General features: G+C 69.3%; 46 protein-coding genes and 1 riboswitch (1 of these 47 running past the window's edge). Of the genes, 21 read left to right on the forward strand and 25 right to left on the reverse strand.

The features are described 5' to 3' along the window. The 3 genes in view from AAGI91_03015 to bshA are tightly spaced (at most 57 nt apart) and all read right to left on the reverse strand, a layout consistent with a single transcriptional unit that may run on beyond the window. Window positions 1-111 carry the start of a DUF433 domain-containing protein gene (locus AAGI91_03015; protein MEM1041577.1) on the reverse strand. The gene continues 129 nt to the left of window position 1, outside the view, so the window shows 111 of its 240 coding nt (coding positions 1-111); it begins with the start codon at window positions 109-111; its stop codon lies beyond the left edge, outside the window. A gap of 57 nt (window positions 112-168) precedes the next feature. Continuing rightward, the gene (locus AAGI91_03020; GenBank protein MEM1041578.1) at window positions 169-1278 is read right to left on the reverse strand and encodes a hypothetical protein; all 1110 of its coding nucleotides are present in this window, start codon (window positions 1276-1278) and stop codon (window positions 169-171) included. A gap of 30 nt (window positions 1279-1308) precedes the next feature. Continuing rightward, window positions 1309-2487: an N-acetyl-alpha-D-glucosaminyl L-malate synthase BshA gene (gene bshA / locus AAGI91_03025; GenBank protein ID MEM1041579.1), complete on the reverse strand. Its 1179-nt coding sequence runs from the start codon at window positions 2485-2487 to the stop codon at window positions 1309-1311. Between the two features lie 135 nt (window positions 2488-2622). Between bshA and AAGI91_03030 the strand changes: the two genes are divergently transcribed. Both AAGI91_03030 and AAGI91_03035 read left to right on the forward strand, forming a co-directional pair. Further along, window positions 2623-3216 (forward strand): outer membrane beta-barrel protein, encoded by a 594-nt coding sequence (locus tag AAGI91_03030; GenBank protein MEM1041580.1) that lies wholly within the window; start codon window positions 2623-2625, stop codon window positions 3214-3216. Window positions 3217-3299: 83 nt separating this feature from the next. Then, a complete protein-coding gene (locus AAGI91_03035) occupies window positions 3300-4463 on the forward strand; it encodes a hypothetical protein (GenBank protein ID MEM1041581.1) in 1164 nt (387 codons plus the stop codon). A 55-nt stretch (window positions 4464-4518) separates the two neighbouring features. Here AAGI91_03035 and AAGI91_03040 read toward each other — a convergent pair whose 3' ends face one another. The 3 genes from AAGI91_03040 to AAGI91_03050 form a co-directional block, all read right to left on the reverse strand. Beyond that, window positions 4519-5709, reverse strand: coding sequence for a peptide chain release factor 1 (locus AAGI91_03040; protein MEM1041582.1), 1191 nt, complete (start codon window positions 5707-5709; stop codon window positions 4519-4521). Between the two features lie 337 nt (window positions 5710-6046). Then, window positions 6047-7072, reverse strand: a complete 1026-nt coding sequence (locus AAGI91_03045) for an endonuclease/exonuclease/phosphatase family protein (GenBank protein MEM1041583.1) — start codon at window positions 7070-7072, stop codon at window positions 6047-6049. Window positions 7073-7182: 110 nt separating this feature from the next. Beyond that, window positions 7183-7806, reverse strand: a complete 624-nt coding sequence (locus tag AAGI91_03050) for a hypothetical protein (GenBank protein ID MEM1041584.1) — start codon at window positions 7804-7806, stop codon at window positions 7183-7185. A gap of 336 nt (window positions 7807-8142) precedes the next feature. On the opposite strand from AAGI91_03050, the gene AAGI91_03055 reads away from it, so the two are divergent. Then, window positions 8143-9324 (forward strand): 4-phosphoerythronate dehydrogenase, encoded by a 1182-nt coding sequence (locus AAGI91_03055; GenBank protein ID MEM1041585.1) that lies wholly within the window; start codon window positions 8143-8145, stop codon window positions 9322-9324. A gap of 54 nt (window positions 9325-9378) precedes the next feature. Here AAGI91_03055 and era read toward each other — a convergent pair whose 3' ends face one another. Together era and AAGI91_03065 are read right to left on the reverse strand one after the other, a co-directional pair. Next, the gene (gene era / locus AAGI91_03060; protein MEM1041586.1) at window positions 9379-10308 is read right to left on the reverse strand and encodes a GTPase Era; all 930 of its coding nucleotides are present in this window, start codon (window positions 10306-10308) and stop codon (window positions 9379-9381) included. Beyond that, complete coding sequence (locus tag AAGI91_03065; GenBank protein MEM1041587.1) at window positions 10301-11092, reverse strand: pyridoxine 5'-phosphate synthase; 792 nt, start codon at window positions 11090-11092, stop codon at window positions 10301-10303. Before AAGI91_03065 ends, era begins: the two co-directional genes overlap by 8 nt. 374 nt (window positions 11093-11466) lie before the next feature. Here AAGI91_03065 and AAGI91_03070 point away from each other — a divergent pair, with 374 nt between their 5' ends. The 4 genes from AAGI91_03070 (at window position 11467) to AAGI91_03085 (ending at window position 14664) form a co-directional block, all read left to right on the forward strand. Then, window positions 11467-11799: a hypothetical protein gene (locus AAGI91_03070; GenBank protein MEM1041588.1), complete on the forward strand. Its 333-nt coding sequence runs from the start codon at window positions 11467-11469 to the stop codon at window positions 11797-11799. A 28-nt stretch (window positions 11800-11827) separates the two neighbouring features. Then, window positions 11828-12757 carry a hypothetical protein gene (locus AAGI91_03075; GenBank protein MEM1041589.1) on the forward strand — a complete coding sequence of 310 codons (930 nt, stop codon included), beginning with the start codon at window positions 11828-11830 and terminating at the stop codon, window positions 12755-12757. 79 nt (window positions 12758-12836) lie between these two features. Beyond that, window positions 12837-13382, forward strand: coding sequence for a 16S rRNA (guanine(966)-N(2))-methyltransferase RsmD (gene rsmD, locus AAGI91_03080; GenBank protein MEM1041590.1), 546 nt, complete (start codon window positions 12837-12839; stop codon window positions 13380-13382). A gap of 70 nt (window positions 13383-13452) precedes the next feature. Then, window positions 13453-14664: a Na/Pi symporter gene (locus AAGI91_03085; GenBank protein MEM1041591.1), complete on the forward strand. Its 1212-nt coding sequence runs from the start codon at window positions 13453-13455 to the stop codon at window positions 14662-14664. Between the two features lie 98 nt (window positions 14665-14762). Here the strand turns inward: AAGI91_03085 and ruvB are convergent, their stop codons facing one another. Next, window positions 14763-15791, reverse strand: a complete 1029-nt coding sequence (gene ruvB / locus AAGI91_03090) for a Holliday junction branch migration DNA helicase RuvB (GenBank protein ID MEM1041592.1) — start codon at window positions 15789-15791, stop codon at window positions 14763-14765. A gap of 412 nt (window positions 15792-16203) precedes the next feature. Here ruvB and AAGI91_03095 point away from each other — a divergent pair, with 412 nt between their 5' ends. Further along, complete coding sequence (locus AAGI91_03095; GenBank protein MEM1041593.1) at window positions 16204-16788, forward strand: DUF3109 family protein; 585 nt, start codon at window positions 16204-16206, stop codon at window positions 16786-16788. A gap of 23 nt (window positions 16789-16811) precedes the next feature. Next, on the forward strand, window positions 16812-18302 hold the full coding sequence (gene rpoN, locus AAGI91_03100) for an RNA polymerase factor sigma-54 (GenBank protein MEM1041594.1): 1491 nt from the start codon (window positions 16812-16814) through the stop codon (window positions 18300-18302). Window positions 18303-18336: 34 nt separating this feature from the next. On the opposite strand, the gene AAGI91_03105 is transcribed toward rpoN, so the two are convergent. Continuing rightward, entirely contained in the window at window positions 18337-18819 is a 483-nt protein-coding gene (locus AAGI91_03105) for a DinB family protein (protein MEM1041595.1), read from the reverse strand. A gap of 244 nt (window positions 18820-19063) precedes the next feature. On the opposite strand from AAGI91_03105, the gene AAGI91_03110 reads away from it, so the two are divergent. Next, window positions 19064-19294, forward strand: coding sequence for a hypothetical protein (locus AAGI91_03110; GenBank protein ID MEM1041596.1), 231 nt, complete (start codon window positions 19064-19066; stop codon window positions 19292-19294). Between the two features lie 100 nt (window positions 19295-19394). On the opposite strand, the gene gcvP is transcribed toward AAGI91_03110, so the two are convergent. Beyond that, a complete protein-coding gene (gcvP, locus tag AAGI91_03115) occupies window positions 19395-22265 on the reverse strand; it encodes an aminomethyl-transferring glycine dehydrogenase (protein MEM1041597.1) in 2871 nt (956 codons plus the stop codon). 116 nt (window positions 22266-22381) lie between these two features. Then, window positions 22382-23254, reverse strand: a complete 873-nt coding sequence (gene rnc, locus AAGI91_03120) for a ribonuclease III (GenBank protein ID MEM1041598.1) — start codon at window positions 23252-23254, stop codon at window positions 22382-22384. Window positions 23255-23336: 82 nt separating this feature from the next. Between rnc and AAGI91_03125 the strand changes: the two genes are divergently transcribed. The 3 genes from AAGI91_03125 to AAGI91_03135 all read left to right on the forward strand — a co-directional run bounded on the left by AAGI91_03125 (window position 23337) and on the right by AAGI91_03135 (window position 26625). Next, window positions 23337-24704, forward strand: coding sequence for an NAD-dependent succinate-semialdehyde dehydrogenase (locus AAGI91_03125; protein ID MEM1041599.1), 1368 nt, complete (start codon window positions 23337-23339; stop codon window positions 24702-24704). A gap of 71 nt (window positions 24705-24775) precedes the next feature. After that, window positions 24776-25087 (forward strand): hypothetical protein, encoded by a 312-nt coding sequence (locus AAGI91_03130; protein MEM1041600.1) that lies wholly within the window; start codon window positions 24776-24778, stop codon window positions 25085-25087. 140 nt (window positions 25088-25227) lie between these two features. Beyond that, complete coding sequence (locus AAGI91_03135; GenBank protein ID MEM1041601.1) at window positions 25228-26625, forward strand: MBL fold metallo-hydrolase; 1398 nt, start codon at window positions 25228-25230, stop codon at window positions 26623-26625. 111 nt (window positions 26626-26736) lie between these two features. Here AAGI91_03135 and AAGI91_03140 read toward each other — a convergent pair whose 3' ends face one another. After that, window positions 26737-27303 carry a TetR/AcrR family transcriptional regulator gene (locus AAGI91_03140; GenBank protein ID MEM1041602.1) on the reverse strand — a complete coding sequence of 189 codons (567 nt, stop codon included), beginning with the start codon at window positions 27301-27303 and terminating at the stop codon, window positions 26737-26739. Between the two features lie 88 nt (window positions 27304-27391). Between AAGI91_03140 and AAGI91_03145 the strand changes: the two genes are divergently transcribed. After that, the gene (locus AAGI91_03145) at window positions 27392-27877 is read left to right on the forward strand and encodes a DUF4345 domain-containing protein (protein ID MEM1041603.1); all 486 of its coding nucleotides are present in this window, start codon (window positions 27392-27394) and stop codon (window positions 27875-27877) included. A 112-nt stretch (window positions 27878-27989) separates the two neighbouring features. Here the strand turns inward: AAGI91_03145 and AAGI91_03150 are convergent, their stop codons facing one another. The 12 genes from AAGI91_03150 to AAGI91_03205 all read right to left on the reverse strand — a co-directional run bounded on the left by AAGI91_03150 (window position 27990) and on the right by AAGI91_03205 (window position 46662). Further along, window positions 27990-30524: a TonB-dependent receptor gene (locus tag AAGI91_03150; GenBank protein MEM1041604.1), complete on the reverse strand. Its 2535-nt coding sequence runs from the start codon at window positions 30522-30524 to the stop codon at window positions 27990-27992. Further along, window positions 30521-31897 carry an HTTM domain-containing protein gene (locus AAGI91_03155; protein MEM1041605.1) on the reverse strand — a complete coding sequence of 459 codons (1377 nt, stop codon included), beginning with the start codon at window positions 31895-31897 and terminating at the stop codon, window positions 30521-30523. Before AAGI91_03155 ends, AAGI91_03150 begins: the two co-directional genes overlap by 4 nt. Continuing rightward, on the reverse strand, window positions 31894-33021 hold the full coding sequence (locus AAGI91_03160; GenBank protein MEM1041606.1) for an imelysin family protein: 1128 nt from the start codon (window positions 33019-33021) through the stop codon (window positions 31894-31896). The genes AAGI91_03155 and AAGI91_03160 overlap by 4 nt, the downstream gene beginning before the upstream one ends. A 29-nt stretch (window positions 33022-33050) precedes the next feature. Beyond that, entirely contained in the window at window positions 33051-34523 is a 1473-nt protein-coding gene (locus tag AAGI91_03165; protein ID MEM1041607.1) for a di-heme oxidoredictase family protein, read from the reverse strand. Between the two features lie 14 nt (window positions 34524-34537). After that, window positions 34538-35713 (reverse strand): imelysin family protein, encoded by a 1176-nt coding sequence (locus AAGI91_03170; protein MEM1041608.1) that lies wholly within the window; start codon window positions 35711-35713, stop codon window positions 34538-34540. A 137-nt stretch (window positions 35714-35850) separates the two neighbouring features. Next, window positions 35851-37257 carry an FAD-dependent oxidoreductase gene (locus AAGI91_03175; protein ID MEM1041609.1) on the reverse strand — a complete coding sequence of 469 codons (1407 nt, stop codon included), beginning with the start codon at window positions 37255-37257 and terminating at the stop codon, window positions 35851-35853. Beyond that, window positions 37226-38641 carry a hypothetical protein gene (locus AAGI91_03180; GenBank protein MEM1041610.1) on the reverse strand — a complete coding sequence of 472 codons (1416 nt, stop codon included), beginning with the start codon at window positions 38639-38641 and terminating at the stop codon, window positions 37226-37228. The genes AAGI91_03175 and AAGI91_03180 overlap by 32 nt, the downstream gene beginning before the upstream one ends. An 82-nt stretch (window positions 38642-38723) precedes the next feature. After that, window positions 38724-40097, reverse strand: a complete 1374-nt coding sequence (locus AAGI91_03185) for a DUF4856 domain-containing protein (GenBank protein MEM1041611.1) — start codon at window positions 40095-40097, stop codon at window positions 38724-38726. A gap of 27 nt (window positions 40098-40124) precedes the next feature. Then, window positions 40125-42638: a TonB-dependent receptor gene (locus tag AAGI91_03190; protein ID MEM1041612.1), complete on the reverse strand. Its 2514-nt coding sequence runs from the start codon at window positions 42636-42638 to the stop codon at window positions 40125-40127. Between the two features lie 37 nt (window positions 42639-42675). After that, window positions 42676-42900, reverse strand: coding sequence for a hypothetical protein (locus tag AAGI91_03195; protein MEM1041613.1), 225 nt, complete (start codon window positions 42898-42900; stop codon window positions 42676-42678). Window positions 42901-43020: 120 nt separating this feature from the next. Beyond that, window positions 43021-44046, reverse strand: a complete 1026-nt coding sequence (locus tag AAGI91_03200; GenBank protein ID MEM1041614.1) for an NAD-dependent epimerase/dehydratase family protein — start codon at window positions 44044-44046, stop codon at window positions 43021-43023. 213 nt (window positions 44047-44259) lie between these two features. Continuing rightward, window positions 44260-46662, reverse strand: coding sequence for a 5'-nucleotidase C-terminal domain-containing protein (locus AAGI91_03205; protein MEM1041615.1), 2403 nt, complete (start codon window positions 46660-46662; stop codon window positions 44260-44262). A gap of 204 nt (window positions 46663-46866) precedes the next feature. Beyond that, window positions 46867-47188, forward strand: a riboswitch (cobalamin riboswitch). A 114-nt stretch (window positions 47189-47302) separates the two neighbouring features. Between AAGI91_03205 and AAGI91_03210 the strand changes: the two genes are divergently transcribed. From AAGI91_03210 to AAGI91_03240, 7 genes are all read left to right on the forward strand, one after another. Further along, window positions 47303-49261 carry a TonB-dependent receptor gene (locus tag AAGI91_03210; protein ID MEM1041616.1) on the forward strand — a complete coding sequence of 653 codons (1959 nt, stop codon included), beginning with the start codon at window positions 47303-47305 and terminating at the stop codon, window positions 49259-49261. A 29-nt stretch (window positions 49262-49290) separates the two neighbouring features. Continuing rightward, window positions 49291-50607: a T9SS type A sorting domain-containing protein gene (locus tag AAGI91_03215; GenBank protein MEM1041617.1), complete on the forward strand. Its 1317-nt coding sequence runs from the start codon at window positions 49291-49293 to the stop codon at window positions 50605-50607. Continuing rightward, complete coding sequence (locus tag AAGI91_03220) at window positions 50607-50840, forward strand: (2Fe-2S)-binding protein (GenBank protein MEM1041618.1); 234 nt, start codon at window positions 50607-50609, stop codon at window positions 50838-50840. The genes AAGI91_03215 and AAGI91_03220 overlap by 1 nt, the downstream gene beginning before the upstream one ends. 62 nt (window positions 50841-50902) lie before the next feature. Further along, entirely contained in the window at window positions 50903-52237 is a 1335-nt protein-coding gene (locus AAGI91_03225; GenBank protein MEM1041619.1) for a DUF3887 domain-containing protein, read from the forward strand. A gap of 147 nt (window positions 52238-52384) precedes the next feature. Next, window positions 52385-54232 (forward strand): translational GTPase TypA, encoded by a 1848-nt coding sequence (gene typA, locus AAGI91_03230; GenBank protein MEM1041620.1) that lies wholly within the window; start codon window positions 52385-52387, stop codon window positions 54230-54232. 85 nt (window positions 54233-54317) lie between these two features. Further along, on the forward strand, window positions 54318-54479 hold the full coding sequence (locus AAGI91_03235) for a hypothetical protein (GenBank protein MEM1041621.1): 162 nt from the start codon (window positions 54318-54320) through the stop codon (window positions 54477-54479). A gap of 3 nt (window positions 54480-54482) precedes the next feature. Further along, entirely contained in the window at window positions 54483-54863 is a 381-nt protein-coding gene (locus tag AAGI91_03240) for a hypothetical protein (GenBank protein ID MEM1041622.1), read from the forward strand. The last annotated feature ends 128 nt before the right edge of the window (window positions 54864-54991 follow it).

A 54991-nucleotide genomic window follows, 5' to 3' on the forward strand; every position in this document is an offset into this window, starting at 1 on the left:
GCCTGCTGCGAACAGTTCGAGCAGGAAGGCCACGCCAAGCCGCGTGCCTTTCACCCGGGGCTTGCCGCCGATCACGTCAGGGTCCGAGACGATGTAGTCGCGCCAGTTCATGCCTGATGATACGCTCAACGATCCCGCCGGTGCCAAAGGCCGGGTCAAGCGCGTGGGCTACCGCATCGGGTCCTCGGTAGGGGCCGGGTTGGTGAGGAGGCCGGCCGAGGCGGGCTCGGTGCGCTGGAGGAGGCGGTCGAGCGAGGCGGCGACGAGTTCGCCCATTGTGTCGCAGGCGGCGAAGGTGCGGTCGGCGTAGTGCTCGGCGAGCTGCTGGCCGAGGCGCTGGACGTGGTCGGCCGGGGCGATGAGGTCCTCGCGCATCACGCCCATCAGGGCGCTGTAGCGTCCTCGGCTGACGCGCAGCCGCCCCGCGATCAGCGCCCGCTCCTCGCGCTGGTACTGGTCCACCGTGGTCGGCGTCATGAACGCCATGCCGAGCGCGATGATGGCGTTGTTCTGCGGGAAGAACTGCGGAAAGTAGACCTGCTTGCGCCAGTGGTGGCTCTGCTGGTCGAAGTCGAGCGGGCGCATCCGGTACTGCATCTTCTCGAAGTCCGGCGTGATGTCGACCACGAAGTTGCCCGAGTGCATGTCCCCGAGCAGCCGGACGAAGCACAGCTCGTTGAATTTCACGAACTCCTTCGCCAGCCGGACCTGGTCAAACCGGTTCTCGGGCAGGTACTCCCGCATGAACTGGTCCCCCGGTACGCCGATGATGTGCTCCTCGATCAGCGACTGCCCGGAGATGAAGTAGTTGATCCGGTTGGGCGAGAGGATGTGCTCGAGTTCCAGCCCGTAGACCCGGTTGGCGTCGGCGCGCTTGACGTAGAAGTAGTCGAAGTTCTCGTTGAGCCGGTTGACGATGCGGACGCGGAAGGGGAGCGTGTTACCGTAGTGGCAGAGGTCGATCCGGTCGATGTAGAGGTGCTCGACGGTCGAGAGGTCGCCGTCGGACTTGAGGAGGGCGTAGGTCAGGCGGAGGTGGTCGTGGATCTCCTGCATCTCCGCCGAGCCGTAAAAGACGGTGCTCCAGAGCGTGTCGTTACCCTGCTCGTCGTAGAGCGTGACGGCGTTGTCGTAGCGGAGGAGGTTCGAGTAGCGGACGCCCGCGTCGTGGAGGCGGTTGTAGCGCGCGAGGTACTCGGCGAGGAAGTCGCTGACGGGGTACGTCGGCTTCTTCTTCGAGATGAGGTTGCGCACCCGGGCGTCGGAGTCGCTGTTCACGGGTCCGTGGGCTGGCGTGTGCGAAGGCGGCTACGCGCAGTCGCCGACTGGGTCGGCGTGCTCCGCGCGGTCGATCATCTGCTGGTAGAACCCCTCGTACTGCGGCACGATGCGGTTGATGTCGAAGTGCTCGACGGCGCGGCGGCGGGCGGCCTCGGCCATGCGGGCGTGGAGCGCCTCGTCGGTGAGGATGCGGCGCGTGGCGTCGGTGAGGCAGTCGACGTCGGCGAGCGGGCAGAGGAAGCCGGTCTCGCCGTCGAGGTTGAGTTCGGGGATCCCGCCGATGTCGGTCGAGACGACGGGGACGCCGCACGCCATCGCCTCGAGCGCGGCGAGGCCGAACGTCTCCGAGCCGGACGGCATCAGGAACACGTCGGCCACCGAGAGAATCTCCTCGATGGGCTCCTGTTTCCCGAGGAAGCGGACCTCGCCGTAGACCCCGAGTTCGCGGGCGAGCACCTCCGTCGCCGGCCGGTCCGGCCCGTCGCCGACGAGGAGGAGCTTGACGCCGGGACCGTTTCCGTTCAGGCCGCCCTCGTGGAGCCGGTGGAAGACGTGGACCACGTCGCTGGCGCGCTTGACCTCGCGGAAGTTGGAGACGTGGATCAGCAGCTTCTCGCCGTTCGGGGCGATGGCGCGTTTGAAGTGGCCCTTCTGCTGCCGCGTGAACCGGTCCGTGTCGACGAAGTTGGGGATCACCTCCACGTCGCGCTCCACGTCGAAGTGGCTGTGCGTCTCGTGGCGAAGGTAGTCGGAGACCGCCGTGACCCCGTCCGAGGCGTTGATGGCGTGCGTGACGACGGGCGTGAACGAGGCGTCCTGCCCGACGAGCGTGATGTCCGTCCCGTGGAGCGTCGTGACGACGGGGACGCGGATGCCTTCGCAGGCGAGGATCTGCCGGGCGAGGACGGCGCTCGTGGCGTGGGGGATGGCGTAGTGGACGTGGAGGAGGTCCAACTGCTCGTGCTTCACCACGTCGATCATCTTGCTGGTGAGCGCAAGCGAGTAGGGGGGGTACTCGAAGAGCGGATAGGTGTTGACCCGGACCTCGTGGAAGTAGATGCGCTCGGTGAAGTGGGCGAGCCGCTGCGGCGGGGCGTAGGCGATGAAGTGGATCTCGTGCCCGCGCCGCGCGAGCGCTTTGCCGAGTTCGGTGGCCACGACGCCGGAGCCGCCGTAGGTCGGGTAACAGGTGATGCCGATGCGCATGAACGCCGGGGTCGGTGAAGCGGTAGAGGTCGGGAAACTCCGAGGGGGGCGGATAAGTTGCGGACCGGCGCGGCGCGCCCCCGGCTCGAACGGCGCGGTCTCGTATCTTTCTTTTTTCCGCCTATCCCCACGCCCATGCGCCCTCTCCGCTTCGCCCTCTTCGCCGCGTTTTTCGCGGCGGCCCCGCTCGCCCACGCCCAACTCATCCCCAGCTTCGGCGTCACTGGCGGGCTCAACTTCGGCTCGCTCTCCGACGCCGGCACGGCCGACCTCGACCAGTCCACCGGCTACCACGTCGGCATCTTCGGCGACTTCGGGTTCGGTCCGCTTGCGGCTCGGGCGTCGGTGCTGTTCGTGCGTGCGGGCGACATCGAACTCGTGCCCACCTTCCAGGACTCGGATGCCGGCGTGTCGTACATCGCAGTGCCCATCGATCTTCAGTACCGCTTCCCGTCACCGCTGCTGAAGCCGTACGCGCTCGTCGGCCCGGAATTCCGCTTCGCCACGGGCGACCTCGCCGACCTGGACGGCAGCCGCAGCACGTCGGTGGCCGTCAACGTCGGCGTCGGCGCGCAACTCGCGGCGCTCATCGGGCCGAAGGTCTTCGCGGAGCTCCGCTACGCCTTCGACGTGAGTGGCTTCCTGGAGGAGCGGGAGGCGTTTGGTATTACCGTGGATGACACTTTCAGGGTCAACGTGTTCTTCCTCCGCGTCGGCATCGGGCTGTAGGGTCACGAACGTTTCGCTTGAAACGAGCGGTCCGGTGGGTGTACCATCGGGCCGCTCGTGTATGATCCAACCCTGTGAACGTCATGCTCTCTCGTCTCTCTATTTTACTCTTTACCCTCAGCCTCGCTACGTTCGGGAGTCTGTCTGCCTCGGCGCAGGGCGACACGCGGACGGACCCCGAGCCGGAACGCTTCTTCATCCTGATCCAGGGGTACCGGGCAGGCGCTCTTAGCGGCTCCGGCTTGTCCTCCTCGTTCGGCGTGCAGGTCGCGGACATCGGCAGCGCCAACCCGGCTGCGCTCGGCGCGTTCGGAGAAGCCGTTGCCGGACTCTCCTACCGGGTAGAGACGGCTATCGGCGAAGGGTACCTAGCCGGTATCGGATACGGACCGAGGAACAGTGTGCGCCCGCAGAGCGCGTCCGTGGCGGTGCCAGTGGGTGCGTTCACGCTTGGGCTGAGCTACGCCCAGCGCTACGCCGCCGAGATGCAGTTCGAACCAATTCCGACCCCGCCTGAGATCGATCCCACGCTTGAGTTCGAGGCTAGCTTCGCGTCCCGGCTCGAAACGATCTCGCCGCAGGCTGCCTACCGCACGACGTTGAAGGGCGGGGGCGTGCTTGCGATCGGGCTTCGTCTCGGGATCGGCTACGCCTCGTTCGAGCGAACGGTGGACAACCTCAGTGCGGCGTTCTCGGGATGGGGAACGCAGCTTGCGGGGGGACTGACGTTTCGCACGGAAAAGGTTGGGTGGGCCGTGTACGGCGAGAGTGCGTTGCGAGTCGAGGGCGAATACGACCAAGTGATTGCCTCCCCGCCCGGAGATGACAGCCCGGACCGAGTCCAGAGCCTTCCCACGGCCGACGCGCTTCCTCCTCGCATTGGCGTTAGCGCCGAGGTGGCAGCACGTCAGACCCTCGATCTAGGCATAGACGCCGCGTGGTCGTTCTGGACAGAGGCGTGGGATGAGTCTGGCCAGGACAGCGGCGAGGTTGCCGCCTGGGGTAGACTCCACCTTGCCAACGACCGGACGGTTTCCTTTGGCGTGCTCTGGCAGGACCGCAACCGGTGGGGCGAAGTGTTCAACGAGGTCTTCGACTACAGCGGACGGGCGATCTACCTGACGCTCGGTGGTGCGCTCACCCTCGACCGCTTTCGCCTCAACGCCGTCGTTGCCGACAGCCGGCTCCTCTCCGGCGCCGAGCAGCGGCAGACCGTCGTCAAGCTTGGCGCGAGCGTCCAGCTCTAAGCGAACGTAGGGGCGGCCGGTCGGTCGCCCCTACAGGTTTGCGCGGTGGTGCTCTCTAGAACCGCAGCAGGGCAGCGGCGGGGCCGAGGTCCTGCATCCGGGCGCGGGCAGCCTCGCTGCGGACGAGTTCGAGCGAGGCCCCCTGTTCCAGCGCCCGCTCCAGCATTAGCTCGAACAGGTCGCTCTGCGGGAAGACCTCGTTACCCGTCGCCTCCAGCGTGCCTTCCGTCTGCGAGGTCAGCATCCCTGTTTCGCGGTCGATGCCGCCGGGGATCTGCTGCTCGTCGTCGAGGAGAAGGGTCATCACGCGCTGCTGGTTGAGCATGTCGAGCGTGTCTTCGATCCCGGCAACCGCCTTCGTGGTGAGGAGCGCTTGGACCTGCTCCAGCGTCTCTAGCTCCTCCTTCTCCTCGACCTCGCGCTGGATCGGCTCGGCTTTCTCGGCGATCTCGGCGGTCGAGGCGTTGATCTCGCACTGGAAGCTGGCCGCGATCCGGTCGCGGGTGTGCTGCTCGAGCGCGTCGAGGAATGGGGCCTCCATGTCGGCGGGGCTGCTGTAGACCAGGTGCCGCACGTCGAGCTTGTTGGCGAGCAGTTGGAGTGCGTGCGCCGCACGTTTGGCCTGCTCCTTCCGGTACTCGGCCTGCTTGTCCTGCCGCTGGTCTTTGGTCTGGAAGTCCGTGGTCAGGATCTCGCGCCCCTCTAGCTCGAAGACCTCTTCGACGAGGCCGATCTGGCTGAAGAAGAACCGCATCTGCTTCTGGCTGAGGACGGCGATCCCGAAGCGGTCGTGCTCGTCGCGGACGCGGACGAGGGGGCGGACGTAGGGCCGGCGGTCCACGTAGGCCGTGCTCGGGATGTCGATGGCGAGACCGAACTGGCGGAACAGCCCGAGGGCCTCGCAGGCGTAGAAGGCGAGCCCGCGGCCGGTCCGAGGAATGCCCCGGCGGAGCGCCTCTTCTATGTGGCTCAGTTCGTTCTGCACGGTGGCGCGGTCGTACTGCCCGTCCGCATGTTCGAGTGCCCGGCGGGCGATGTCTTTGAACGCGATCTGCCACCCGTCGCCGATGCGCATCTCGGGCGTCAGGCTCATGAACAGGGAGAGCACCGGCGCGCTGGCACTCTCGATGGCGGCGAGGTCCGTGAGGTGGTTGGCGTCGAGGTAGTGGAAGCCGGGGGCCGTCGTGCGCTCTTCGAGTTCGGCGATCAGGGCGTCGCGGAGGTCTGGGGTGAGTGCGTTGCTCATGCTTCTGCGTCGGTGTCGTTGATAGGATCAGTCGACGGGGTTGTCTTCGGCGACGGCGCTGGGGTCCGCCGGGCCGGTGCGCTGGCAGAGGTAAGCGCGCGTATCGGGCGGGGCGAGAGGTGTGTGCCCAGTGGAAGGCAGCGCGAACCGGCGGAGGTGCGGTGCCAGAGGCCGGCGTCACGCCGTGGATGGCCCGGGTGAAGAGAGGGTGCAGAGAGGGGTCTGCTGCGCGGGGTGACTCTCTTCTAATGACGCCGAGCCGAGATGGGTCCCGATACCGGAAGACAGAGGACGGAAAGCGACGGAGCGCGTGAGCGGTCGCCCGCCGTCTTCTGGATCATCGTCCTCCGGGGACGCCGAGGGTCGCCACGACGGGGAAGTGGTCCGAGACGGTGCGCGGGTCGTGGAGGTGCACGAAGTCCACGGCCCGGAGCGTCCGGTAAAGCTGCGGCGAGAGCAGGAGGTGGTCGAGCGAGGACAGCTCGCCCGCGTCGATCTCTTCGTTGCGGTTGCGGTCGTAGTAGGCCGTGTAGCGCTCGGCCTGGGGCACGTCGGCGGCGACGTTGCGGAGGTCGTCCTCCGGCCCTGGCCCGGCGCGCTGGACGGTGGCGAGCACGTCGGTGATCGGGACGCTTCCGGCGCGGTCGGGGACCCCGGCGTCGAAGTCGTTGAAGTCGCCGAGCACGACGACGGCGCGGCCGGCGGCGACCTCCTGCTCGGCGAGGCGGCGGATCACCTCGGCCTGCGCCTCGCGCCGGGGCTTGCGCTCGATGTCGTCGGGCCGCGAGAGGAAGTGGACCCCGATCAGTGTCGTCGGGATGCCGCCGAGGTCGAGGCGTGCCCACATGTTTTTGCTGACGCCGTAGTCCTGCCGCGTCGTGCCAACCGGTGCCCGCTCGTTCGTCCGCCCGACCTCGTCCACCGGGATGCGCGAGAGTAGCCCCACGTCCTGTCCGGTGAAGCTGTCGCGCCCGTCGACGAGGTAGGCGGTGTAACCCATGTCGGCGAGCGTCTCGGTCGCCAGCATCTCCAGCGTGCCCAGGTTCTCGACCTCCTGGAACATGACTACGTCGGCGTTGATTGCGCGGACGACGCGGGCCACGGAGTCGCGGTGAGCGCGGGCGAGGACGGGGTCGTCCTTCCACGCGAACGAGGCTTGGCCCTCGCCCTCGAGGCCGTCGAAGAGAAACTCCGCGTTGAACGTGGCTAGGCGGATCCCGTCGGTCTGCGGGGCTGTTCCCTGCTGCCCGGTCACGGCTGGACCGCTCGGCTGCGCGGCACGGCGGAGGCAGCCGCTGGCGAGCACCACGGTCAGGGAGACGACGAACAGGACGAGAATGAATCCGAGGAGGCGGCGGGACATCGGGCTCTGGATTGGGTGAGGTCGCAAGATAGCTCGCCCGCCGGAGCCCAAAACAGCGAAGGGCGCACCGCAGACCGGTACGCCCTTCGAAACGGGAGGCGCGGTTGGAGCTACGAGATGCTCGAATAGAACCGGAACCGCTTGGGGTCGATCTCGCGGTCGAGCGCGACGGGCCGCCGGCCGTCAGCCCAGACCGGTTTCAGGCGGCCCTGCATCGAGCGCTCGCTGTAGAAGTGGCGCGTCGTCTTGGCAAAGGGCCGCTCGTAGGCCGGGGCGTGGAGCACGTCGTGGGCGATGAAGAGCGCCGTCTGCCAGCCCTTTGCCTTCGATTCGAAGTCGAGCCCGGAGTAGTATAGACGCTTCGGGCTGTTGCCGTTGAAGGCGCTGAACTGCCACGGATCGAGGATGGCGTCGCGGTACGATCCCTGGCCTCGGTAACCAGTCTCGACCCGGTTGCGGACGACCCAGGCGACGAGTTCCTGCTCGTCGGGGCGCTTGGTCTCGGAGTAGATGCAGCGGGCGAGCCACAGCACGTCGTCCTTGATGTCTTCGCTTGCGAACGCCGTGCTCTTGACGGAGACGTCCTGGGTGAGCGGGGCCGTATCAACTGCCGGCATCGTCTCGGCCAGGGTGTCCCGGTCTACGGTGTTGAAAACGAGAGAGAGGACGAGGAGCAGTACCGAGAGAACGACACCGGCTGCACCGAGCACTCGCTTGCTAGCGAAAAGCTTCATAGGGCAGAGTGAGTGAGTTTCTGTGGGTTGAAAGGCCCGGCGCGGTCACCGAGCGTCCTGCGCTTCGAGAACTGCTAGAGCCAATTTCCTGCCACGCTGGACGGACAGAACGAAGGCTCGGTAGAGACACGCAAGCCCTGCTTCCTGTGGGCCATGCGTTGCCAAACACCAAAGTAGGTCACCGGTTCTGTGGTTCTGTGTGGAAACAGTTTAGACTGCTAGAAATTGCGCTGCGTCTTCGTTTTTTGGGTCCTATGGGGGTGTTTTGCCCCGTTGCGCTGCCACGCAGGTTCCATTATAAGAGTACATTCGTACCGCCCTGGCTAGCTCGACCTGATGGCTCCTTCTCCCCTTCGCATCGTCGCGGACGCAAACGTTCCGCACGCGCTGAACGCGTTTCAGTCCTTCGGGTCCGTGGCGCTGCAAGCCGGTCAGAGCATCCGCTCTGACGAGGTAGCGGACGCCGAGGTGTTGGTGGTGCGAAGCGTGACGAACGTGGACCAGGACTTACTGCAAAACAGCCCGGTTCGCTTCGTCGGGAGCGCCACGATTGGGACAGACCACGTCGACCAGGCGTACCTGAGCCGGCAGGGGATCGCCTTCGCGCACGCGCCGGGCTCAAACGCACAGTCCGTCGTCGAGTACGTGCTGGCGGCGCTGCTGGCGGTGCATGCCACCCGGGGCCGGAGCATAGCTGGAGAAACGGTCAGTGTGATCGGGTGCGGTCATATTGGCAGGCCGCTGGCGGGGCGGCTGCCGAGTCTTGGCGCGCGCGTGCTTCGCTGTGACCCGCCGCTCGCCGAAGCCGACGAGGCAGCCGGACGGGCACACGGCTACGTCTCGCTCGACACCGTGCTGGCCGAGGCCGACGTGGTGACGCTGCACACGCCGCTGACGAGAACGGGCCCCCACGCCACCCACCATCTCATCGGAGCCGACGAGTTGGCTGCGATGAAACCCGACGCCCTCCTCGTCAACGCATCGCGCGGGGCGGTCGTGGACAACGCCGCGCTGCGCGATGCGCTCGGGGCCGGGCAGATCGGCGGGGCGGTCCTCGACGTGTGGGAGCACGAGCCGACGCCCGACCCAGACTTGCTCCGCCTCGCCGACATCGCCACACCGCACATCGCCGGGTACTCCTTCGACGGCAAGGTGCGCGGCACGGCGATGCTCCACGACGCGCTCGCCGCCTGGCTCGGCGTGCCGCCGGCGTGGGACGCCGAATCGGTGCTGGCCGAGGACCTGCCGCCGCTGAACCCGCCGGACACGAGCCTGAGCGAGGTCGCCTGGCTCGGCGCGCTCGTCCGCCAGGCCTACGACCTCCGCGCCGACAACGTCCGAATGCGCCGCCTCCTCGAACGCCCCGCCGCCGAGCGCGGGGCCGCGTTCCACCGTCTCCGCAGGACTTACCCGCGCCGCCGCGCCTGGGAGCGCCACCGCATCGCCGAAGCTGACGTGCCCACTGCGTTTCGCACGGCTGTCGCCGACGGACTTGGCTTTGAGATCAGCGACGAATGACGAACGACGAACGGGTGGCCGGCTCGTCGTTCGGCACTCGTACTTCGTCGTTCGCTACACGTCGTAGCCGTAGGACCGGAGGAAGCCCTCGCGGTTGCGCCAGTCGGCGCGGGCCTTGACGTGGAGCTGGAGGTAGACCTCGGAGCCGACGAATGCCTCGATGTCGCGCCGCGCGAACTGGCCGAGCTTCTTCAAGCCGCTGCCGCGCTTGCCGATCAGGATGCCCTTCTGCGAGTCGCGCTCGACGACGATCTCGGCGTCGATGAAGTCCTTCTGGCCGGGGCGCTCCTCGTAGGTCACCACGTTGACCTGGGTCGAGTAGGGGATCTCCTCGCGGTAGAGTTCGAAGATCTTCTCGCGGATGATCTCGGCGACGAAGAAGCGCTCGGGGTGCTCGGAGAGTTGGTCCTTCGGGTAGTAGGGCGGGCCGAGCGGGAGGCGATCCAGGATCTGCGCGAGGACTGTGTCGAGGTTGAACCGGGTCTTGGCCGAGACGGGGATGACGGCGTCGAAGGCGCGGAGGCGGTTGTAGGTCTCGACGAGGGGAAGGGCCTCCTCCTGCGCGATCAGGTCGATCTTGTTGAGCAGCAGGACGGCCGGGCGCTCGCCGAGGCGTTTGATGGCCGCATCCGGCGTGCCCGCGTGCGCGGCGTCGACCATGAAGAGGAGTACGTCGGCGTCGTTCACCGCGAAGTCGACCGCGTACATCATCGCCTCGTGGAGCCGGTACTTCGGCTTGACGATGCCGGGCGTGTCGAGGAAGACGATCTGATGGTCGTCGCCGGATAGGATGCCGAGGACGCGGTGCCGCGTCGTGCTTGGCTTGGCGGTCACGATCGAGAGCTTGCGCCCGACGAGTGCGTTCATCAGGGTCGACTTGCCGACGTTCGGCGGGCCGACGAGCGCGACGTACCCGCTCCGGTGGGTGGCCGGGTCGAAGGCGTCAGGAGCCGACGGGTCGGGCGCGGGGAGGTCGTCAGGCATGGACGGCGGCGGAGAGGATCTGCTGGTAGGCGCGCACGGCGGCCGGGAAGCCCATCCACAGCGCGTCGGCCGTCAGGGCGTGCCCGATCGACACTTCGAGCACGCCGGGGACGGCCTGCGTGAACGGTCCGAGGTTGGCGAGGTTCAGGTCGTGCCCGGCGTTGACGCCGAGGCCCGCCGCCTGGGCCGCCTCGGCAGCGGCGGCGAAGCGAGCCAGCTCGGCCGAGGCGTCGCCACGCTCGAACGCGACAGCGTACGGCTCGGTGTACAACTCGACCCGGTCCGCGCCGACCTCGGCCGCTGCCGCCATCGCGCCAGCGTCGGCGTCCATGAACAGGCTGACCCGGCAGTCGAGCGAGCGGAGGCGTTCGACGACAGGTGCTAGCCGCTCAGCGTCGCGCCCGAGGTCCCAGCCGTGGTCCGAGGTGCGCTGCCCCGGCGTGTCCGGCACGAGCGTGCACTGGTCCAGCCGCCCTAGCTCCGCCGCACGCTCGGCGAGGGTGAGGAAGCCGGGGTACGTCCCGGCGGCCTCGGCGAATGGGTTGCCCTCGATGTTAAACTCGGCCCCGTTGCCCTCGGCCGCGAGGAGGCCGGCGAGGGCAGCCACGTCGGCGGGGCGGATGTGACGCTCGTCGGGGCGCGGGTGGACCGTCAGGCCGTCGGCCCCGGCGCCGAGGCACAGACGGGCGGAGCGCGTCACGCTCGGCACGTTGAGGTCGCGGGCGTTGCGGAGGAGCGCCACCTTGTTGAGGTTGACGCTGAGGGCGGTTCGGACAGTAGCCATGCGGGCGAGAGGTGAGAGTAGGCAAGATACCAGCATAGCCGGAGGGCAACGCCTCCGCGGGACCGGGGTCTACCCAGCGGAAGGCCCCTTTTCATGCTAGGTTGCTTTTTGGGAAAGCTGCCGAGTATTTTGACCGGCCGCCGTGGGGACTCGTTGCAGGCCCTCCGTCTAACCCTTCCCAACCCCGCCTCTTCACCCAACCAGGGTCCTCTCGCGCAATGGCTATTCTGGCGAATGACACCACCCGTAACGTCGTTCAAATCGTCCTCACGATCGTCATCGTCGCGCTCGGGTACCTGCTCTACCGCAGTATCCGCGGGCCCCAGGAGATAGAGGATCGCAGAATAGCGCTCGAAGCACTGACCCAGGAGCGGATGGGTCACATCCGCGACGGAATGCGGGGCTACGAGTTCCGCTACGACCGCTTCCCCAGCACGCTCGACTCGCTCCTGACAGCGATCCGCACGGACTCGTTCATGGTCGCCAAGCGCGACAGCATCTTCGGGCTGGAGGAGGGGGAGATGCTGGACCTGGACTCGCTGCTGTTCTCGTCGCGCGGCGGCGAGCGGTTCGACCTGAACGTGGTCCGCGACGACAGCACAGGCGTGACGGTCTACCTCCTCGAAGACCCCAACTCGGACAACTTCGTCGGGACCGACGACCCCGAGCGGGCGGCGGGGATGCTCAACGCCGCGAGCTGGGAGTAGCGCGGGCCGACCGCTAACCGGAGGGGAGATGGACGGGTCACGCACGCGAGCAGGCATCGAGCTTCTGGGCCGCGTGATGCGCTACGCCGAGGTCGATCTCGGCGGTGCCTCGGGTGAGGGGCGGCGGCTGCGGCGGCTCGGGGCTTGCGACTTCGACTTCGGCGTCGCCGAGACCCTGCTCGCGCTCACCGGCCCGTCGCACCTCGACACCGTCACGACGGCGGTGCGCGAGATCTTCGACGGGTCCGAGGCCGAGACGCTGCAGGTGGTGGTGCACCCGTGGAACAGCACCTCGTTCTTCTCCCCACTCCCCGAAGGGATGCCACCTGCGGAGCGCTTCGAGCAGCTCCGGCAGGAGGCCGCGATGCTCTCGGACGCCAGCATCGCCCGCCCGGTCCGGGTCAAGACGACGCCCGTGCGGATCGAGACCCAGGCCGAGGGCCGCCGCGTCCACTGGCACCACGTCCTCCGGTTCTCCGAGTCGATCCACGCCCGGCTGGCCCACATCGCGGCCAGCGTCTCCGATGCCGAACCGGCGGTGAAGCACGAGGTGGCGGACACGACCGGAGCCGCCGCCGCCGTCCTCGCCCAGATTCACCGGGAGGAGGACGAGTCGTTCGTGCTCGCCGTTGGGGTCTACGGCAGCCGGACGGAGTTCGCCCTCTGCCGCGGTGCGACGTGGCACTTCGGCCACTACGCCGAGGCCGACCTGCAGACGGACGGGACCTACTTCGCAGCCGCGATGCTGGACCGGCTCGACGTCCGCCCGGCCGACGTCGGGCACCTGTACCTCTACGGCGAGCCCGGCGCGACGAGTGCCGCCGCCAGCCTCGAAGCCCTGCTCGGCCTGGAGGCGGCTCCGCTCAACCCGCTGCTCGCGCTCGGGCAGGCCCCCGGCGGGGCCGACCCGCTCGCCCTAGCTGCCTTCGTTCCCGTCCTCGGCGCCCTGCTGAGGTAATCCGTTCGCCTACGGCGAGGCCGCTCGCCCGATGGGACACCCGGCTGGGCGGGCGAACCAGAAACCAGGAACCCTCGCTATGCGCATCGTCGGCGGCAGGCTGCGGGGGCACCGGCTCCGCGCTCCGAAAGGCGCGACGCGCCCCACGACCGACCGCACGCGCGAGGCCATCTTCAACCTCGTCCAGAGCCGCCTCGACCTCGCCGCCGCGCGCGTGCTCGACCTCTTTGCCGGCAGCGGCGCGCTCGGGCTCGAGGCCCTCAGCCGGGGCGCGGCCGAGGCCGTCTTCGTGGAGCAGCGCGGGGCGGCGCTCCGCACGGTGCGGGACAACGCGGCCGCCCTCGGCGTGGCGGAGGCCTGCGCGTTCCACCGCGCGGACGCCCGGCGCTTTCTGGAGCGAGAGGCGGCCCGCTACGACCTCGTCCTCGCCGACCCGCCCTACGCGCTCGCCGACCTCGACCGGCTGCCTGACCTCGCGCTGCCACGCCTCGCACCGGGCGGCCTCCTCGTGCTGGAGCACAGCGCGGACCGCAGCTTCGGGCAGCACGCTGCGCTGGCGACGAGCCGGGGCTACGGGCAGACCGTCGTGAGCCTGTTCCGAATGGATGAATCCGCCGGGTCGTAACATTGCGGTAATGCCGGCCGGCTAGCTTCGCCCGCCTCGTCCGTTGCGTCTCCACGCCGCCCACCTCTCCATGCCTCAGCGCCTCCTCCAAGTCCTCTCGCTCGTCCTGGTCCTGCTGCTTTTCTTCATCAGCCTGGAGCTGATGGGCGACTCGTTCAAGCTGATGGGCAAGGGCGTCGCGGAGAACCTCGTGAGCACGACGCGGAACCCGTTCGTCGGGCTGTTCATCGGCATCCTCGCCACCTCGATGGTGCAGAGTTCGTCCACGGTGACGGCGATGGTCGTCGGGATTGTGGCGGGCGGCGGGCTGACCGTCGCGGGTGCCGTCCCGATCATGATGGGGGCCAACATCGGGACGAGCGTCACCAACACGATCGTTTCGCTCGGGCACATCACGCGCAAGGACGAGTTCCGCCGGGCGATGGCCGGGGCGACGGTCCACGACTTCTTCAACCTCCTCGCCGTGGCCGTCCTCTTCCCGGTGGAGCTGTTGACCGGGGCGATCTCGCGCTCGGCGCACGCGCTCGAAGAGGCGGTGATCGGCCTCGGCGGGGCAGACCTCCTCAGTCCGGTCAAGGTGATCACCGACCCCGTCGCCGAGTGGGTGATCGGGCTGGCAAGCGAGAACGGGATCGTGGTGCTGCTCGTGGGTGTGGTCGGGCTGTTCATCGCGCTGCGCTACCTGGTCAAGCTGCTGCGGGCGCTCCTGCTCGGGCGCAGCGAGAAGCTGCTCCACAAGTACGTCTTCGGGCACCCCCTCGCCGCGCTCTTCTTCGGCGTCGTCATCACGGTCATGGTGCAGTCCTCGTCGATCACGACGAGCGTGATGGTCCCGATGGTCGGGGCCGGGATCGTGACCGTCGCGCAGATCTTCCCGTTCGTCCTCGGGGCCAACATCGGGACCACGGTGACCTCGATCCTCGCGGCCCTCGTGCTGGCCGGCGGCACCGGGGCCGCCGGCGAGGCGGCGCTGACGGTCGCCTTCGCGCACTTCTTCTTCAACGTCTTCGGCATCGCCCTGCTCTGGCCGCTCCCCTTCCTCCGCCGCGTCCCGATCTGGCTGGCCGAGAAGCTGGGCGAGCTGTCGGTCAAGAACCGGGGCTACGCCTTCGGCTACATCGCGCTCGTGTTTTTCGTCCTGCCAGTCCTCGTGATCGTCGGGACGCGCGGGCTGGACACGACGTTCTACGAGGAGGTGCTGCCCGAGGAGTCGCTGGAGGTCCCGGAAGAACTACGCCTCCCCGGCGAGGCGTCTACGGAGGACAGCCTAGAGGCGCTCTAGCGCAGCGGCAAGCTCATCTTGACGGGCTTGTCATCCTGAACTCGCTTCGACGGGACGCGCTCCAGATCCCGGATCGGGGTCCGGGATGACAGGAAGGATTAGCCGAGGTCGAAGATGTCGGCCTGCTTGGGCGGCGGGGTGAGGCCGAAGTGGTCCCACGCCCGCGCCGTGGCGATGCGCCCACGCGGCGTCCGGGCGAGGAAGCCCTCCTGGATCAGGTACGGCTCGTAGACCTCCTCGACGGTCCCCGGGTCCTCGCTGACAGCGACGGCGATCGTGCTGACGCCGACCGGCCCGCCCTCGAACTTCTCCATCAGCGCGAGCAGGATGCGGCTGTCCATCTCGTCGAGGCCGGCCTCGTCGACGTCGAGCGCGTTGAGGGCGTGGTCGGCGAGGGCGACCGTGATCCGGCCCTCGCCCTCGACCTCGGCGAAGTCGCGCGCGCGGCGGAGCAGGCGGTTGGCGATGCGCGGCGTGCCCCGGCTCCGGCGGGCGATCTCGTGCGCGCCCTCCTCCTCGATCTCGACGCCCACAATCGCGGCCGAGCGAAGGACGATCCGGCGGAGGAGGTCGGCCGTGTAGTAGTCGTAGCGGAAGTCGATCCCGAAGCGGGCCCTCAGCGGGGCGGTGAGGAGGCCCTTCCGGGTCGTCGCGCCGACGAGGGTGAACGGCGGCAGCGAGATGCGGACCGAGCGCGCCGACGGGCCGGAGTCGATCAGGATGTCGATCGCGTAGTCCTCCATCGCGGCGTAGAGGTACTCCTCAATCACCGGGCTCATCCGGTGGATCTCGTCGATGAAGAGCACGTCGCCCTCGTCGAGGTTGGTGAGGATGCCGGCAATCGAGGCGGGCTTGTCGAGCGCCGGCCCGCTCGTCGTCTTGAAGGCCGCCCCCATCTCCTCGGCGACGATGGCGGCGAGCGTCGTCTTCCCGAGCCCCGGCGGGCCGGAGAGCATGACGTGGTCGAGCGACTCGCCGCGCTGGAGGGCGGCCGTGATGAAGATGCGGAGGTTGTCCTTGATCTTCTGCTGCCCGACGAACTCGCCGAGCGACTGCGGGCGGAGCTTCTTCTCGAAGTCCTCCTCGGTGCGCTCGGGCTGGGCGGAGACGAGGTTGCGGTTGTCCATCGATCTGCGTGGCTGGCGGTCACGGCGGTTGGTCTGAGGCAGCAAAGTACGGCCCGTCGCTGACAGCCTCGTGTCAGGTGTGGAGGGTGTGGAGGGTGTGGAGGGTGTGGAGGGTGTGGAGGGTGTGGAGGGTGTGGAGGGTGTGGAGGGTGTGGAGGGTGTATCAGGAAAAACCGCAAAAGCTACCGAGGTCACCGCGCTCCGCGCCAGAACAACCCTCCCAACGCTCCACGCCGAGACCCTCCCACTCTTCCCTCTCCTCCCACTCCGCGCCGCAGGCGCAGCCCTCCCGGCCCTCCACGCCGAACCGGCTCCGCTCTCCCAACCTTCCCGCCGTTGGGAGTTAAAAAACGACGGCTCACTCCCGATAACATTGACATCGGTCCAGCCCGGGCCGTACCCTAGTGGTACCATGTTTGCTATCGACCATGTCCTCGTCTCCGACGCCCTCCTCGACGCGCCCTTCGCCTGCCACCTCGGCCGGTGCCTCGGCGGGTGCTGCGTCCACGGCGACCGCGGCGCGCCCCTCGAACCAGACGAGCGCGCCGAACTCGAACGCGCCCTCCCGGTCGTCGCCCGCGACCTCCGGCCCGAGGCGCTCCGCGTCATCGACGAGCAGGGCGTGTGGGTCGAGGAAGAGCCGGGCCACTACGGCACGTCCTGCGTGGACGGGCGCGAGTGCGTCTTCGTGGTCTACGAGGGGAAGGTCGCCAAGTGCGCGCTCCAGCAGGCCTACCACGCCGGCCGCCTCGACTTCGAGAAGCCGGTCTCGTGCCATCTCTTTCCGGTCCGCATCGAACCCATCGGCGGGACCGACGTCCTCAACTACGAACAGATTGGGCTCTGCAAACCCGCCGTCCGGCACGGCCGCCGGCGCGGCACGCAGCTCTACGACTTCCTCCGCAAGCCCCTCACCCGCAAGTACGGCGCGGCGTGGTACGAGCAGTTTCGGACCGCCTGCGCCGAGCGCGCCGCCATCTTGTTCGACACGGCCTAGCTAGCCCCTCACCCCGCTCCGCCATGCTCAACCTTCAGCAGAAGCAGTCGCTCCAGCAGAAGCTCTCGCCGCAGCAGATCCAGTACATCAAGCTGCTGCAGCTCCCCACGCTGGAGCTCGAACAGCGGATCAAGGAGGAGATGGAGATCAACCCCCTCCTCGAAGAGGGCGAGGAGGAGGAGGAGCAGGTCGTCCAGACCGAGGCCGACGAGCACCCCCAGGCCGAGGCGAAGGAGGCCGAGAAGGAGCGCGAGGCCGAGGGCGACAGAGACGACGAGTTCGACTGGGACGAGTTTCTGAACAGCTCGGACGACCTCTACGGCTACAAGGCCCGCGTGGACCACTCCGCCGAGGAAGAGCAGCGCGAGATCCCGATGCCCTACAAGTCCTCGATGGCCGAGCACCTCCGCGACCAGATCGGGATGCTCGACTTCGACAGCACCCAGGAGCTCATCGCCGAGCAGATCATCGGGTCGATCGACGAGGACGGCTACCTCCGGCGGCCCATCGAGTCGATCGTGGACGACATCATGTTCAGCCAGGGCCTGATGCTGACCGACGACGACGTGGAGAAGGTTCTGAAGCGGCTCCAGCGCCTCGACCCCGTCGGGATCGCCAGCCGCGATCTCCGCGAGTGCCTCCTCGTCCAGCTCGAAGCGATGTCGGACGAGGTGGACGGCCGCGAGACCGCCATCGACATCGTGCGCGAGACGTACAAAGCGTTCACGATGAAGCACTTCGACACGCTCCTGCGCAAGCACAACCTCCACGAAGAGGAACTCAAGGAGGCGTTCGACCTCATCCAGCGCCTCGACCCCAAGCCGGGCGAGGGCGCCTTCGCCGCCAGCACCAACTACGTCACCCCGGACTTCACCGTCGAGGTCGTGGACGACGAGTTCATCATCTCGCTCAACGGCCGCAACGCGCCGGAGCTGCGCATCAACCGGCACTACCGCCAGATGTGGCACGAGCTCTCGGCCAAGAAGAACGGGAAGGCCACCGGCGGCAAGAGCGACACCAAGCAGTTCCTCAAGAACCGGATGGAGAGCGCCCGGTGGTTCATCAACTCGATCAACCAGCGCCGCGCGACGATGATCAAGGTGATGAACGCGATCGTCGAGCTCCAGGAGGACTTCTTCCGCGAGGGCGAGGGCAACCTCAAGCCGATGATCCTCAAGGACGTCGCCGAGCGCATCGGGATGGACATCTCGACGATCTCGCGCGTGGTCAACGGCAAGTACGTCCAGACCGAGTGGGGCGTCTACGAGCTCAAGTACTTCTTCTCCGAGGGCCTCTCGACCGAGAGCGGCGAGGAGATCTCCAACAAGGAGGTCAAGGCCATCATCGAGCGGATCGTGGCCGAGGAGGACAAGGAGAAGCCGCTGTCCGACCAGAAGATCGCGTCGATGCTGGAGGAGCGCGGGTTCAAGATCGCCCGCCGCACCGTGACGAAGTACCGCGAGCAACTCGGCGTCCCCGTTGCCCGCCTCCGCAAGGAAATCGTCCTGGCGTAGCGACGAAGGGCGAACGACGGGTGTCGAATGGTCGTCACGCGGCGCGCGTCGTGCGAGCGAACGCGATGAAGTCCGTCCACGGTGGGTCTACGTCGAGGGCACGAAGGGCGGTCGCCGCTTGGCCCCGGTGGTAGTGGCTGTGGAGGAACACGTGGGTCAGCACGTCGGCAACCGGCGTGCGGTACTCAGCCCCCTTCGAGTTGTGGTAGACCGCGTCCTGCTCTAGCCCGTCGTCGTCGAGGAGGTCCACGAACGCACCAAGCGCGTCGGCGGCCTGAGCGACGAGCGCGCGGCACCCGTCGGCGTCCACTTCGGGCCAGAAGTCGGCGGTGTGGCTTGCGGGCTGCGTGCCGGCGATGCGGCGGAGCCAGACCCGTTCGGACTCGGCGGCGTGGGCGAGGAAGCGGATCGGGCGCTCGTGCGCGTCGCGGAGCACCTCGGCGAGGCAGCAGTTCGCCCAGGCATCGTACCGGGCGAGGCGTCGCAGGCTGTCAAGGTCAGACGCGGTAGAAAGCACGGGGTTAGAGAACGGATGGATGTCTCTCCGACCCCATCGTGAGGTGGCAGGCTCGGGCTGGCGAGGGCGATGCGGCGGCGGAGCGGTGAAATCGGACGGACAGTCGGGGCAAAGGGAACGCGTCCCCCACCAACCATCAGCGCTGTCAGTCGAAACGAGGCAGGTCGCGAGGTTGGCATACGAATTGGAGAGAAGACCTGTAACCCTTAGAGAGTTCCCCTCCACCGTCCCACGGTCCACCCCCATGACTGCCTCCGTTGCACGCCCCGCCCTGCCTCTCCTTTTCGCCCACTACGTCGCCGGCAAGATGGCGCAGTCGCAGTGGGACCAGTTCGCCGACGCCTTCGACGAGGTGGAGGCGACGGCCGAAGAGCGGGCGGCCTTCGCGTGCTTCTACCTGGAGAACGCGAAGGACGGCGACGTGAAGCTGCCGAAGCCCGAGGAACTCAAGGACCTGCTCGCCGTGATGCGCTGAGCCGCCCCCCGACTGTCTCGCTGCACCGACCTCGTGCAGCCGGAGGCCCCACCTGGCATCGCTGGGCGGGGCCTCGTTTGTCCCGGATCGCAAGACCGACCTACTGATACTCCTCGACCGGCGGGCAGGAGCAGACGAGGTTGCGGTCGCCGTGGGCGTTGTCCACGCGGCTGACGGTCGGCCAGAACTTGGCCTCCTTCGTCCACGCCGCCGGATAGGCCGCCTGCTGCCGGGTGTAGGGCCGGTCCCACGCGTCGGCCGTCACGATCTCCGCCGTGTGAGGCGCGTGCCGGAGAGCACTCGTCTCCACGTCCGCCACGCCGAGCTCGATCTCCTGGATCTCGGAGCGGATCGAGATCATCGCGTCGCAGAAGCGGTCGAGTTCGTCCTTGACCTCGCTCTCGGTCGGCTCCACCATCAGCGTCCCAGCGACGGGCCAACTCATCGTCGGGGCGTGGAAGCCGTAGTCGATGAGGCGCTTGGCGACGTCTTCGGCCGTGACGCCCGCGTTCGAGAACGGGCGGAGGTCGAGGATGAACTCGTGGGCGACGTGGCCGCCGGCCCCGCGGAACAGGACATCGTAGTGCCCCTCGAGCCGGCGCGCCATGTAGTTGGCGTTGAGGATCGCAAGCTCCGTCGCCCGCGTCAGGCCCGGTCCGCCCATCATGGCGATGTAGGCCCACGAGATGAGGAGGATCGACGCGCTGCCGTAGGGGGCAGCCGAGATGGGCGCGATGCCGCACTCTCCGCCGACGCCGTCCGTGACCGGGTGCGCCGGGAGGAACGGCGCGAGCGCCGCCGTGCAGCAGATCGGCCCCATGCCCGGGCCGCCGCCGCCGTGCGGGATCGAGAACGTCTTGTGCAGGTTGAGGTGGCACACGTCGATCCCGAAGTCGCCCGGCCGGCAGACGCCGACCTGGGCGTTCATGTTGGCCCCGTCCATGTAGACCAGGCCGCCGTTCGCGTGGATGATGTCGGCGATCTCGCGGACCGTCGGCTCGAAGACGCCGTGCGTGCTCGGGTAGGTGATCATGAGCGCGGCGAGGCGGTCGGCGTGCTGCTCCGCCTTCGCCGTCAGGTCGTCCATGTCCACGTTGCCGTCGCCGTCGCTCTGGACCACGACGACCTCCATCCCGGCCATGACCGCGCTCGCGGGGTTCGTGCCGTGCGCGCTCGACGGGATGAGGCAGACCGTGCGGTCCGCGTTGCCCCGGTCGAGGTGGTAGGCGCGGATCGTCATCAGGCCGGCGAACTCGCCCTGCGCGCCGGAGTTGGGCTGGAGGCTGACGGCGGCGAAGCCGGTGATCTCGGCGAGCCAGCCGGCGAGCTCGTCCATCATCTCGTGGTAGCCCGCGGCCTGCTCGGCCGGCGCGAACGGGTGGAGCCCAGAGAAGCCGGGGAGCGTGACGGGCATCATCTCGGCCGTCGCGTTGAGCTTCATCGTGCAGCTCCCGAGCGGGATCATCGCGTGCGCCAGCGAGAGGTCGCGGTTCTCGAGCCGCTTGAGGTAACGCAGCATCTCGGTCTCGCTGCGGTAGCGGTGGAACGTCGGGTGCGTCATGAAGGCCGACGTGCGCCCGTGCGCGCCTTCGTAATCGAGCACGGTCTCCTCGGCGAGTTCGTCGGCGTCGAGCGTCTCGTCGGCACCGAAGACCGCGAGGAGGTCGCGCACGTCGTCCATCCCGACGGTCTCGTCGAGGGCGATGCCGAGCGTGCCATCCTCGAAGCGGCGCAGGTTAATCCCGAACTCGGCGGCGCGCGCGGTCACGGCGCCCGTGTCGCCCACGCGGACGCGGAGCGTGTCGAAGTAGTCGGCGTGCAGGACCTCGTGCCCGAGGCGGCCGAGGCCGGCGGCGAGGAGGCGGGCGTACCCGTGGATGCGCCGGGCGATCCGGGTCAGCCCGTCGGGGCCGTGGTAGACGGCGTACATCGAGGCGATGACGGCGAGGAGGACCTGGGCGGTGCAGATGTTCGAGGTCGCCTTCTCGCGGCGGATGTGCTGCTCGCGCGTCTGGAGCGCCATGCGCAGCGCGGGCTTGCCCTCGGCGTCGACCGAGAGGCCGATGATGCGGCCCGGAATCTTGCGCTTGAAGGTGTCGGTCGTGGCAAAGAACGCGGCGTGCGGGCCGCCGTAGCCCATCGGGACGCCGAAGCGCTGCGAGTTGCCGACGGCCACGTCGGCCCCGAACTCGCCCGGCGGGGTCAGGAGCGTGAGCGCCATCAGGTCGGTGGCGACGGCGACGAAGGCTCCGGCCTCGTGCGCAGCCTCGCAGACCGCGGCGTAGTCCTCGACCGCGCCGTCGGTCGCCGGGTACTGCAGCAGCGCGCCGACCGTGTCGCCGTCGAACGCAAACTCGGCCGGGCCGGCCACGACCACCTCGACGCCGATCGGCTCGGCGCGGCCCTCGACGACGGCGATGGTCTGCGGGTGGCAGTTCGCGGCGACGAAGAAGCGCGAGCGCTTGCCGCGCGCCTGGCCGAAGAACATGCTCATCGCCTCGGCGGCGGCCGTGCCCTCGTCGAGGAGCGAGGCGTTGGCGATCGGCAGCCCGGTCAGGTCGCCGACGGCGGTCTGAAAGTTCAGAAGCGCTTCCAGCCGGCCCTGCGCGATCTCGGCCTGGTACGGGGTGTACTGCGTGTACCAGCCCGGATTCTCGAGGACGTTGCGCAGGATGACGGGCGGCGTGACGGTGCCGGCGTAGCCCATCCCGATGTACGACCGGTAGACCTCGTTCTTCGCGGCCAGGGTGCGGGCGCGCTCCAGCAGGTCGGCCTCGGTGAGCGCCTCGGGGAGGTCGAGCGCTCGCTCGGCGCGGATGGCGTCCGGGACGACGGCGTCGGAGAGGGCGTCGAGCGAGTCCACGCCGAGGGCGTCGAGCATGGCCTGGACGCCCTCGGCGGCAGGGCCGTTGTGGCGGCCCTCGAAGCGGTCCGGGTGGTCGAGGATGGAGCGGTCGGAAGCGATCTGCATCGTCGATAAGAGCGGAAGAACGGAGGGAAGGAAGAGCGGAAGAGGTCAGGGTTCAGCGCCGAGCCATCTTTCGCTCGTCCCCGCTTTCGCTCGTTCTCTCTTAACAGCCGCCGGGCCTATTGTTTCGCGCCGAGGGCCGCCTCCGCCTGTTCTTCGCGGAGCCGGTCCAGAGCTTCGTGGGCGGCCTGCTGCTCGGCCTGCTTTTTCGAGCGGGCGCGGCCTACGCCGAGCGCCTGGCCGGCCACCACCACCTCGACCGTGAAGCGGCGGTCGTGGCTCGGCCCCTCCTCGGCGATGACGTGGTAGGCGGGCTGCGTGTGCCCATCGGCCTGGACGTGCTCCAGCAGCATGCTCTTGAAGTTGCTCCGCTGCGTCGAGACGGCGTCCATGTCCACATGCTCGTCGAGCAGGTCGAAGACGAACGTCCGGGCGGCGTCGAAGCCGAGGTCGAGGTAGACCGCGCCGAGGACGGCCTCGAAGGCGTCGGCGAGGATCGTCGGGTTGCTCCGGCCCTCGCCCTGGGCCATGTTGGGCGAGAGCAGCAGCAGGTCGCCGAGGCCGAGCGTCTCGGCATACGAGGCGAGCATGGGCCCGTTGACGAGCTTGGCCCGGATACGGGTCAGGAAGCCCTCGTTTCGGTCGGGGAACGCGTCGTAGAGCCGCTCGCCGACGATCACGCCGAGGACAGCGTCGCCGAGGAACTCGAGCCGCTCGTTGCTCTTGAGGTGGCTGTCGGTCTGGCCGCGCAGGACGGAGCGGTGGCGGAGCGCGCGCTCGTAGAGCGACAGGTCGTTCACTGGCCGCCCGACGTAGGCCTCGATGCGGGCGCGGGAGACGGCGCAGCCCTCGTCGCCCGAAGCCGACAGGTCGGACGCCGAGCCTGATCGCCGGCGAAGCGCGCGGAGCCGCTTGGCGAGGGTAGAGGCGAGATGCCGGAGGCGGAGCAAGAGGCCGCCCTGCGTCGTGTCAGTCGTATCAGAAGGTGCCACGGCAAAGGGGTTGGTGCTACGTAGCTAATCTCCCCTTTTTCGACTTGAAACGCAAGCCGCCTCCCGTATTTATCCTACCCTCATGGCTGACATCACCACCGTCAACCCCGCCACCGGCGACGCGCTCGCGTCCTACGCCTACCACACCGGCGCCGAGACGGAGGCAATCCTCGCCTCGGCGGCCGACGCGTTCGCGCACCACCGCACCACCTCGTTCGCCGAGCGCGCCGAGGCGATGCAGCGCCTCGCGGACGGCCTCGACGCCGAGAAGCACGACCTCGGCGCGCTGATGACCCGCGAGATGGGCAAACCTATCGGGCAGGCCGTCGCCGAGGTGGAGAAGTGCGTGTGGGTCTGCCGGTACTACGCCGAGCGCGCCGAGGCGCAGCTCGCCGAGGAGCCGGTCGAGACGGAGGCAGCGAAGAGCCGGGTCGTCTACCAGCCGCTCGGGGCGGTGGTGGCGGTGATGCCGTGGAACTTCCCGCTGTGGCAGGCCTTCCGCTTCGCCGCGCCGACCGTGATGGCGGGCAACGTCGGCGTCCTCAAGCACGCCGAGAGGGTCCAGGGCTGCGCCGAGGCGATGGAGCGCCTGTTCCGCGAGGCCGGATTTGGGCCGGGCGTCTTCCAGAACCTCCGCGTCCCGCACGAGCGCTTCGAGGCCGTCGTCGCCGACCGCCGGGTGCGCGGCGTGACCCTGACGGGCAGCGTCAAGGCGGGCCGGGCCGTCGCCGCGCTCGCCGGGCAGCACCTCAAGCCGACCGTCCTCGAACTCGGCGGCTCTGATCCGTTCATTGTCCTCGCCGACGCGGACCTCGACCGCGCCGTCGAAGTCGGCGTCCAGGGCCGGACCCAGAACAACGGGCAGAGCTGCATCGCCGCGAAGCGGTTCGTCCTAGAGCAGCCCATCGCCGAGGCGTTCACCGAGCGGTTCGTCGAGGCGATGGAGGCCCTCGCGGTCGGCGACCCGATGGACGAGGCGACGGACGTCGGCCCGCTCGCCCGCGCCGATCTACGCGACACGGTCCACGACCAGGTCGAGCGCGCCGTCGCGGGCGGAGCCGACCTCCTCGCCGGCGGGCAGCCGCTCGACGGTGCCGGGTTTTACTACCCGCCGACGGTCCTCGGGGGCGTCGAGCGCGGGACGGTCGCCTTCGAGGAGGAAATCTTCGGCCCCGTCGCCTCGCTCGTCGTGGCAGCGGACGCAGACGAGGCGGTCGACCTCGCCAATGACACCACCTTCGGCCTCGGCGGGGCGGTCTTCACCGAGGACGCGGCGAAGGGCGAAGCGATTGCGCGGCGGCTCGACTGCGGCTGCGCCTTCGTCAACGACCTCGTTAAGAGCCACCCGCACCTGCCCTTCGGCGGTATCAAAGACAGCGGCTACGGGCGCGAGCTATCGAAGCTGGGCATCCGCGCCTTCGTCAACGCCAAGACGCTGTGGGTGACGTGACGAGCTACAAATGTCGAGTGATGAATGGTAGTTTGCGCCCTCCAGCTTTCGCTTCCCAACGTCTCGACCCGATGAGCCCCTTCCTCATTCCCATCGTCGCCATCATCGCGTGGGCCGTCGTTCAGGTAACGCGCAACCGGGCGAAGGGCGGTCCAGCCCTGGCCGAACTCGACGCGCTCCGGCAGCGGCTCGATGCGTCGGAGGCGGAGCGCGAGCGGCTCACCGCACGCATCCAGAACCTCGAAGCGATCGTGACGACGGAGACGTTCGACCTCCTGAAGCAGGACCCGGAGGCAGCGAAGGCACGGCTCGATCTGCCGGACGACCCGGAGCCGCTGCCCGAGGAAGAAGCCGCCCGCCTCGCCAAGCGGATGCGGTCGTGAGCACCCTGGCGTGCCGTGCAAGGTGAAGGCCGGTGCCAGCCAGGACGGTCGGGCGACCACATGGGATCGCCCCTACGAGTGCCCGTTCCTGGCATCCCGCCATACTCAATCCTCCGATCTCTCCATCTTCCGATCTCCCGATGATCCTCACCTTCTGGGGCGCCGCCCAAACCGTCACCGGCTCGATGCACCTCGTCGAACTGGAAAGCGGCCACACCCTGCTGCTCGACTGCGGGCTCTTCCAGGGCCGCCGCGCCGAAGCCAAAGCCATCAACGGCACCTTCCCCGCCGAGCCGGCGGAGATCGACGCCGTGCTCCTCTCGCACGCGCACATCGACCACGCGGGGATGCTGCCCGGGCTCTACCGCGCCGGCTTCCGGGGCTGCGTCTACGCCACCCACGCCACGCGCGACCTGTGCGCGCTGATGCTCCTCGACAGCGCCCACATTCAGGAGAAAGACGCCCGCTTCTTCAACAAGAGCATTCGCAAGAAAGACGAGGCGCGAGTCGAGCCGCTCTACACCAAAGACGACGCCGAGGGCGTGCTGAACCTCTTCGTCGGCGTCGGCTACCGGCGGCCGTTCCACCCGGTTGCGGGCTGCGAGGTCGAGTACCGCGACGCGGGCCACATCCTCGGCTCGGCGACGATGACGCTGACGGTCACCGAGGGCGGACGGCAGAAGCGGCTCGGCTTCACCGGCGACCTCGGCAACCCCGGCCGACCCATCCTCCGCGACCCGCAGCCGATGCTGCCGTGCGACTGGCTGATCTCGGAATCGACCTACGGCGGTAAGACGCACGAGCCGGCCGGCAAGGCGAAAGACGAACTCGCCGACGTGGTCAGCCGGACGGCCGGGCGCGGCGGCAAGGTCATCATCCCCGCCTTCGCCGTCGGGCGGACGCAGGAGCTGGTCTACGCCCTCGACCAACTCTGGAACGAGGACTGGATTCCGCACATCCCCGTCTTCGTCGACAGCCCGCTCGCGGTCAATGTCACCGGCGTCTTCCAGACCCACCCCGAGTGCTACGACCGCGAGCTGCACGAGTACCTCCTCACCGACGACGACCCGTTCGGGTTCGAGCGCCTGGAGTACGTCCGCAAAGCCGAGCGCTCGAAGGAACTGAACGGCATGCGCGTCCCGATGGTGATTATTTCCGCGAGCGGGATGGCCGAGCACGGGCGCATCCTCCACCACCTCCGCAACAACGTCGAGGACCCGAAGAGCACGGTGATGATCGTCGGCTACCAGGCCGAGCACACCCTCGGCAAGCGGCTCGTCGAGCGCCGGGAGGAGGTCAAGATCTTCGGCCGGCCGCACCGGCTGAGGGCCGAGGTCGCCGTGATGAACTACTTCTCCGCCCACGCCGACGAGCCCGGCCTCGTGCGCTTCATCGGCGCGCTCGACCAAGACCGGCTCCAGACCGTCTTCCTCGTCCACGGCGACCCCGAACGCCAGCAGAAGCTCGAAGCCGCGCTAGGAAATGCTGGAATCATCGCCGTCGAGAACCCAGCGCGCGGCGAGTCGGTGACGCTTTAATGCTCGGCGCGGAGGCCGAAGAGGAGGGTGCGCGGCAGGCCGGGTCGCGTCCCGCCAGACGGTGCGCGCCTACGGCTGGAAGTCTCGCAGTTGGAAGCCTCGCGGCACGCCTCACTTCGGGAAGCCTATGACATCAGATCCCGCCAAGACGGCGCGAGCCGCGAAGCCGACTTGGATACGTAGCGCCTCCCCTTCTTCCATGCGTAGGGCGACCAGGCCATGCATGGTCGCCCACACCACCTTGGCGACCCTGCTGATCTGCTCGTCACTGATCTGCTCGTTGGAGGCATCCTTTGACATAGCGCTGCGCACCGCGCGCTCCAGTAACTGCAGTGACCGGAGACGTGCTTCGCACAGAGCCGGATTCTCTTGGTTCAGCAACTCGTCTCGGAACATGATGGCGGCCATACCGGGATGTCGGCGTCCGTGGTAGACGTAGGCCTCGCACAACCCGATCACCTGCTCGATGGGTGGCGTGTCTTGGCTGAGTACGTTCTCGAAGTCCGAGGCCAGTAGCTCGAAGCCTGCCGTAGCGATGGTTGTGAGTAGACCGGCCACGTTCCCAAAATGGTGGGACGGGGCTGCCGCCGCGACGTCGGCACGGCGCGCCACCTCGCGTAAGCTAAAGCCTGACACACCACGCTCGTCCAGCAGTTCGATGGCATTGGCTACGAGCACACGCGGCAGATCGCCGTGATGGTAGGACGCTCGCGCCCTGGCCCGTGGCTGCTTTGAGTCGGGTTCATGCACGTAGACGCTCCGGCTCTTGACTAATTTGATCGGTGTTCATATATTGGGATTTGTCTATCTGATCGATGATCAGATAGGCGTTCTGCCGAACCAAGGTACTCACCAACTAACTCTCGTCATGAGGCGCGCTCTTCAGATCACCATGCTCGTCGTAGCCGCTGTGCCGCTGGCGCTCGGCACGATGTCTTTCGTTTTCGGCGCAGGGCAGTTCCTGCCTCCCGAACAGGTCACGGCCTCCCTCGATAACCAAATCCGGTTCTACGCGGTCTGGTTCACTGTGGTCTTTTTCCTCACGATCTGGTGCGTGCGCAACCTGGATATTGCAGGCCCTGTGATGCGCATCATGTTCATCACGATGGCGTTGGGCGGTGTGGCTCGTCTGTTCTCGATAAGTCAGATGGGCCTGCCGGATCCTCCTATGATCGGAGCCGCTGTCGTGGAGATCGGAGTGCTAGCGTTCATTCCGTGGCATGCCGCCGTGCTGAGGCGACGTCCCGAATAGGCGAGGTCCCCGGGACCAGCGGAGCAGCTTCGTGGAGCACTCCTGCGGGTAAGGAACAGGGGTCGTGCAGGCTCCGCCCGTCCCACGTGGTTGCGCAGCGAACTGAGCGCGCCTAAAGCTCGGCGCGGAGGCCGAAGAGGAGGGTGCGGGGGAGGCCGGGGCGGAGGCCGGCCGGGCGGCGGGCGGCGACGTAGACTTCGTCGGTCAGGTTGCGCACGGTGACGGTCCCGCTCAGGCGTGCCCCGCCGACGGTCACCGGCAGCGCGGCCTCAGCCGAGGCGTCGAAGAGCAGGCGGGCGTCGATGCGCTCGGACTCGGGAATCGTGCCCTGCCCGGCGCGGTCGCGCGTGGCGGCGGTACCGTTGGCGCGCAGGTCGAAGTGGAGGCGGTCGGTGGCGAGGCCCACGCCGACGCTCACGACGTGCGGCGCGACGTACGGAATCCGGTCGCCTTTGCGGACGGTCCCCCACGGGAGGAAGCCGCTGCGGAAGCTGCTTTGGAAGCGGGCGTCGGTGAAGGTGTAGGCGAGACGGACCGGCAGGCGTAGCGCCGCCGGCCCCCGGACGAGCGCGAGCGCGTCGGCCTCGACCGAGACCTCGGCCCCGAGGACGCGCGCCGCGCCGCCGTTGAAGAGGTCGCCCGAGCCGGTCCCGCCGGACGAGGCGAGGTCGGCCCCGAGGAGGTTCTCGTACCACGTCGCAAACACCACCGCCTGCGCCGAGGCGGCCTCGCCCCGCGCCGCCCGCGCTCCGACTTCGGCGTTCAGGCTGCGCTCGGCCTCGACACCCGGCTGGCTCGACGGCGGCGCGAACCCGCGGTGCAGGCCGCCGAAGAGGGTCAGGTACGGCGCCGCGTCGAGGCGCACGCCGAGGCCGGGGATGAAGGCCGTGACGGTGTTCTCGCGCTCCTCCGGCGTGCCCGCCCGGTCGGGATCGGCCACGCCGTAGTCCTCGCGTTCCTGCCGGACGTGCTCGACCCGAAGGCCGGGCGTGAGCGTGAGCCGCCCGCGCCGCACCTCGGCCTCGGCGAACCCGGCAACGGCCCGCGCCCGGTCGATCCGGTTGCCGGCGTTGCCTGGTACGCCGGCCTCGGCGAGTGTCATCACGCCCCCGCCGAGCGCGAACCGGTCGGCCTGCTGGAGGCGGTCGGCGCGGTCCTGGTGAAGCCGGAGGCCAAACGTCAGGTCGAGCCCGGTGAGGCCGGGGCGGAGGCCGAGCGCGAGGTCGAGCCCTTCGGCCCCGTAGGTGCGGTCGTTCGAGGTGACGACGCCTTCGCCGCCGCCGAGTGCGCCGCGCGCGACCGCGAGTTCGTCGGCGAAGACGACGGGGTCGGCGACGAAGCGGTTGATCGGGACGTCGAGGTCGGCGTCTTCGAGGCCGTCGCCGTCGGTGTCGACGTCGTCGCCCCGGCCGTCGGAGACGGCGTCGAGGCGGGTCCAGTCGCGGCGGAAGCGCGTGGCGTAGAGCGTCGCCGTCACGTCGAGCTGCTCGCCGAAGACGCCGACGTAGCGGAGGTGCCCGAGGCTGTGGTCGCTCACGAACCGGTCCCGGGCAGTCGAGGCGTAGCGGGCGAAGGGGTCGGTCCCGAAGTCGGCGGGCGTGAGGCCGAGGTAGGTCTCGTCCGAGGTCTGGGCGCTGAGGGCGAGCTTGACCTCGGCGGCGTGGAAGGCATCGCCCCGCGTCGTGCTGAGGCGGACCTTGCCGAGCACGCTCCCCAGGTCGTAGCCCGTCTCGTCGGCGAGCACGCCCGCGTCCGCCCCGAAGCGCTGCACTTCTTTGAACCCGTCTGCGCCGTCGAAGAAGCCCTCGACCACGACCCCGAGCCGGAAGCGCCCGAGGGCGAGGTCGCCCGCGCCGCCGCGGGCGTGGAGGGTCCGCGCGAAGTCGGTCCCGCCGCGCACGGCCAGGAAGCCACCGCGCCCGGCCGGGATGCGCGCCGAGACGAGGTTGACCGCGCCGCCGGTCGTGTACGGCCCGTAGGCGATCTGCGCCGACCCCTTCCGTACCTCGACGGCGTCCATCCGGCCCGCCGCGGGAAAGTAGTAGGCTGCCGGCTGGGCGTACGGCGCGGGCGCGACGAGGACGCCGTCCTCCATCAGCGTCACGCCGCGCGAGCGGTCGGTGACGGTGCCCCGGATGCCGATGTTGGGACGGAGGCCGTAGCCGTCTTCCTCCTGCACGCTCACGCCGGGGACCGATGCGAGGAGGCGGTGCACGTCGGTGTCGCCGAAGCGCCGGACGGCCTGCGGGCCGAGGACGGTCGCCGAGCCGGGCACGTCGCGCACGCCGCGCGGCCCGCCCGCCAGGCTCCCCGCCACCTCGACGGTCACCACGCCGAGCCGCTCGACCGAGGGCGTGAGCGCGAGGTCGAGCCGGAGCGTGTCGCCCGCTACGAGGACGACGCTGCGGTCGGCCTGCGCGTAGCCCACGGCCGTGACGACGAGTGTCGCCGCACCGGCGTCGAGGCCGGTGAGGACGAAGCGACCATCGGCGTTGGCAGCGGTGCCCCGGTCGGTGCCGGCGAGGGTGACGGCCGCGCCGGGGACAGGCATCCCGCTGTCGGCGTCGGTGACGCGACCTGCGACGGTGGCGGGCTGGGCGTGGGCGGCGGTCGCAGCCAGGAAGAGGAGGGTGAGGCGTCGGGTCATGGAGCAGGGTCGCGCAGAATCCAGGGCTTCGGGCGGAGCACGCTGCGCGGCGCGCGCGTGAGGTCGGCCTCGGGATCGACGAGGGGCCGGCCGGGGCGGCCGTTGAGGCTGACGTACGTCTCGGCCCGGACCTCGACGTCGGCGTAGCCCGCGGCGCGGAAGCGGCGCTCGACGTGCTGCGCGTACTGCCAGAGGAAGTCGGGCTGCGAGGCCATCTCTTTTTCCTGGAGCGCTGTGAGGTCGTCGCTCGGCGCGAGGGTCCACCGGCGGTCGGTGGCGGGGTCGCGGACGTGGAAGGCGGCCGTGCCGGTCTTCGAGGCGACCATCACATGCCACGCGAACCGGAAGCCCTCCTCGGTCCAGAAGCGGTCGCCGGGGTAGAGCCCGTGCCGAAGCGGGAGGAGCACCTGAAGCGCGAGCCACATCCCGACGAGCGCTGCCACCCATCGTCTCGTCCGCACGGCAGGTCGCGCCGGACGCTCGCCTGTGCGCGGAAGCCAGCGCTGCAGTCGGCGGCCGAGCGCCCGCCACTCGTCGCCCTCGAAAAACACGAGCGCGGCCACCATCATCACGAATGGGAAAACACCGATGTTGAAGAGGACGTACGTTGCGGCGTGGAACACGACGGCGGCGGCATAGGCCCACGGCCGCGTCCGGCGGGCGAGGAGGAAAAACGCGATCGAGAGGTCGAAGAGCGCACCTGCCCACGCGAACGCCCACGGCATCCACGCGAGGTCGAGGAGCGGGCCGATCACGGGCAGCCCGCCGCGCGCCGCGAGCCAGATGCGGAGCGGCATCGCGTCGAGCAGCCAGTCCGGGTGGAGCTTGGCGACGCCCGCGAAGAAGTACACGCAGCCGATCTGGAGCCGAAGCGCCCACACCGTCCACGCGGGCACCGAGGCGCGCGCCGCCCGACCGGGGACGAGCGCTGCGCCCATCGGCAGCACCAGCATCAGCAGACCGACGACCGTGACGAAGTAGTAGTGGTTGAGGTACGTCGCTGCCTCGATCAGTTCGACGTAGGTGAACGCGGCGACGAAGACGGCGAGCCACACCTTCGCGCTACGTCCCCACGCGAATCCGAGCGCTGCGACGCCCGCGAGCACGAGCACGCCGTTCAGCGCCCAGAGCGGGAAGGGCCGGACCCAGCCGAAGCCGGGGTAGGTGAAGTGAAACGCCGGCTCGGCGTAGAGCGGCCCGGCCCACCCGAGGAGGAGAAACCGCGCGAGGCTCGCCGCCATCACGAGCCCAAACCCGACGCGGAAGACGCCCAGCACGACCGGGTCGGTCGGAGCCGTTAGTCGGTCTGCCAGCCGAGCACGCAGCCGCGCTGCCCGCGACCGCGCCGCGGTCGGGAGCGTGGGGGCCGTCATCCCGAGTCCCCGTCGTTATCGCTGAAGGTGATGCTGACGCCGAGCCAGCCGGCAAAGTCCACCTTGATGACGCGGAGGAGGCTGATCGTCTCGTCGTAGACGGCGCGGGCGGCATCGGGGTTGTCGGTCACCGCGTCGTGGAGCGGCATGCCGAGGGCGGCCATCGCCGCGTCGGTCGCGTCGATCTGCGCGAGCAGGACCTCGCCGAACGGGCGGCCGTCGACCTCGGCATCGAGTGTGACGAGGTAGTCGTCGAAGCCGGTGCCGCCGCCGCCGGTGACGAGGGCGCGGAGGCCGGCGAGGTCGTCGCGGAACAGCTCGGCCGAGACCTGGGCGTTGGGGGCCTGCACGCGGTCCGGCTGCGGCGCGCCGTCCGGCTCGTCCGGGTCGCGGGCGATGCCGAGCGGGCGGCCGACCTTGACGTAGCGGAGGTCCTCGGCGATCATCGCCATCTCGTTGACGACGCGCGAGACGGAACTCTGGAGGTTGCGCCCCTCGGTGTCAGCGTCCTCGAACATGCCGAGTTCGTTGCCGCCGCCGCGGCTCCACGCCTCGGCCAGGCGGCCGGCCTGCGTGAGCAGGTCCTGCGCTACGGCCAGGGTGTAGGCCCGGCGCTGCGGATCGCTCATCTGGCCGAGCACGGCGGCGTCGCCCCCGGCGAAGAGGAGGTATTCGAGCGCCGGGAGGCCGCGCGCGTTCGAGCCGCGCCGGGCGGCGTACGCCTCGTCAATCGGGTCCTCCGTGTCGACGGCGTCCTCGATGAAGGCCGTGTTGGCGGGCCAGGTCGAGATGCGGTTGTGGAAGAGCCCGTTGCGGACAGCCCCCGGCAGGTTGAGCGCCGAGAGCCGCTGCCAGCTCCGGGCGGCCGTCGTCCACACCGCCTGCGCCGGGCCGAGCGTCGCCGGCGACGGGTCACGCTCGAAGGCCGTGACCGCCTCGGCGAGCGCGGCGGCGTCAGCGGCAAAGGCGTCGTGCCCCGGCTCGATGATGCGCGTGGCGATGTCGGCAAGAAGCTGCTGCCGGACAGCGGTGCGGTTGTCGGGGTCGTCGCTGTCGGCGTCGCATGCGGCGAAGCCGAGGACGAGGGCGAGCGGCAGAATCAGGAGGACGAGGCGGGGGCGCATGGCGGAGGCGCGGGACGATGAGCGGTGGCTCAGAGTGAGTTGAGGAAGCGGAGGAGGTCGTCGCGCTCGGCGCGGGAGAGGTGGCGGAAGCGCTCCTTCGCCGCCTCGGCCTCGCCGCCGTGCCAGAGGATAGCCTCGGTGACGTTGCGGGCGCGCCCGTCGTGCAGCAGTTCGGTGTGGCGGTTGACGGTCTGGATCAGGCCGAGCCCCCACAGCGGCGGCGTCCGCCACTCGCGGCCCGTCGCCTCGAAGACCTTCATCCCGTCGGCCAGGCCCTCGCCCATGTCATGCAAGAGGAGGTCCGTGTAGGGGCGGATCGTCTGGCCCGAGAGGACATCGTGGACTTCGCTCGGTCCGGTGCGGAGCACCGGGAGGTGGCAGCCCGCGCAGCCGATCTGCTTGAACAGCGCCTTGCCGCGCAGCACGTCGGGCTCCTCCCAGTCGCGGCGGGCCGGGACGGCGAGCGTGCTGGAGTAGAGCGTGACGTGGGCCAGGTTGCGGTCCTCGACCTCGGGCGATCCGCCGGTCGGGGCCTCGTTGCATCCCGCCGGGGCGACAGTGCAGTTCTCTGCGTCGAAGAGCGAGGTCGTGATGCCGAGGTCGCCGTGGAACGCGCTCGCCACCTGCTGCTCGACCGTCGGCTGCGCCGCCTTCCACCCGAAGCGGCCGGGGGTGTGGCGCTGCTCGCGGACGTTCCAGACCATGTTGAGCCGGCCCGAGATGCCGTCGCCGTCCGCGTCGTCGGGGTCGGCGAGGGCGAGGAGGTCGGCTTCGGGGATGGCGTCGAGGAGGCCCATGCCGGGCATCTGGTTCGCCACGCGCGGCGAGAGGGTGAGGCCCGTGATCGGGCCGTAGGCCTCGTCCTCGAACGAGATGATCGGGCGGCGGAGCGAGTACGGCGTGCCGTCGGCGAACTGGCCCGCGATCTCCTCGTAGTCGACGAGCACCGTTGCCTCGGGCGCAAAGTCGAGCGTGGCCTGGTCCTGGATCTGGGAGCCGTAGCGCTCGTCGCCGAGCGGGCTGCCGAAGGCGTCGCGCTGGCCGGGGATGGCGACGCGGACGAGGAAGCCGGTCACGCGCTCGCCGTCGAAGGTCGGTGTGCGGCCGCGGCCGTCCTTGAAGTGACAGCCGGCGCAGGAGCGGGCGTTGAAGAACGGCCCGAGGCCGTCGCGCGCCGTCGTCGAGGCCGGGGCCGTGACCCAGTTCTGGTTGAAGAACGAATTGCCGACGCCGAAGAAGCCCGCGTCCATGTTCGACAGGCCGGGGGCAGGGAGGCCGAAGGCGTTCTGCCCTGCGTTGAAGACCGTCACGTCGCCGCCGGAGAACTGCTCGCCCGGCTCAGCCGTCAGGCCCAGGTCGGTCCCGTCGCAGCCCGAAAAGCAGCCTGCGAGGCTGAGCAGCCACGCCAGAAGCGGCACCACGGCGAGGCTGCCCAGACGCACCACACCCTCACCGCCGGGACGGCGATGAGGGCGTGGCGAGGTGTCAGAGCGAGCGGTCATGCAGCACCGTCGGGTCAGTCAGGCAGTTCGTTGTTGATCTGGATGCCGATCGCCGCCGCAGCCTCGACGAACGAGTCGCCCACCGTCTGGAGCTTGTTGAAGGCGTCGAGGATGCTGTCCTGGCTGTTGATGATCGCCTGGTCGAACGGCGTCGGGATCGCGTTCACGGCGTCGAGCGCTGCTGTCATCTCACCGTCTACGCGGGCGGCGAGGTCGGCGTCAGCTTCCTCGACGAGGTCCTTGAGCGAGGTGCCGGAGACGACGGTGCCGTCGGTGCGGGTGTAGCTGCCGCGCCATACGTTGGCGATGCCCTGCGTGTTGGTGATGATGTCGCGGTCGGTGTTGTCGGCGAAGCAGGAGTGCTCGTCCTCCTGGTCCTGGTTGTTGACCGCCACGAACATACGCTCGACGGCGAGCTCGGACTTGGCGAGCGTGCCGATGCCGGTGAAGACGTTCTGCAGCGCAGCCTCGGTGTCGAGGCCGAGGAACGTGTCGCGGTAGTTCGAGCCGTCAGCGGACCAAGCATCGACCATCTCCTGGAGGTTGACCAGCAGTTGGTCGGAGACGGCACCGAGGTAGGCGGCGCGGCGCGCTGCGTTGTCGGCCGTCGTGTAGTCCGTAAACGAGCGGACGCCCGGGCCGCTCTCGCTGAGGTCCTGGCCCCAGAGGAGGAACTCGATGGCGTGGTAGCCGACCGAGACGTTCTCCTCACCGCCGGCCTCGTTGAGGCCAACGAGGATCTCCCGGCTGATCGTCGGGAAGTTCTCGGGGTCGTTGATGATCCCGCTCATGAGAATCTCGTTCTCGTTCGAGGGGTCCACGACGTAGTCCACGTAGGACTCGTCGAGCGGCCACGCGTTCAGGAGGCCCTCCGGGCCATCCTCGGCATCGATGGGGCCGTTGGCGAAGCGGTAGGCCTCGGTCTGGCCGTAGGGCTCACGCGAGGCAAGCCACGCGTCCTTCGCCGCCTGGAGCGTCGCGTCGGTGGGGTTGGCGATGAAAGCGTCGACGGCCTGGTCAAGCGCGACAGCGGTGTTGTAGGAGTCCGCGTACGAGGCGGAGACCACATCGGCGTAGGCCGTAGTGGCCGCGCCGCGGTCGAGGCCCCCGCTGTCGCCGTCCGAGTCGGAGTCGCAGGCGAAGAGGGCGAGGGCAAGTGCGAGGGTGAGGCAGATAGAAAGCAACCGCATGGGAGTAGGGGCTGGCGAGAGAATCGAGAGCGTTCGAGGAACGGTCATGCTTGCGTCAACTTAGTCCAAATAGTGCGAGGACAAGTGTGGGATTTCAGGGAAAACTCTATGCAGGCTAACCTTTTTATTCGTCGCATTTAGCATAGATCCGCGCCCGCATGCTTCTGTGCTTCGAACTCTTCGGCCCACGCTTTGGCTTCGGCAAAGAGGTCGTGGGTGTGGAGGTAGCGGAAGGTCCCCGTCCGGCCGGCGAGCGTCAGGTTCTCGAACCGGGCAGCGTACGCCAGCAGCCGCTCGGCGTGCGCGCTGCTCCCGGCCGCCAGCACCGGATAGGCGTGCGCGAGCCGCACGCTGTCCACGCCCAGCACGGGGCCCGTCTCCACCGGCGTGGCCTGGAGCGCCGCGACGACCTCGCGTGCAAACTCGACGTCGGGCATGGTCCACCACGCGTCTTCGCTCTGGCAGGGGACTTCGAGCACGGCCGCGGTGCGGTCCGGCGGGGCGAGCGCGGCGCTGCGGTTCTTGGGCTCGTAGAGCCGGGTGAAGGGGACGTGCGGCTCGGGGAAGTAGAGCGAGGCGAAGGGCGAGACGCTGGACTGCGCGAGGCGGACGACCGCGAGACGAAGGTGGCGGTAGCGCAGCGCCTCGGCGGCGGCGAGCACGTCCGGCGGCGGGGCCGGGTCGAGGAGCGCGAGGAACCGCGGGAGCGGGACCGTGCTGACGACGGCCCCGGCCCGCTGCGGCGAGCGGTCGCCCACCGTCACGGTCTGGATGCGCCGTCCGTTGTGCGCGACCCGCTGCACGGGGGCTGCCGTGTGCAGCCGCTCAGCGCCGATCGCGTCCGCGAGGGCATCGACCAGCATCCCGAAGCCCTGGGTAGGGTAGTAGAACGCGCCGTCGAGGTGGGCCGTCGCCTTGCGCGCGCCGAAGACGAGTTCGCGGGCGAGCGTGCCCAGCGTCAGCCCCCGGAGCCGGCCGCCAGCGACGCGCACGTCGAGCCGGTCGGCGGGGAGTCCCCACAGCTTCTCGGAGTAGTTCAGCAGAAACGCCCGGGCGAGCGTCGGGCCGTAGCGCTGGAGGGCGAGGGCTTCGAGCGTCTCGGGCGGCGTGCGGTCTCGGCGGCGGAAAACGTTCTCGGCGAGGACGCGCAGCAGGGGGAGCCGCCCCATCTGCCGCGCCGCGTCGAGCGGGCGCAGTGGGAACTCGATCCCCCGGCCCCGCCACACGATCTGGCTCGGCACCTCGACGCGCTGCATCGCCGGGCCAAGCAACTCGCGGAAAGCGGCCGTCGCCGCGGGGTGCTTGTCGTGGAGCCGGTGCGCGCCGGTGTCCACGAGCTGGTCGCCGAAGCGGAGCGTCCGGGCGTTGCCGCCGACGTGTGGAGCCGCTTCGAAGACCTCGGCCTCGATCCCGTGCCGGCGGGCGTAGTAAGCCGTCGCGAGGCCGGCCAGCCCGCCGCCCAGAATCTGGACCGACGGCCGCTTCGGGACGAGGGTCTCGGACGTGGTAGAGCTAGCGGGCGGGACGTGCGGGTGGATAACCATAGACTGGAACCTCGGGCCACATGCGGTTGACGTACGGGTTGTGATAAAATGTGTCGGCGCGGACAGGCCGCGTGGCCGCCGCCGAGACTGGCGCGCCGACCGAGACGATGGGCAGTCCCTCAGTATAGGCTGTCGTGAGCCGGGCGAGGTCGCCCGCGTCATCGGTGTCTAGAAACACCGCCTCGATGCGCTGCGCCTCCAGCATGAAGGTCACGAGGGGGGTCGAGACGACGTGCAGGTCGGGCTGTGCGGCGGCGAGGGTGCGGACGTGCTCGGTGGCCTGGGCGATTGCGGTCGGCTGCCGGTGCTGCGCGGCGAGGACGAGCGCGACGGCGGCGTAGACCGCGAGGGCGTCGAGCGCGACGAACCGGCCCCAGCGGTGCCGCCACAGCCGCGCCCCGCCGAGAGCGAGCACGAAGAGGGCAACGGCGATGAGCGGGAGGGCGTGGCGGCTTTTGTAGAGTACGTTCTGGTAGGCCACGATCCAAACGGCATAGACGGCGGCGCAGCCGAGCAGCCACCACAGTGCGCGGCGCACGGCCTCATCTTCGCGGAGGGCCTGCACGCCCGCGACAAACGCCGCGGCGAGGCCGAGCGCGACGAGCACCGTCAGCCCGTGTCGCCCCGGCCACCAGCCGCCCAGCCCGTCGGCCCACACCGCCTCAATCGTTCGCCCGAGCCGCGTGCCCCAGCCCGCAGGCTCCGCGAGGGCCGTCCCCCCGAAAGCCATAAAGTGCCCGACCGTTTGCTGCTGGGCCGCCGCGACGAGCGCCGCCCATCCGGTATCCACAACGAGCGGCACGAGCCACACGACCGTCCCTGCGAGTCCGGCTGCGACGAGTGGCACCCGGAGCCGGGACTGCACCGCGAGGAGTCCGACGAGCGGCACGGCGACGAACGGGAGGTACGAGAGCCGTAGCCCGGCGAGGAGCCCGGCGAGGAGTCCCGCTGCCACTGCGTCCGCCGGCCGCCTGCTCTGCATCGCCCGGAGCGCGAGGGCCACCGCGCCGAGCGCAGCGGCCAGCCCCAGCAGGTCGGGCATGTAGCGCGTACCCATCAGCCACCCGAGCGGGCAGAAGAACACGACCGCCGCCCACGCGAGCCCCCGCACCGAACGGAGCCGGACGCCGAGGAGCACCAGTCCCGCCGCGATCAGGCCGAGCGTCGCCAGCCCGCCGACGAGCGCGAAGGCCACCGAGAAGCTGCCGGTGACGAGGTAGAGGCTCTTCGCCGCTGCCCAGAAGACGGGGTAGCCGGGGAAGTGCGGCTGGAGCGCCGCCACGTCGAAGCCGTCGGCGACGCTGCGGGCGAAGCGGAGGCTGTCGGCGTCCTCGATGTAGGAGACAGCAGTGGCGAGGCGGCTCAGCAGGCAGGCCGCTGCCACAAAAAGCCAGAGCGGAGCCTCCCTCCAGGGGAAGCCCCGCTCCGGCCGAGAAGGCGCACGCAGGGTCGCGGGCGCAGTCATCCTACCACTGGTCCATGTTCGCCTGCGAGAACCCGTAGGCGGCCTGGAAGATAGTCTTGGCCGCGTTGAGGTCGGCAACGTAGGCGTTGTACTCATCCGAGCCGGGGAGGGCGTAGACCGGCGCGTTGCCCATCAGCTCGTGGAGCTGGCGGAGCTGGTCGGTGCTGACCATGTTGAGCGCGCCGCCACTGAAGCCTTCGTCGCCCCGGTACGAGAACTGGAGGGCGTAGGTGAAGCCCTTCATCTCGCCCCAGAACTTGTTGAGGGTGAAGTCATTCTTGCCGTCGACCTCGGCCTGCGTCAGGCCCGCCATCTCCTCCAGCGTGACGTTGACGTAGTGGACGGCCGTGGCCGCGAGGATCTTCTCCATCGCTTCGGAAGCGTCCTGCCGGGCTTCTGCGAGGACCGTCTGGTCGCCGTTGACGATCGCCGTGCGGCCGCGGCGGAGGGCCTCGAACGCCTCGGCGCTGAAGTCCACGCCGACGCCGCCCTTGTCCCGCTTGCCGGCGTTGCGCGCGATCCCGAAGTTGTACTCCGTCGAGAAGTCGAGCACGCCGTCGCCGTTGGTGTCCTGGGCGAAGTCGCTGAGGCTGCCGGCGAGCTGGTCGTCGGTGTAGTTGGAGTAGTCGCGGGCCGAGCCGAAGTAGCCGTAGGCCTCGTCGAAGCGGTGCTCCTGGTCGGTGTCGGGCTGGCCCTCATCGCGCCGCTCGGTGTTGTCGCGGTCGAGGATGTCGGCGAGGTACTTGTTCGAGGTCTGGTCGAAGAGGATGGCCCCGATGAGGATCTTGTTGATCATCTGGGTGAGGTCCACGCCCTCGTCGGTGTTGTAGACCGCCTTCGTGCCGAGCTTGGTCGGGTCGTTGGAGTTGTCGGCGATGATCTGGAAGTAGGCCTGCATCACGTCGTTGACGGTCACGTCCCCGCCGTCGCCGATCAGGCCGTCGCTGTAGAGCAGCGTCGCGTCGGCCCCCTTGCGGCCGCGGAGGCTCTTGCCGGCCGAGATCTCCTCGTACGTCGTCGCGCTCGGCGTAAGACCGTCCGGGACGGAGGTGGCGATGTTGAGGCCGGTGTCGGCGTAGTCGTAGATCGCGTTGAGTTCAGCGACCGTGACCGGCGTGGCCCCTTCCTTGCCGCGCGCGTCGATGGCAGCCTTGAGGTCCTGGAGCAGGAGCTGGCGCACGACCTGGCCGCCGATGTTGACGGAGCTTTCGCCCTCGTCGAACCGGCTCTCGAAGTTGTACGTCGCGGGGACCTCAATCGGGTCGATGGGGTCATCGCCGCCGGGCGGGTCCGTGGGGTCGTCGTCGGAGCTGTCGCAGCCGACGAGGCCGAAGGCCAGCAGCAGCGCGAGCAGAGCGGAAAACTTGATACGCATGGGAGTGTCTGGTTGGTGCAGTGGTAGTTAGAAGGTGTAGCGCACGCCGAGGTTGACCTGGCGGCGTGTACCCGGGAGGATGCCCGAGCTCTGGTTGGCTGTGACTTGGCGCGGGTTGGAGTGCAACCGCGAGCCGACGTAGACCTCGTCCAGCGCGTTCTTCACGGTCATTTGGGCCGTGAGGCGCTCCCCAATCGGGACGCGCACGCTGGCGTTGAGGAGTGCGTAGGAGGGGACCGGGCCGGTCTCGCCGCGCCCGGTGGCGAAGTCGAGGTTCTCGAAGTCGGTGAAGACCTCGCTGACGAAGCGGAGGTCGGCGCGGGCCGTCACGCCGCGCACCGTCCGGGAGAGCCCGACGGTGAGGTTGTGCGCCGGCGCGTAGGGCAGCTCGTTGCCGTCGATGGCGACCGCCGACACGTTGTTGACGACCGCCGACGGGATCAGCCCGTCGAGGACTTCGGTCTGGAGGAAGGTGTAGCTCAGGTGGAGGTCAGGGAGCGGACCGAACCGCGCGCCGCGCACTGTCGCCGCGACTTCGGCTCCGTAGGTCTGCGCGCTACCGAGGTTGCGGAAGGCCGTCCCGCGCCCGGCCGCCACGAGGTCGTCGATGTAGAGGTAGAACCCGGCGACTTCGGCGGCCAGCAGCGGCGAGGCCACGCGGAAGCCGGCCTCGACGTTCCAGCTCTTCTCGGCCTCCACGTCGAGGCCGCCGTCTTCGATCGTGTTGCCGAAGTCGACGATGGTGAGCGCGCCACTCGACGGCGGGGTGAAGCCCCGGTGGATGCCCGCGAAGAGGTTCGACGCGCCGACCTGGTAGTTCAGGCCGAGGCCGGGGAGGAGGACGACCGTCGTCTTGTCGTCGAGGATGCTGCCCTGGAGCCGGTCTACGCGCTCCTGCTCGAAGACCTCGAGCCGGAGGCCCGGCGTGACTTCGAGCGCGCCGAAGCGGAGCCGCTCGCTGGCGAACAGGGCGACGGCGGCGGTCTCGTAGTTCTGCGCCTTCGCCACCACCCCCGCCGACGGGTTCGAAGCGACGATTTCTTCCTCGGTGTCAGGGTCGGTCTGCGTGTAGACGCCCTCGCGCGCGCCCGGGCTGTCGCCGAGGACGCGGTCGTCGATGAAACGCTCGACGTGGAGCCGTGCCCCAGCTTCGAGTTCGGACTCGCCGCCGAAGAGCGTGTGGCTCCATGTGTAGGCGTGCTCGACGCCGGCGGCGTAGAACGTCCGCAGAATCCCGAAGTTGTCGCGCCCGTTGCCGACGCGGACCACGTCGGAGTCCTCGTCGATCGAGAACGGCGCGACGAACGAGACGCTCGACGGGTCCTCGTTGTAGGCGTCGAGGTCGGCCGAGCGGATGAAGACGTCGTTCTCGCGCCACCACCGCCGGTCGAAGACGCTGACGTAGGCCCGCGTCAGGCTCGACACGTCGGCGCTCAACGACCGGTTGTAGATGGCGTCGAGCGAGGCGCGGCGGACGAAAAACTCGTCGTCGTCCTTCGGGTTGAACTCGGGGTCGTCGTCGAACGAGAACTCGGTCAGGCCGGTGTAGGTGGCCTCGTAGGTCTCGAGGTTGCCGTTGGCCTTGAGGAAGAGGGTGCTCTGCGGGCCGGTGCGGATCGTCGCCTTGGCCGTAGCGTTGAGCTGGTAGAAGCCGTTGTTCTCGCGGAAGCCGTCGCCGCGCTTGGCCAGGAACTGCACCTCGGGCACGAAGCCGCGCGTCCCGAACCCGCCCGCCTCGGCGAAGGCGCTGACGTAGCCGTTCTGGCCGACCGTGAGGTGGCCCGCACCGCCGAAGGTGCTGCGCGGCCGGCTCGTGATGTAGTTGATGACGCCGCCCATCGTCTGCGGCCCGTAGCGCACGGCGGCGCTGCCCTTGATGACCTCGACCCGCTCGATGCGCTCGACGGGGGGGTTGTAGTACATGTTGGGATAGACGTAGAGCGCGGGCTGGATCGGGATGCCGTCTTCGAGGACCAGCACGCGCGACGACCGGCGCGGGTTGAGGCCCCGGATGCCAATCGACAGGCGGGCGTTGCCGATGCCGTCGTCGGCCGCGCCGTAGACGCCGGGGACGTACTCGAGCAGCTCCTGGGTACCGATCGGCTGGATCTGGCGCACCTCGGCTGCCGAGAGGAGCGTCGCGGTCCCGGGCAGGCGCTCGTACTCCCGGGTGCGCGCCGCGAGCACCTCGATGCCCTCGATCTCGACCGGCGCGTAGGCGAGCGCGATCCGCAGGTCGGTCTCGCCGGCGGTCACGCGGAGGCGCTCGGTCTCATAGCCGAGCGAGCGGACCACGAGCGTCGCCGCGCCCTCCGGCACCGCGATGCGGAAGCGCCCGTCGGCGTCGGTCACGGTGCCGCTCTGCGGCATCGCCTCAACGGCGACCGTCGCCCCGACGAGCGGGTCGCCGGTGGCGGCCTCGACGACGCGGCCCGATACATCGGCCGTGGACTGTGCCCAGGCGGCCGGTCCGAGCAGGACGGTCAGTGCGGCGAGGGCGTAGGTAGACAGGAGGGCGGGGAGGCGGGGCGGAAGCGTCACAGGGCAGAGGGCTTGGCGGAACCGTGCGGGAGCCGCGCTAGAAGCGGCGCGGGTTGTCGGCCGGGGTATCCGGGGCCGAGCCGGGCAGTGGAGTCGCCGGCGCGCGGACAGAGTCCGGCGTCACAACGGGGGACTCGAAGCCGAGCCGGCCGTAGCTGCCGCCGCCAGGTGCTTCGGTCGTCGGGGCGAGGATGGGATCGTCGCCGCAGCCGAGCAAGAGGAGGCAGGGAAGAAAGAGAACCAGGAGAGCGAGCCGCTGCATGGGGATTCCTGTTTAGAACCGTTCTAAACTTACAGCGCTTTGAGGGTCTTGCGCCCCCGGCACGGAATCTTTGCCGAGCGTTCATACGGAAGTGAGGAGCCGGAAGGAAAGCCAGAAGAATCAACGAGGACGCTGCGCTTCGCGCCGATGGCCACTCTCCCCATTCCTTCCGTTCTTCCCATTCCGCGCCGCAGGCGCACCCGTCCACGCCTCGAACCACGCGGCGAATGCCGCCAGCCCGTCTTCCAGCGCCGTCGCAGGCCGGAACCCGGTGTCCTGTTCCAGCGCAGCCGGGTCGGCCCAGGTGTCGAGCAGGTCGCCGTCCTGCTTCGGCTGGAGGTCGAGCGCTGCCTTCCGGCCCAGCGCCCGTTCCAGCGTCTCGACGAACGTGAGCAGGTCCACAGCTTCACCCCGCCCCACGTTGTAGACCCGGTACGGCGTCGGCCCGCCGGGCGGGCGCTGCATGACGCGCACGAGCGCCTCCACGACGTCGCCAACGAAGGTGAAGTCGCGGCTCATCGCGCCCCGGTTGTGGAGCGGGAGCGCGCGGCCTGCCCGGATGGCTTCGGCGAAGGCGAAGTAGGCCATGTCCGGCCGGCCCCAGGGCCCGTAGACCGTGAAGAACCGGAGGCTCGTCGTCGGGAGGCCGTAGAGGTGACTGTAGCTGTGGGCGAGGAGCTCGCCGGCACGCTTCGAGGCGGCGTACGCCGAGGCGGGCCGGTCGGCGGCTTCGGCTTCGGCAAAGGGGGGCGTTCCGCCCAGCCCGTAGACTGACGACGAGGAGGCGTAGACGAGGTGGCGGACGCCGTGCTGCCGGCACGCCTCCAGCACCGAGACGGTGCCGCTCACGTTCCCTGACGCCGACGCGGCCGGGTGCGCCACCGAGTGGCGGATACCCGCGCGCGCGGCGAGGTGGAAGACGACCTCGGGGCAGCGCTCGGCAAAGAGGGCGTCGCACGCCGACCGGTCAGCCACGTCGAGGTCGATCAGCTCGAACCCAGCGTGCTCACCGAGTTGCGCTGCCCGTTCACGCTTCAGGTCGGCTCCGGTCGGCCCGGAGTAGTTGTCCACCCCGGCGACGGTGTGCCCGCCGGCGAGGAGGCGCCGCGCGAGGTGGTAGCCGATGAACCCGGCGGCCCCGGTCACGAGGCACCGCTGGGGGGCTGTAAGAGTGGGCGCGATCACAGGGCCGAGTCCGTTGCGGGAGAGCGGCAACATACGACCCCACCGCCGCTGCGTTCTCCGCTGCCATCCCGCCGCCGCGCAGGCCAGAGACGTAGCAAGAGGGCGGCCCCAACGCGGAGCCGCCCCCTCGCGGTGGCGCAGGCTTACGGGCCTGCGCCCCGTGTCGGCGCGTGCCTACTTCGTCACGACGAGCCGCCCGGATGCGACGAACGCTCCGGCTTCGAGCCGCACGATGTAGACGCCGCCGGCGAGCGCCGACGCGTCAAGCGCGGCCGTGTGGCGGCCCGCCTCGACGGTCTCGTCGACGAGCACGGCGACCTGCCGGCCGAGCACGTCGTAGACCGCGACTCGGACGGCCTCGGCCTGCGGCACGTCGAAGCCGACCGTGGCGCGGCTGCTGGTCGGGTTCGGGTAGGTTCCGGTGAGCGCGAAGGCCGCCGGCAGTGAGGCGCTGCTGCGGGCGGCTCCGGCCTCGGCGGCATCGCCCGAGCCGCCGGCGAGGGCGGCCCCCTCCTTCACGAACGTGAACTGGTCCGACGCAGCCTCGACGGCCGGGAAGCGCCCGACGTTGACCGTCACCGTGTACGTCCCCGGCGCGAAGCCGGCCGGGACCTGGTTCATGAGCGTCCGCATCCGCGCCGCCGTCGGGGCAACGGGGAACGGCGGCTCGAGGTGGCGCTCGACGAACGTCGTCCCGTCGGGCCGCTCGACGACCGTCCACGCCTCGACGCGGCGCGTGGTGTCGTCGGACTGCGCTACCTCGACGAGGCTCGACACCTGCCCGCCGCTGGCCGGAACGCTCGTTGTGCTCGGCGTGGCGAGAACGGTGAAGGTCGTCGTCTCGTAGATCCGGCCGGGGCCGCCGACGGGGTAGTCGGCCTGGGCGACGGTCCCCCCAAGTGCGTCTTGGATGTAGTTGCTGAGGGCCTGCTGGTAGGTCACACCGAGGAGCGTGAAGGCGTTGTCGCGGAACGGGTACTGGTCGCCGCCCCGCGCGAGGAAGTCCGCGGTGGCGACGTTCAGCGACGGGGCTCCTTCGGCTACGACGCCCTCATCGACGAGCACCGTGCCGTCGGCGAGCTGCACGTCCTGCACCCGCGTGCCGGGCGTGACGACGTTGCCGTCAGCGTCCAATTCTTGGGCTGTGCCGGCGGTGTCCCACGCGAAGAAGAACCCGCCCGACTGCGCGAACCGTCCGTTGACATCTTCCACCTGCGAGACGGCGTTCTCCAGAATCTCCTTGAACTGGGCCGCGCCCACGTCCTCAACGATTGTGACGAAGTTGGTAAACGGGAGGATGTCGAAGGTCGCTAGCTCCGAGATCGGCCCGGCGGCGAGGACGTTGTCGTTGCGGATGCCGCCGCCGTTCTGGAGCGCTACGTCCGGCTGCGGCGCGTCGAAGGCCTCGTTGAGCTGATCGGCCTGCCAGAGGAGGGCGTCGGCGATGAGGTCGCCGAGGTTGGTCTCCTCGGTGCGGACGTCGCCGCGGACGCCGTTGAGCGGCACCTCGCTGGTGCCGATGACGGTCGCGGCGAGGTCAGCGACGAAGTCGATCACCGGGTCGACGGCCTGCGCCTGCACGGCGGGGTCCGGCGTGACGGCGTCGGGCTGGGTGCCGCACGCGACGCGGACCGGCCCGCTCTGGGTCCCGACCGAGACGAGGTCGCCCGCCGCGTCGAAGTCGACGACGAGGCGGCCGAGGTAGGCGTAGTCGCCCGAGGTCCCGACGACCGGGACACTCGTGCCGTCGGCGTCGGTCGCCGTCTGCGGGTAGGCGCCGAACACCTCGCCCTCGTCGCCGGGGATGAGGAGGTCGCCCGCGTTGGCGAGCAGCTCGCCGCCGGCGATCACCACATCCACGCCCGAGAGGAGGGGAACGAGCGCGAGCTCCTCGTTGATGCTCTGGAGGTGGCTCGACAAGATGATGATCTCGACGCCCTGGCCCTGGAGCGCCGTGACCTCGACCTGGACCGCCGCCGCCACGTCCTCCATCACCACCACGTCGCCGGGCGTGGAGATAAACGGCAGGCTCGTCGTGGTCGCGCCGATGATGCCGACGGACGTACCGTTTACGGTCACGACCGTGCTGGCGGCGATGCGGCCTGCCTGTTCGAGCGCGTCGAGGCTCGGCTCAGCGCTCACATCGAGGTTGGCGCTCAGGAAGGGCGGGTTCGGGCCGGCACCGAAGCTCGTGATGAAGTTGGCGAGCACCTCCGGCCCGAAGTCGAACTCGTGGTTGCCGATCGTGACGGCGTCGTAGCCGATCAGGTCGAGCGCGACGGCGTCGAAGTAGGGCACGCCGTTTTCGAGGCTCGCGGTGAACTCCGGCCCGGCCAGGAAGGTGTCGCCCGACGAGATCAGCACCGCGCCGTCGGTCGAGAGCGCGGCCTCGGCGCGAAGCTGGTCGGCGAGCGTCGCGAAGCAGGCGACGCCGCCGAAGTCTTCGAGCCCGGAGCCGAGGTTGATGAGCTGCGACTCGCCGTCGCTGTTGTGGAGAATCGTGAGGGAGGTCTGAGCGCGCGCCGGAAGCGCGAGGGCGACGCAGAGCGCGAGGCCGAGGGGAAGCAGTCGGGGCATGGGATACCAAAGCGGGTGAAGGGAAGAGGGAGGCCCAGACTACCCGTCGCCCAGCTGCTGCGTGTAAACCCGTCGTGAGCGAACTATTATCCTCCTGTTACCCGGCATCCTCCTAGTGTCCGGCCGCGGCGGCTTCTCGAAATCCGAGTTGTCCGACGGCGACGGATGGCCTATCTTGAGAGCCGTTCCTCCGAACGACACTGTTCTTTCCCACACGCCTCAGGTCCCCGGCCCGGTCTGACGACCGGTCGGGGTGAAAAGGGAATCCGGAGGAGCGCCGAACAACGAACGCCGAACGACGAGCGGGTGCTGCGAGCAACCGTTCGTCACTCGTCGCTCGCAGATCGTCGCTTCCAACCGGAGCTGTACCCGCAACTGTAGGCGGCGCGCCGATGGCGACGACGCGGAGGCCACTTCTCACGAGAGAGGGAAGGCCGACGCTGAGCCGGAAGAAGAGACCTCGTCCCAACGAGACGATGTCTCCGCGCCGTGAGCCAGGAGACCTGCCGGGGCGTGCTTCACCAACGACCTCCGGGACTAGAGGCTCGCGGTGCCTGCGCAGCGATGACCCGTGCTGCGCCCGACCGGCGTGCGGTCGGCCCGGCTGCCCGATCCTCTACATTGAGGTTCGGGTTTTTTCGTGCGCGCTCTCTATCTCTTTCTGACCGCCTGCCTTGCGCTGCCTGCCCTCGCGCAGACAGCTCCGCCGGACACGACGCTGCCCGCCGTGAGCGTCAGCGCGGCGCGGGTGACGCTGCCGCTCGCCGAGGCCCCGGCGCGGGTGACAGTCCTCGACGCCGAGGACGTGACGGCGAGTGGTGCGCAGACGGTCGCCGATCTCCTCGAGGACCGCTCGGCGATGTTCGTCAAGCGCTACGGGCCGGGCGGGCTGGCGAGCTTCGCGCTGCGCGGTTCCGGCGCGAGCCACACCCTCGTCCTCCTCGACGGTCACCGTATCGCCGACCCCCAGCTCGGCCAACTCGACGCGTCGCTCCTGCCCGCCTCGCTGCTGGAGTCGGTCGAGGTGTTGCACGGCCCGGCGTCGGCGCTCTACGGGACCGACGCTGTGGGCGGCGTGGTGTCGATTCGCTCGCCGCAGCCGGGCCGGATCTTCGCCCGGGCGACGGCCTCCGGCGGAGCCTTCGGCGAGCGGCGCGCGAGCGCCCTCGCGTCCGGCCGCATCGGTGCGTCGCCCGTTTTTGCGACGGTCGCGTTTGAGCACGCGCAGGCGCAGAACGACTACCCCTACACCGACTCGACCGCGTTCAACCCGGAGACCGGAGCCAGCGGCGTCACGCGCGACCGCGAGAACACGGACCTCGCCCGCGACGCCGTCTTCGCCCGCTTCGCCGGGGAGGTCGGCCGCCACCGGGCCGCCGCTGGCGTGCTCTTCACCGACGCCGACCGGGGCCTGTTCGACTACAGCGCAGCGCAGGCGGCGCGGCAGGAAGACCGAGCGTTCCGCCTCTGGGCCGACCACACGCTCCGCCTTGGGTCGTGGCGCGTCCACACGGGTGGTCTGTGGCAGCGGACCGCGCTCCGGTACGTCAACCCGACGCTCGGGCTGGACGACACCGGCCGGACCGGCGGGCGCAGCCTGCGCCTGCGCGCCGAGCGTGGCTGGGCCGCGGGGGCGGACGAGACGTGGCACCTCTCCCTCGGCGGACACCTCGGGCAGGCGAGGGCCGAGCACCCGAACCTCGCGGGCGACGCCGAGGAACAGGCAGCCTCGCTCTTTGGGTCGTTCGTCGTTCGGAACGCGCGCGGCGTGCTCACGACCGCGCTTCGCTTCGACCGGTCGGAGACGGCGAGCGTGGACTCGCTCGCCCTGCCGGACTCGGCGGTGCAGGCGTTGACGCCGCACGCGGGAATAAACCTGCAACCGACGCCGTGGCGCGGCTTCCGGCTCAAGGCGAGCGCCGGCCGCGCCTTCCGCACGCCGACCTTCAACGACCGCTTCTGGCAGCCGGGCGGCAACCCAGCGCTCCGCCCCGAGCGTGGCTGGACCGCCGAGGCGGGAGCCGTCGTCGAAGTGCGTCCCGGCCCGCTCACCTTTGCGACGGAAGGGACCCTCTTCACGAGCCGCCTCCGCGACCAGATCGTCTGGCGTCCCGGCCGCTTCCCGGACGGGTTCTACTGGGCCCCAGTCAACGTCGGGCGGACGCGGACCACAGGGTGGGAGCTGTCGGCGAACGTCCGGTTCGAGCAGCGCAGCGCGTTCGCCGAGGTCGGAGGTCTGTGGGCGCGCAGCCGCGCCCGCGACCGGACGGACTCGGCGGCGACCTCCTTCGACCAGCCGCTCCTCTTCGTCCCCGACGACCAGGCGAAGGCCCACGTCGCGCTCGGGCTCGGACCGCTCCGGCTCGACGCGCAGCTTCGCCACGCGAGCGAGCGCCCGAGCGCGGCCGACGGCTCGGCCGCGCTCGACCCCTATACGCTCTTCGACGCCGGGGCCTCGGTCGCCCTCGCCGGCCCGGCGTGGCGCGCCCGCCTCGGCGCTCGTGTCGAAAACCTCACCGACGAGGTCTACTCCGTCGTCCCACGCTACCCGATGCCGCCGCGCACGCTGCGGCTCACCCTCACGCTCGAAACCCGCTAACCCTTCTCCGCCCTCACACCTCGATTGCCATGCGCCTCTTCGCTACCCTTCTCGCCCTCCTCGTTTTCGCCCTGCCCGCACGCGCGCAGGAGACCCTCGGCATCTTCGTCGGCAACCAGGGCGATCCCTCGTCGCTGACCTACCTCGACCCCGACACCGGCGAGGCCGAGCAGCTCCTCGTCGGCCAGATCGGCCGCTTTCTCCAAGGGATGCAGCTGATGAACGAGACGCTGTACGTCACCGCGCCCGGTGCATCGACCATCGACGTGGTCGACCCCGACACGCAGCAGCGCGTCGGACAGATCTCCGACCCCGCCTTCGCCGCCGCGCGCTACATCGCCCAGGTCAGCGACACGAAGGCCTACGTCACGACGCAGAACTTTGCGATGGGCGCGACGGAGTCCGAGATCGTCATCCTCAACCTGACGGACGACACCGTGAGCGGTCGGATTACCGTCCCGGTGCAGCCCGAGGGCATCACCGTCGCGGCGGGGCGCGCGTACGTCGCCCTCGGCGGCTTCGCAGGGCCCCCAGAGCTTGCAGTCATCGACACGGCGACGGACGCCCTGCTCGGGACTGTCAACATCGGCTGCCCGGCCCGCTTCGTCCTGGCCGACGGCGACGGCGACGTGTTCGCCGTCTGTAACGGTACCGACCAGGTCGTCGTCTTCGACACTGCGGCGGGGAACGTTGCGACGACGGTCACGTCGACGGCTGACCTCGGCAGCGCGTTCGGCCTCGGCCAAGACGCCGCGCTCCTCGGCTCGGGCGATGACGAGCGCCTGCTCGTCGTCACAGCCACGGGCCTCGTCCCCTTCGACGTGGACGCCTACACCTTCGGCAGCGCGATTGCGATTGCCGACACCGATGCCCGCCCCGTCGGGGCTGTCGGCTACGACGCCGAGCGCGACCAGTACATCCTCGGCCGCCCCGACCCGACGAACCCGTTCTCCGCGGCAGGGACCGTGACCACGCACAGCGCAAGCGGGGCGCTTCTCGGAACGGTCGCGGCCGGGGTCTTCCCGGACTACGTCTCGGTCTACGCCGCACCGTCCGTAGCGAACGAAGGACCGGCCGACGCCGCGGACTTCGCGCTCACCTCGGTCTACCCGAACCCGATGGCCGACCGCGCCGCCGTCGCGTTCACGCTCGGGCAGAGTGCGCCCGTGCGGGTCTCGGTCTACGACGCGCTCGGGCGCGAGGTCGCCGTCCTCGCCGACGGTCCGCGCGCGGCGGGCGACCACACCGTCGCGCTCGACGCCGCCGTTCTCCCGAGCGGAGTCTATCTCGTCCGGGTCAGCGCAGGCGGCCGCGCCGCCACGCAGACCGTCACCCGGCTCCGCTAGTGGACGTCCACATCGACCGGTGCTACTGCTTCAGCACGACCTTCGACGAGTTGAAGGCCGTCGCCGCGTCCACGGGCGCGGCGACGGTCGAGGACCTGCAGGACCACGCCGTCTTCGGGCACAACTGCCAGCTCTGCCACCCCTACGTCCGGCGGATGCTGCGGACCGGGCAGGTAGTCTTTCAGGAGATCGTGACGGCGGAGGACGAGCCGGAGGACGAAGTGAAGGGGTAAGGTCCAGAAGGGCGCGCGTCAATGAGCAGGCTTACCTTTTCGAGAAAGGTCCTCCTGACACCATGCGACTCCTGCCGCTCGCTTTCGCCTTGCTCCTGCTCCCAGTTCCTGCCCTCGCGCAGCCTGCCGACACCGCCTTTGTCGCCCGCGCCGAGATGCTCGTTGACGCGCTTCTGGCAGGCGACACCGAGACGGTCGCGGCCGACTTCAACGAGCAGATGCACACAGCCCTGCCGCCCGAGCGTCTCGCCACGCTCGGCCCGACACTCCAGGCACAGCTCGGGGTGCGGCAGGAGCGACTCGGTGCCCGCGTCGAGCCAGGGCCGGTCACGACGGTTGTAGTGACGGAGCGCTTCGAGCGGGCGACGGTGGACGTGCGCGTGTCGTTCGACGCTGAGGGGAAGGTGGCCGGACTCTTCGTCCGACCCGTACCGCCGGAGGAGGCGGCAGAGGTGGAGCCAAGCGCGCTGCCGCCCTACGCGGACGAAACGGCGTATCGGTCCGAAGACGTGACCGTCGATGCGGGCGTCGGACTGCCGCTCGGCGGAACGCTGCTCGTGCCCGAGTCGGACGCGCCCGTGCCGGGTGTCGTGCTCGTCCACGGCTCCGGGCCGAGCGACCGCGACGGGACCGTCGGGCCGAACAAACCGCTCCGTGACCTCGCCGTCGGGTCTGCGAGCGATGGTGTCGCCGTGCTCCGGTTCGAGAAGCGGACGAAGGCGCATCCCGAGGCGTTCGCCGGCGGAACGTACACCGTCTTCGATGAGAGCATCGAGGACGCGCTCACCGCGCTCGACCTGCTCCGCGGGCACCCGGACGTGGACCCGGAGCGGCTGTTCGTGGCCGGGCACAGCCTCGGGGGTATGCTCGCGCCACGTACCGCTCGGTCTGCTGCCGAGCGTGGGGTGCCGGTCGCAGGCTACGTCGTGCTCGCCGGCGGGGCGCGCCCGCTCGAAGACATCGTCGAGGACCAACTCGACTACCTCGACGGCGTCGCGCCCGACGCGGACGGTCAGCGCGCCACCATCCGCAAAGCCCTCGCCGCCGTCCGCGCCCTCGCTCCGGCCGACAGCGCCTCGACCGAACCTATCCTCGGCGCGCCGCCGGCCTACTGGCTCGACCTCCGCGCTCACGCGCCGGCCACGCTCGCGGCCGACCTCGGCGTGCCCGTGCTCGTCGTTCACGGCGGGCGCGACTACCAAGTGCCCGACGCCGACTTCGCCGTGTGGCAGGATGCGCTCGCCGATGCGCCGCACGCTACGCTCCGGCGCTACCCGTCGCTCAACCACCTTCTCGTTTCGGGCGAGGGACCGAGTGCGCCCGCCGAGTACGAGCAGCCGGGCTTCGTGGACGCCACGCTCGTCGGTGAGACGGCCGAGTGGATCCGCAGCCAGTAGCGGCAGACTCCGCGTGATCTTCGCACGCACCGGGGAGCCATCGCCGGGGCCGACGGTACACGGTGCACCCCACCCACCGGGCGGCTCGGCGAGTCCGGGTCGCCCGCCCTTTTTTGTCGCCTCCGCGCTCACCGAACGCGTTTCGCCATGCAGCAGCAGAACCTCCGCAACGTCGCCATCGTCGCCCACGTCGACCACGGCAAGACCACCCTCGTCGATGCCCTCCTGTGGCAGAGCGGCACCTTCCGCGACAACGAGACCGTCAACGAGCGCGTGATGGACTCGATGGACCTCGAGCGCGAGAAGGGCATCACGATCATGGCGAAGAACACCGCCATCCGCCACACGGCCGCCGACGGGACCGATGTCAAGATCAACATCGTCGACACGCCGGGCCACGCCGACTTCGGGGGCGAGGTCGAGCGGACGCTGCGGATGGTCGACGGCATCATGCTGCTTGTGGACGCCGCCGAGGGGCCGCTGCCGCAGACGCGGTTTGTGCTCTCGAAAGCGCTCGCGCTTGGCCTCCCCGCGATCGTGGTCATCAACAAGATCGACCGCCAGGACGCCCGGCCCGAGGACGTGCTCAACGAGGTCTACGACCTCTTCATCGACCTCGACGCGGGCGACGAGCAGATCGACTTCCCCGTCCTCTACGCCGTCGCCAGAGACGGCCAGTGCACGACCGACCTCGGCGAGCCGCTGACCAACCTCGACCCGCTCGTCGCGGCGATCATCGGCACCGTGCCCGCGCCGGAGGGCGACCCCGACGGATCGCTGCAAGTCCTCGTCACTGATGTCAAGCCCGACGCCTACCTCGGCCCGATTGCCCGCGGCCGCGTCGTCCAGGGTACGCTGCGCGAGCGGCAGCACGTCGCCCTCTGCCACCGCGACGGCTCGACTGAGACGAAGCAGGTGACGGCGCTCTTCGTCAACGAAGGCCTCGACCGTGCCGAGGCCACCGAGGCCGGGCCGGGCGAGGTCGTGGAGGTCGCGGGCATGGGCGGGATCGGACTCGGCGAGAGCCTGGCCGACGCCGAGGCCCCGCAGCCGCTGAGGCCCCTCCGCGTCGACGAGCCGACGCTCTCGATGGAGTTCCGCGTCAACGACTCGCCGTTTGCCGGGCGCGATGGCAAGTACGTCACCTCCCGCAACCTCCGCGACCGCCTCTTCAAAGAGGTCGAGACGAACCTCGCGATGCGGGTCGAGGAGACCGAGAGCCCGGACCGCTACCTCGTCTTCGGGCGCGGCGAACTCCAGATGGCGATCCTCATCGAGCAGATGCGCCGCGAAGGGTACGAGTTCGCCGTCGGCATGCCGCAGGTGATCGTCAAAGAGATCGACGGCAAGCGCCACGAGCCATTCGAGACCGCGACGATTGACGTGCCCGAGGAGTACATGGGCGTGGTCATCGAGAAGCTCGGGATGCGGAAGGGGCAGATGACGAAGATGATCAACCACGGCACGGGCCGCGTCCGCCTCGAGTTCGAGATCCCGAGCCGCGGGCTGATCGGCTACCGGACGGAGTTCCTGACCGACACGAAGGGGACCGGTCTCCTCACGCACCTCTTCCTCGCCTTCCGCCCGTGGGCCGGCCCGATCAAGCACCGCGCCACGGGTGCGCTCGTTTCCGACCGCGCAGGCAAGGCGACGCCCTACGCCATTGTCGGCCTGCAGGAGCGCGGCGAGCTGTTCGTCGGGCCGCAGGACGAGGTCTACGACGGGATGCTGATCGGCGAGAACAGCCGCGACCAGGACCTCGAGGCCAACATCACGAAGGAGAAGAAGCTCACCAACCACCGCGCCGCCGCCGCCGACAACTTCGAGAAGCTGACCCCGCCGCGTCGGATGAGCCTGGAGGAAGCCATCGAGTTCATCCGCGAGGACGAGCTGATCGAGATCACCCCGGGTGCATTCCGCCTGCGCAAGCGCTACCTCAACACGCACGACCGCAAGCGCGCCACGATGCAGCAAAAGGCCGAGGCAGCGGCATAAGATCGAGCGGCGCATGAACCGATTGGCCCAGTCGTGGTTGGAGGAGGCAGCACAGCCTTTCCAGGCCTACCGAGCCAAGCGTTCCATGTCAAAGACTCGCCGTACCGTCAAGAACTCGAAAAAGACCGGAGCGGTGAGCCGCAGCAAGGCGCTCGCCGCCGCAAAGACCGTCAAAGCGCGCCGGGCGGGCAATGATGAGGCGGCGCTGCGGGTGTATGAGAGCGCTCCGTACTTGGTCAAGAAGTAACCGATGTCCGGCGGCCTCTACGATCAGAGCGTCTTCGTAAACGCCCCCTTCGACCCAGACTACGCGCCGCTCTTCGACGCGGTCATTTTTGCGATCCACGATTGCGGCTTCGTGGCACGGTGCGCACTCGAAGAGGACGACAGCGCGCAGGTCCGGGTAGAGAAAATCTACAGCATCATCGCAGAGTGCCGACTCAGCATTCACGATGTATCACGGACGGAGCTTGACGCCGACCTCGGCCTGCCGAGGTTCAACATGCCGCTGGAACTCGGCATCGTCCTCGGTGCCCGGCGGTTCGGGCGGGGGCGGCAGAAAGAGAAGCGGTGCCTGATTCTGGACCGCGAGCGGTTCCGCTACCGGGCCTACCTCTCATACCACCTCTGAGGATTGTTGCCTCACTCTCATGTCATGCCCGCGCAGGCGGGCATCCATCAGGCGGCGGCGCTTCACACAGGGGGGTGCATGGGTCCCCGCCTGCGCGGGGACGACCTCGTATAGGTGAGACACTATCC

It is taken from the genome of Bacteroidota bacterium, assembly GCA_038746285.1.
Taxonomy (GTDB): Bacteria; Bacteroidota; Rhodothermia; order Rhodothermales; family JANQRZ01; genus JANQRZ01.

Excerpts from the sequence above, each read along its gene's own strand:
- AAGI91_03125 (MEM1041599.1), top strand. The coding sequence starts at position 23,337 with ATGGCTGACATCACCACCGTCAACCCCGCCACCGGCGACGCGCTCGCG.
- AAGI91_03175 (MEM1041609.1), bottom strand. The coding sequence starts at position 37,257 with ATGGTTATCCACCCGCACGTCCCGCCCGCTAGCTCTACCACGTCCGAG.
- AAGI91_03150 (MEM1041604.1), bottom strand. The coding sequence starts at position 30,524 with ATGACCCGACGCCTCACCCTCCTCTTCCTGGCTGCGACCGCCGCCCAC.
- AAGI91_03040 (MEM1041582.1), bottom strand. The coding sequence starts at position 5,709 with ATGAGCAACGCACTCACCCCAGACCTCCGCGACGCCCTGATCGCCGAA.
- AAGI91_03110 (MEM1041596.1), top strand. The coding sequence starts at position 19,064 with ATGACTGCCTCCGTTGCACGCCCCGCCCTGCCTCTCCTTTTCGCCCAC.
- AAGI91_03130 (MEM1041600.1), top strand. The coding sequence starts at position 24,776 with ATGAGCCCCTTCCTCATTCCCATCGTCGCCATCATCGCGTGGGCCGTC.
- AAGI91_03045 (MEM1041583.1), bottom strand. The coding sequence starts at position 7,072 with ATGTCCCGCCGCCTCCTCGGATTCATTCTCGTCCTGTTCGTCGTCTCC.
- gcvP (MEM1041597.1), bottom strand. The coding sequence starts at position 22,265 with ATGCAGATCGCTTCCGACCGCTCCATCCTCGACCACCCGGACCGCTTC.
- rsmD (MEM1041590.1), top strand. The coding sequence starts at position 12,837 with ATGCGCATCGTCGGCGGCAGGCTGCGGGGGCACCGGCTCCGCGCTCCG.
- AAGI91_03135 (MEM1041601.1), top strand. The coding sequence starts at position 25,228 with ATGATCCTCACCTTCTGGGGCGCCGCCCAAACCGTCACCGGCTCGATG.
- AAGI91_03205 (MEM1041615.1), bottom strand. The coding sequence starts at position 46,662 with ATGCCCCGACTGCTTCCCCTCGGCCTCGCGCTCTGCGTCGCCCTCGCG.
- AAGI91_03075 (MEM1041589.1), top strand. The coding sequence starts at position 11,828 with ATGGACGGGTCACGCACGCGAGCAGGCATCGAGCTTCTGGGCCGCGTG.
- AAGI91_03165 (MEM1041607.1), bottom strand. The coding sequence starts at position 34,523 with ATGACCGCTCGCTCTGACACCTCGCCACGCCCTCATCGCCGTCCCGGC.
- AAGI91_03155 (MEM1041605.1), bottom strand. The coding sequence starts at position 31,897 with ATGACGGCCCCCACGCTCCCGACCGCGGCGCGGTCGCGGGCAGCGCGG.
- AAGI91_03095 (MEM1041593.1), top strand. The coding sequence starts at position 16,204 with ATGTTTGCTATCGACCATGTCCTCGTCTCCGACGCCCTCCTCGACGCG.
- AAGI91_03065 (MEM1041587.1), bottom strand. The coding sequence starts at position 11,092 with ATGGCTACTGTCCGAACCGCCCTCAGCGTCAACCTCAACAAGGTGGCG.
- AAGI91_03170 (MEM1041608.1), bottom strand. The coding sequence starts at position 35,713 with ATGCGGTTGCTTTCTATCTGCCTCACCCTCGCACTTGCCCTCGCCCTC.
- AAGI91_03235 (MEM1041621.1), top strand. The coding sequence starts at position 54,318 with ATGTCAAAGACTCGCCGTACCGTCAAGAACTCGAAAAAGACCGGAGCG.
- AAGI91_03085 (MEM1041591.1), top strand. The coding sequence starts at position 13,453 with ATGCCTCAGCGCCTCCTCCAAGTCCTCTCGCTCGTCCTGGTCCTGCTG.
- era (MEM1041586.1), bottom strand. The coding sequence starts at position 10,308 with ATGCCTGACGACCTCCCCGCGCCCGACCCGTCGGCTCCTGACGCCTTC.
- AAGI91_03185 (MEM1041611.1), bottom strand. The coding sequence starts at position 40,097 with ATGCGTATCAAGTTTTCCGCTCTGCTCGCGCTGCTGCTGGCCTTCGGC.
- AAGI91_03050 (MEM1041584.1), bottom strand. The coding sequence starts at position 7,806 with ATGAAGCTTTTCGCTAGCAAGCGAGTGCTCGGTGCAGCCGGTGTCGTT.
- AAGI91_03215 (MEM1041617.1), top strand. The coding sequence starts at position 49,291 with ATGCGCCTCTTCGCTACCCTTCTCGCCCTCCTCGTTTTCGCCCTGCCC.
- AAGI91_03195 (MEM1041613.1), bottom strand. The coding sequence starts at position 42,900 with ATGCAGCGGCTCGCTCTCCTGGTTCTCTTTCTTCCCTGCCTCCTCTTG.
- AAGI91_03160 (MEM1041606.1), bottom strand. The coding sequence starts at position 33,021 with ATGCGCCCCCGCCTCGTCCTCCTGATTCTGCCGCTCGCCCTCGTCCTC.
- ruvB (MEM1041592.1), bottom strand. The coding sequence starts at position 15,791 with ATGGACAACCGCAACCTCGTCTCCGCCCAGCCCGAGCGCACCGAGGAG.
- AAGI91_03055 (MEM1041585.1), top strand. The coding sequence starts at position 8,143 with ATGGCTCCTTCTCCCCTTCGCATCGTCGCGGACGCAAACGTTCCGCAC.
- rpoN (MEM1041594.1), top strand. The coding sequence starts at position 16,812 with ATGCTCAACCTTCAGCAGAAGCAGTCGCTCCAGCAGAAGCTCTCGCCG.
- AAGI91_03070 (MEM1041588.1), top strand. The coding sequence starts at position 11,467 with ATGGGTCACATCCGCGACGGAATGCGGGGCTACGAGTTCCGCTACGAC.
- AAGI91_03240 (MEM1041622.1), top strand. The coding sequence starts at position 54,483 with ATGTCCGGCGGCCTCTACGATCAGAGCGTCTTCGTAAACGCCCCCTTC.
- typA (MEM1041620.1), top strand. The coding sequence starts at position 52,385 with ATGCAGCAGCAGAACCTCCGCAACGTCGCCATCGTCGCCCACGTCGAC.
- bshA (MEM1041579.1), bottom strand. The coding sequence starts at position 2,487 with ATGCGCATCGGCATCACCTGTTACCCGACCTACGGCGGCTCCGGCGTC.
- AAGI91_03035 (MEM1041581.1), top strand. The coding sequence starts at position 3,300 with ATGCTCTCTCGTCTCTCTATTTTACTCTTTACCCTCAGCCTCGCTACG.
- AAGI91_03030 (MEM1041580.1), top strand. The coding sequence starts at position 2,623 with ATGCGCCCTCTCCGCTTCGCCCTCTTCGCCGCGTTTTTCGCGGCGGCC.
- AAGI91_03225 (MEM1041619.1), top strand. The coding sequence starts at position 50,903 with ATGCGACTCCTGCCGCTCGCTTTCGCCTTGCTCCTGCTCCCAGTTCCT.